The organism is Flavobacterium covae, assembly GCF_001534645.1.
GTDB lineage: Bacteria > Bacteroidota > Bacteroidia > Flavobacteriales > Flavobacteriaceae > Flavobacterium > Flavobacterium covae.
In genome coordinates, this window is the sequence record NZ_CP013992.1 from 1,781,097 (window position 1) to 1,838,767 (window position 57,671).

A 57,671-nucleotide genomic window follows, 5' to 3' on the forward strand; every position below is an offset into this window, starting at 1 on the left:
TGCTTCATCTACTTTGTATGAATCATTTTCTTCTGAAAGAATTTTTGCCAAAACTCTACGAATGGCTGATTCGTCTTCTATTATTAATATTTTACTCATTCTATTTATTTGAAGATATCTTTTACTTGATTACTCGAATTTACAAAATCCAATAATTTAATTCTAATATTTAAGCCATTTATATAACTCTTTCCAAGTTGGTTTTTTACCATACATTAAAATTCCTACTCGATAGATTTTACTGGCAAACCAAACGACACCTAAAAAAGTTCCAAAAAGTAATGTTATAGAAACTACCAATTGCCAGATAGGTACTCCAAAAGGAATACGCATCAACATTACAATTGGAGATGTAAATGGAATCATAGAAAAGAGAGTTGCTACTGTACCGTGCGGATCATTTACTACTGTAAAGAACCCAACATAAATACCCAACATCAAAGGCATAATAATAGGTAACAAAAACTGTTGTGAATCTGTTTCTGAATCAACAGCTGCTCCAATGGCTGCATATAAGGAACTATATAAGAAATAACCTCCTATAAAATAAATTAAAAAGAAAACAAGGGTAGTTAAAACAGGTATTTCGTTATAGTAAAGATTTATCTTTTCAATCATAGAAGCTATATTTCCTGCTTGTGAAGGTAATTGTTGCATAGTATCATGTACAGCATTGACTGAATTACCTAAAAACATTGAAGAGCCAAACAACAATAATAAACCTAACACAACCCAAATTGCAAATTGTAATATTCCTGCTAACGAATTTCCTATAATTTTTCCCATCATTAATTGATATGGTTTTACTGATGAAATAATTACTTCTATAATTCTAGATGTTTTTTCCTCTATAACACTACGCATTACAAAATTTCCATAAATAATAATGAACATCATTATTAAATATCCAAAAGCACCTCCGAAAAATATCTTTATTTCGTTTAAATATTTTAAGCCTTCTTCCCCTGAAAATTTTGTGATATGAAGTTCTGATTCCACCTTTGCTTTTTCAATTTTATTAGAATCAAAACCTAATGATTGCAAATTTTCTTTAGTCAAATGAGTATCTACTACTTTTTCAATATTTGCAACAAATTCTAAATTGGGGCTCTCATCTGAAATGTATTCGACTTTATTTATTAGGTCTTTTGAATTAGATACTTTTGGTATGTAAATTAATCCTTCAAAATCTTTTGATGCTGTTTTTTTGGCTAAATCAAAAGGCATTTGAGATAAGTCTGTGTATTTTATTTCTTTATTATTTTTAAAGTCTTCTTTTAAAATTCCAGCTTTATCATGAATTGCAACTTTCTTTATTTCTCCTTTGTTTATATTAGCTAAAACTCCTATTAATATTGACATTCCTAAAAGTAACAAAGGACTCAAGAAAGTCATTACAATAAATGATTTATTGCGAACTTTGGCAATAAACTCTCTTTTTATAATTAAACTCAATATATTCATATTTCGTAAATTTTAATTTTCAAATCACCAAACAAATAAAATAACAAGTGGTAAATTCTAAAATAGAAGCTTTAAAAGTTTCATTTGTTATTTTAAATTTTGTTTTATGTTATTTTTTATTGGTTACTGTTTGGATAAAAATATCATTAATTGATGGTATATTTTCTGCAAAATGTGTTACCTGCCCATTTTTTATTAAAATTTCTAACAATTCATTTTGTTTTCTATCTCCTAGATCAATTTCTAATTTAAGATCGTTATTTAGTGATTTGAAAGCTGTTTGTCCGATAGTAAATTTTTGTGTTAATTCATACATTAATTTTTCTACATTATCGGATAAGATTCCTACTTGAAATTTGTGTGTGCGATATTCTTTTTTAACATCACTTACTTTGCCTTCAATAAGTTTGTTTGATTTATGAATAAGCGCTATATAATCACACATTTCTTCTACGCTTTCCATACGATGAGTTGAAAAAATGATGGAGGTCCCTTGTTTGTTTAATTCAATAATTTCATCTTTTATTAAATTAGCATTTACAGGATCAAAACCTGAAAAAGGTTCATCTAATATTAGTAATTTAGGTTGATGTAAAATGGTGACTATAAACTGAATTTTTTGTGCCATTCCTTTGGATAGTTCTTGTATTTTTTTGTCCCACCATCCTTCAATACCTAGTTTTTCAAACCAATATTTGAGTTGCTTTTTTGCTTCTGTATGAGGCATTCCTTTTAATTGTGCTAGATATAAAGCTTGCTCTCCTACTTTCATTGTTTTGTACAAACCTCGTTCTTCAGGCATATATCCTATATACGATACATGATGGGGGGCTAATTTTTCAGCATCCAAGAATACTTCTCCGCTATCGGGCATTGTGATTTGGTTGATAATACGGATCAAGGATGTTTTTCCTGCTCCGTTAGGACCTAAAAGTCCATAGATACTGCCTTTAGGAACTTGTAAGGAAATCGAATTCAGTGCAGTATAATTACCGTATTGTTTCACTACATTATTTACTTCAAGAATATTATTCATTATATAAGTTTGAGTCGTTTTCTTTGTTTCTATGTCAAGTTGTAAAAATAAATAATTAGTTGTTGATAAACAGAAAATTTTACAAAAAATCCCAACTTTCAGTATCAAAAGCTGGGATTTATTTTGAATTTTTTATTTACAATGTTAAAGTATTTAAAAATTACGAGAACATATCTTTTACTTTCTCAAAAAAAGATTTGTCTGTTTTTTCGGGCTTTGGATTAAAATTTGGGTTTTCAAGATTTTCTTCAAAGAATCTTTTTTGTTCTTTTGAAAGGTTTTTAGGTGTCCATACATTGATATGTACTAACATATCTCCATTACCGTAACTATTCAGACTTGGAATTCCTTTTCCTTTTAGACGTAAAATCTTACCTGATTGAATACCTTCTTCTAACTTAATACGTACTTTACCTGTAACTGCATCAATTTCTTTTGATACACCTAATACAGCTTCGGGATAACTTATATATAAATCATAATGTAAATTTTCTCCTTCTCGTTTTAGGGTAGGATGTTCAATTTCTTCAATTGCTACGATTAAATCGCCTGCTACTCCATTACCAGGTGCATCATTTCCTTTACCAGCTACTTTTAATTGCATTCCATCTACTACACCTGCTGGAATTTTGATAGATACGGTATCGTCTTCTAGGATCATTCCTTGTGAGTCTGCATTAGAAGGTTTTTTATCAATCATTTGACCTAAACCTCCACAAGAAGGACAGGGAGAAGCTGTTTGCATTCTACCCAAGATCGTATTTTGTATTTTAACTACTTGACCTGAGCCATTACAGGTTGAACAAGTTTTGTAGGTAACTCCTTCTGCTTGTGTTTTTCTTTTTACTTTTATTTTTTTTTCAACACCTGTAGCTATTTCTTCTAGTGTTAACTTTACTTTAATACGAAGATTACTTCCTTTTGCACGGCGCTGACCGCCTCCACCTCCAAAACCGCCGAAGCCGCCGCCAAAAGCACTTCCAAAAATATCTCCAAATTGGCTAAAGATGTCATCCATATTCATGTGATGACCTCCAAAACCTCCTGCTCCATCAAATGCTGCATGACCATATTGATCATATTTTGCACGTTTATCAGCATCACTTAATACTTCATAGGCTTCTGCTGCTTCTTTAAATTTTTCTTCTGCTGCTTTATCTCCAGGATTTTTATCTGGATGAAATTCAATCGCTTTTTTACGATATGCTTTTTTAATTTCTGATTCTGAAGCTCCTTTGTTAATGCCTAATATCTCGTAAAAATCTTTCTTGCTCATAATTTAAATTTGAAATTTGAAATTTGAAATTGTTTACCAATGTCTAATCTCAAATTATTAATTCCCTATCACTACTTTAGGAAAACGAATAATTTTATCACCTAGTTTATATCCTTTTTCAACGATATCTACTATTTTTCCTTTTAGATCATCACCTGCTGGAATTTGGGTAATTGCTTCTGCGTAATCAGCATCAAATAGATCGCCTTGTTTTATTTCAACTTCATTTAATCCTTTTGAAATTAATGTTGATTTAAATTTCTCGTGAATCAATTCAACTCCTTTTACTAATGCTTCATCTTCTGATTTTGAAATTTGAACCCATGCTCTGTCAAAATCATCTAAAACAGGTAACATTGCTTGTAAAACTTCTTGTCCTGCTGTTTTAAATAATTCTATACGTTCTTTAGATGTACGTTTTTTATAATTTTCAAATTCTGCAAAAAGACGTAAAAACTTATCTTTTTCGTTTGCTAATTCTTCTTGTAATTTTTCTTCAACAGTCAAATCAGTAGCTTGATTTGCTTCTGCTTGTTTTTCTTGAGTTTCTTCTGTATTATTTAATTCTAGTTCTTTTTCTGTATTTTCGGCACTCATTATCTTGTCTTTTTTTAATTGCGATTGCAAAAGTATTGCCAAAAAATTAAAAATGCCAAATTGTCACTTTTTATCTTTATTTAAATTGTAAATAAAAAAGGCTTTTTGTAAATTAGTAACTAATAATCAACACTTTAATCACCATGAAAAAGTTACTCTTCTTTTTTTCTTTGTTTGTCATTTTTCTATTTAATTCTTGTAAAAAGGAAAGCACAGAGATTCATAACAGTTATCTAACTCATTTACCTCAAGTAAAAGGAACAAAATATGAAGTAGACACATTAAGTTCTATAATTTATTGGGGTGGCTTTAAACCTTCTAAAAAACATACTGGTTTCTTAAAATTAAAAGAAGGTATTTTTATATACAATCTAGATTCTATTGCTTTAGGTCGTTTTTATATGAATATGAATTCTATAACGGTAACGGATTTAAAGAATAAAAAAGACAAAAATAAGCTAGAAAACTATCTGAAAGGGTTTACTAATAAAAACATTAAGGATCATTTTTTTAATGTTTCTAAATTTCCTATTTCTGATTTTAGAATTACTAGTTCTGAGTTAAAGAAAAACAAAACCATAATCTATGGAAATTTAACAATTAAAGGCATCACTAAGTCTGTTAATTTTCCTGCAAAAATTAGTTTTCATAATAATCAAATGAATCTAAAAAGTGACACATTACAATTAAATAGGACATATTGGAATGTTTGTCATGGATCAAACGGTATTTTTAATAACTTAAAAGATGATTTTATAAGTGATTACATTCAGATACAGGTAAATATAGTAGCTAGAAAAATAAATTAGACTAAACCTGCTACTAAAATTATTTTAATAAATTACCCAATGCCTCCTCTAGATTAGTATACTGAAATTGAAATCCTTTTTGTTCAATTTTTGCCGATGATACACGTTGCGAATCATATAACAACACGTGCTTTTCACCTAGAATTAATTTCATTAATAATTTGGGTAAGGTAAGTATAATAAGGGGAGGTTCTTTAATTTTTGTTAAACTAAAAATAAACTCTTTGTGTGTAACTGGATCTGGTGCTACTGCGTTATAAACTCCTTGTAATTGAAAATCTAGTGCAAAAACAAACAATTTTGCTAAATCTTCTATATGTATCCAAGATTGCCATTGCTGTCCTGACCCAAACAGGAGTCCTAAACCTGCTTGTAAGGGATTAAGAATTTTAGGTAATACGCCTCCTTTTTGAGACAAAACTAAACCAATTCGTAACTTACATACTTGTATTCCTAGCTCTGCAAAGTTGTCTATGCTTTCTTCCCATTTTTTTATTACATTAGACAAAAAGGAATCATCAAAATCTAAAAAATCTTCTGTATAATATTTTTCTACAGAAGATGGGTAGACACCTATAGCAGAAGCTGAAATTATGTTTTTTACTTGATTTGGGGTATTTTGCAAAAGCTCATATAATATTTGCATAGGAATTACACGGCTGTTTATTATTTCTTGTTTATACCCTGATGTCCATCTTTTACTTATGGAAGCTCCTGCTAAATGAATTATGGAATCCACTCCCTCTATACAAGCTAAATCTATTTTACCTTTTCGAGGATTCCAATAAAACCCTTTTGTTTTATTAGAATGTATTAACTTATCTTTAGAAGTGGTCAGATAATGCACAAAAACATCCTTTTCATGCAAAATCTTTATAATTTCTTTACCTACTAAACCTGTAGCTCCTGTAACTAAAACTTTCACTATCTTTTTTATACAAATTTAACGACAGAAAAAATGTACTTTATCTTATTTAGCATTAGTTTAACTATTTAGAATATTATTTCTTTACACGAACTGTCCATTCAAAATCCATAACAGAAACCTGGTCTCCTTTTTGATCTGTACCAATAGACTTCATCCAAAAAGTTTGTCCTTCTCCTGTAGCAATTGTATTTTTTATTGCTTCTTCAATCAAACGTCCGTCATTACAAGTAAATGTAATTCTACCAGTAGCTTTTTTGGTAAAAGTTCCTTTATTATTTGCTACTAACATTGAAATATTTCTACCGCTTTCTTTAATTTGCTTCATCACTAAAGCCCCTGTTGTTAGCTCTGCTGCCATGGCTTGAACTGCAAAATACATAGAATTAAATGGATTTTGATTAACCCATCTATGCTTAACGGTTGCTTGACATACATAATCTTCTATAGTTTTAACTCTAACACCACTCCAAAAAGCTGAAGGTAATTTAAAGAAAAGAAATAAATTTAATTTAGTTGATGTAAATTTCATATTTATTTTAATTTATAATATTATGTTTTTGACTTGTTTAATTTAAATAAAATACACTTAATACAAAGCTATGATTTGGCTAATCTACAAAAAATACTATGCGTGCCTAGTTTTTTAAAATGTTAATTTTTTGTTAAATTAAACTACTTTGCTTTACATAGTACCTTTTTTTTACATTATCTTTGTATAAGAAATTAATAAGTTTAAAAAAGTATTAGCTTTATCAAACAACTATATAAAACATCATCAATCAAAAATTATATTTATGGAAACATTACCAATTACAAAACAAGAAAAAAACTATGCTTCAATTACACATTTGAGTGCTTTTGCTAAATTTATTTTTCCTTTAGGAAATTATATTATTCCTGTTATTTTATGGACTTCAAGAAAAAAAAATTCTTTTTTCGTTAATTTTCATGGTAAACAAATCATCAATTTTCAACTCAGTATTTTAGTTTACACGATTGTAATGATTATGATTTCTATTCCTTGTATAATAGGGAGTATATTAAGTAATTTTTCTTGGAAAGAAATAGAAAGGGGAGATATAATATTTGAAGACTTAGATTTTTTAAATCTATCAACTATAGGTGTATTTGGTTTGATTATTCTTGGTCTTACTATATTATTAAAAATAATAGAATTATTTTATATAATATATGGGGCGATTAAAGCTGAAGAAGGAGCTTATTTTAAATATCCTATAACTATCAACTTTTTTAAATAATGAAGATAAGAGAGTTTATTTTTTTTAGTCTTTTAAGTTTTTCTTGTTTTTCTCAATCGGATAAGGAAATTATACAAGAAATACAAACTTTAGACACTGAATTTTGGAAAAGTTATAATTCTTGTAACACAATAAATATAGCACAATATATTTATGATGATATAGAATTTTATCATGACAAAGGAGGTATAACATTAGGAAAAGAAAATTTAGTAAGTTCTATTAAGAATAATTTATGTTCAAATAACAATTATAAAATAAGACGAGAGTTAGTTAAAGGGACAGAACATTTTTCTATATTATATAATCAGGAAAAGCCTTATGGTCTTATACATAGTGGAGAACATATTTTTTTACTAACAATAAATCAAAATAGAGAGTATGCTGATGGAAAAGCTAAGTTTATACATCTTTGGCTACTTGAAAACAATCTATGGAAAATGAAAAGAATTTATAGCTATAATCATCAACCAATAAAATAAAAAGTTTCAATCAATCAATCAATCAATCAATCAATCAATCAATCAATCAATCAATCAAAAATGAACAGTTTAACAACAAAAAAGGAATCTTATGAACATTGAGAATACAAAAGCTCAGATGCGCAAAGGAGTTTTAGAGTTTTGCATCTTGTCTGTATTAAAAGAACAGGATGCTTATACCTCCGAAATCCTAGATACATTGAAAAATGCCAAATTACTGGTAGTAGAAGGTACCGTATATCCATTATTAACAAGACTAAAGAATGATGGTTTGTTAACTTACCGATGGGAAGAATCTACCTCAGGACCACCAAGAAAATATTATGGTTTAACAGAAGAGGGTAAAAATTTTTTAAAAGAACTAAGCATAACCTGGAATGAACTTGCGGGTGCAGTAAACACTATAACATCACAAAACTAAGACTTATGAACAAGACAGTAAATATGAATTTAGGTGGTTTCTTCTTCCACATTGATGAAGATGCGTATCAAAAATTAAATAGATATTTCAACGCTATACGTAACTCGCTTTCTATTGAAGGACGAGATGAAATTATGAATGATATTGAGAGTAGAATTGCAGAACTTTTTTCTGAAAAACTAGGCAGTAATAAACAAGTTTTAAGTTTAAATGATATAGATGATGTGATTACTATTATGGGGCAACCTGAAGATTATAAAATAGAAGAAGAACCTCTTATTAGCCCTAATTATACTCATACTGAAAAAACTAAAAAATTATACAGAGACAAAGAAACAGCTGTGATTGCGGGAGTTTGTTCTGGTTTGGGGCATTATTTTGGAATAGATCCCGTATGGATTAGAATTGCTTTAACCTTACTAGTTTTTGCTGGTTTTGGTATAGGCTTATTAGCTTACATCATCTTATGGTTAGTTACTCCTGAAGCTATAAGCACTTCTGAAAAACTAGAAATGAAAGGAGAACCTATTACTATTTCAAATATTGAGAAAAAAGTAAAAGAGGAATTTGAATCTGTTTCAGAAAAATTTCAAAGGGCTAATTATACCCAAATGGGAGAAAACGTAAAATCAGGAGCACAAAGAGTAGGAAGTACTTTAGGTGATATTATTGTAAACATCATGAAAGTATTTTCTAAATTTATAGGTGCCATGATGGTATTTACTGGCGGGATTACTATTATTGGATTATTAATTGGATTTTTTACTTTAGGATCTACTTCTTTTATGAAGTTGCCTTGGATTGAGTATTTTGAATCATTTAATTATACAAGTACATCATTGTGGATCATTTGTTTAGTATCCTTTTTTGCTGTAGCTATTCCCTTTTTTTGCTTATTAATTTTAGGATTAAAAATATTAATTCCTACTATTAACTCTATAGGAAATGTTGCCAAACTAACTTTATCGGCTATTTGGTTAAGCTCTATCATAGGTCTTATTACTTTAGGAATTATAACTTCTAGTGAATTCGCGTATGAAAACAAGGTTGTTTACAAAAGTTATTTAAATCAAAATTTTAAGACAAACGATACCTTAACTATTAAATTTAAAAACAATGAGTATTTTTCTAAAGATGTAAATGATAGAACAGACTTTGAACTAGTACAAGATTCTTTAGGTCATGAATATATTTACTCTAACAATATTGAATTAGAATTAATGCCTACTGATGAAACAAAACCTTATATACAAATTGAGTATACTGCCAAAGGTAAAACTTTATCGGAAGCTCGAAAAAATGCGAATAGAATAGGATATAAATTCAGAAATGACGATGCTAATCCTCATCTTTTGAGTCTTGAAAACTATTTTTTAATAGATCCAAAATATAAATTTCGAGATCATCAAGTTAGAATTTTTTTATTTGTTCCTAAAGGAATGTATATAAAACCTGATAGTTCTTTAAAACATTACGATATAACAAGTGGGGATTACTTTAGATTTTATACTTCTTCTAATGACTATATATATGAAGTGGAGGAAAATAAAATAAGATGTAAAAATTGCCCAAGGAATCTATTAGACGATGAAGATCAAGAAGATGAACTAAATGATGATGCAACTGTCATTTTAAACGGAAATGGTTTACAAATAAAAAAAGATACTACTATTACAAATACTCAAGATATTAAAGAATTAAAAATAAGTAAAGACGGTATCATCATTAAAACCAACTAAATTCAAAAGACTGAAATTGTATAAAATTGATTATGCTCGTAGGGAAAATATTAGAAAATTAAATAATTCTATAACATGGAAATATAAAGATTGTATTTTTATTTACACAATACAAGATTATTTCTATCTTAAATTAATATCTGTTTTTCAATAATAATTCTCCCTTTTTCTTTGATAAAAAATTATAAAAACAAAATAACATTATGATAAAACTTATGATTCATCTAGCCAAAATAATCGTAACCTTTATAATTGCTTTCATCTTTGGTTCTTGTAATTTAAATATTAATAAAAAATCTATAAAAGGCAATGGTAAAGTCATAATAAAAGATAGACAATTAAGAGGGTTTAATAAAATATCTATTTCAGAAGGTTTAAAATGCGAAATAACACAAGGTCCTAACTTTAAAGTAATGGTAGAAGCGGATCAGAATATATATGATGATATACTAACCGAAATAGAAGATAACACGCTAAAAATAAGTTCTGAAAATGGGAACTACATTAATATCAAAGCAAATAAAATTCATATAACACTCCCTTTTATTGAAGAATTGGAAGCTTCTAGTGCTGCTGAATTAAAAACAAAAGGCATCATAAAAAGCAATAATATTAAGTTAATTACAGATAGTAGCGCTGATCTAACAGCTTTAATAGAATCTGAAAAAATAACAATAGATGCTAGTAGTAGTAGTACAATAACGGTTTCGGGTAAAGCAATAAAACTTACCATTGATTCATCTAGTAGTAGTACTGTAAATGCTCGTAATTTACTTGCTAATGATATTATTGCAAATAGCTCTAGTAGTAGTGAAATACGAGTTCATCCTCTAATTTCATTACATGCAGACGCTTCTAGTAGTAGTAGTATTTATTATGCTGGATCTCCCAAAATAAAAAATTTAAATGATTCTTCTGAAGGAACAATTGAAAAACAATAACTTATAATCTCTTCTGTACTTTTTAAAAAGTCAATAAATAGAAGTAGTTAACCTTAAAAATCATTCCTTAGATCAGAATGATTTTTTTTTATATTTGTATTTTACCAAATTCTACAAAAATGAAAAAAATTAGCTTATTATTTATTAGCCTTATGACAACCCTTGCTTTCTCTCAAAACAAAGAAAGGATTAAGGGAACCAAAATGGTGAAAACTGAAAAATATGGAACGGAAGTGTTTGAAGAAATTGAAATAGAAGATAACTTAGAGGTTTATTTAATAAAAGCTGACAAAAATGCAATTGAAATTGAAGCTGATGATAATTTACATGATGTTATAGATCGTAAGATTTATGGAAAAACGTTACGCCTTAATACCAACAAAGAAATAGCTACTTATAAAAAAATTGATGTTCGTGTATTTTATACTGATAGCTTAAAACTAATTAACGTTAAACATCATGCAAAACTCAACGCCTTTAATGATTTAAATGTAAAAAAACTCACACTTAAAGCATTAGACTATTCAAAAGTATCAATAAATGCCACAATTCCTAATTTTACTTTAATCAGTAATGACAAATCTAAAATAGAATTAAACTACAAAGGAACCAATGCAATTGTAGAAATGAGTAAAAATGCTGATTTAAAAGCTTTAATAAATGCTAATACTTTAAAAATAGATATGTATCAAAAATCCTCAGCAGCTATAGAAGGAGATACAAATGAACTAAAACTACGATTAGACAATAATACTAAATACGAAGGAAAAAATCTAGCTTCAAAAAGTACTACATTAACCGTTGAAGGATATACTGATTGTGATATATCTACAAATGGTAAATTGTCTATATCTGCGTCAGGAAAAAGTAAATTAGCCATTTACGGAGAACCTAAAATTGAAATCCTAAAATTTGCAGACGAAGCAATCTTAATGAAAAAAACAAAGTAATTGAGATTCCAAAAAACGACACTATCCCACAAAGTGTGTAAGTTAAAAGTTAAGGCTTGGGTTTTATAATCTGAGCCTTTTTCAAATATAAGAGTAAATTGATTTAAAACAATAATTCATCATCTCTTACCTCTTAAAAGATATCAATGATAAAATTATGTAGTTTCTCCTTTAAGGTTTAAATAAAAGAATACAATCTTTCACACAGGCACTTAAAAGATTCATCATTTCAAAGGCTGTCCAAAAAAATTAAGGACAGCCTTTTCATAACCAAAATATTTGAACAACCTTAAAAATTATATAGTTAGTACTGTAAAGATACACATATCTTAAAAATACATTTCTATAATCATATAACCACTTTATTTTTTCACTTTAAGGCTTCTTAATTAAAATTACTTAACAAGTCTTGTCGTAAAAATTTTGTTATCTGTATTTATTTTTATCACATAAATACCTTTGTTTATATTTTCTGGCAAATCTATTTCTAACTGATTTACTATTGAATTAATATTTTTATGATAAACCATCTGACCTGTAGAATTTAAAATTTCAATTTCTTTAAATGCTCTCGGTTCTGGTGTTTCTATAGTTACTTTTGAATTTGTCAAAACAGTAGGATATATATTAAAAGAATCGTTTTTAAATTCTTCATTAGACAACACCTTTTTTTCTAATTTTTGTTTATAAATTTCTATTTCTCGTTCGTATCTATTAACAACCTTATATTTCAAAAATACTCTATAATAATCTCCTTCTAACGTTTTTACGTAAAATTTCTTTTTAGACATTGTATATGATGGATTATAAAATTCAAAATTAAATTCCTTCCAATCATAGCCAATAACATTCATATCTTCTTTATATGTTAAATTTTCGAAATTAGAATTAATAATTTGATCTTCTTCTAAAACTTCTGCTACAACAATTCCATACTTATGTAAACAACCTGTAACTGTATACATATAATCACTAGGTCTAATTTCAGCTTTATTTAAATTTTGATCATAAGTCGTAAATAAGAAATCCCATGATTGAGGCTCTTCATCCACAACAGAATGAGTCTCTAGATTATAATACACAAATTTATTTCCTGAATTTCTATAATCTAAATCATTTATTACTTCTGTTTTTTCTGGTCCCCAATCATTTCCATCAAATTTTGAATAAGTAAAGACGTAATTTCTAAAACGAGAATTAATTTTTAATTTATAATAATTCCCTTTCCAAGCTCCATTTATAAAAGTCGAATGTTTTATAATAAAAACACGATTTCCATTAACCTTATGTGTCTTTATATCATAAGCTCCCCAACCTATATAATATTTATGAGGATTGGTTTGATCATCCCAATAATCATTATTTAGTGCCCCTATATTCCAATCTACAGTACTATTATAGAGTTCATTATCATTCCCTCTTGCCAATGAATTATAATTATCTTTCGTTACTTGACTTAATTCCGTTTTATCTGTTTTATAAACAGTACATATTGCACTACTGGTATTAACTCTAATTCCAAAACCTCGATCATTATCTATTTGAAAAGCCAGATGCCAATTAATTTCATTTTTGATATTTTTTATAACTCCTGAATTTAGCTTATAATAGGCCTTATTTTCTCCATCATTTCCTAAATTAATTTTTTCAACAATTGGGTTATAAGCTATTTGAGTATAAGAACACCAATTGAAAATCATCAATAAAAATAGTTTTATTGTTTTCATATATATAGTTTTAAATTATTTTCTAGTTGTTTTTCTTTAAGCTAGAAGAAAAGACTATCTCAAAATCAATACTTAGTTTGTAATTCTAACATAAAAGATTAAAATCATATCGTAATCTCAACTGTGAAATGATTCTATTTTATTCTTTGAAATTGTATTTTCAAATAAGTTTTAATTTATAATAAAGAATATTGAATTTTGGTATTCCCTCTTTCTCCTTTATCATTAGTCATTGTAAGAAATTTTATTTTATAATAATTAGATTCAATATCTTTTAAAACATAAAAACGGTCTGTTTTGATACTTGGTAATCCTCCAAATTGAGATCCTCCTACCCTCCAATTAGAACCTATTATCCTTTGATCCTTTTTAGAAGGTATAAGATTAGATTCTATTACATTTTCTTTTTTAAATTTTTCATAAGTATATTCCGATGTATTTACTTCATATACCTGTGTTCCTCCTTTCATATTAGAAATAACAAAATCTGCAAACCCATAAGTCACAATATCATCTCCCGATAAAATATAATTAGTGAAAGTAGTAAAACATAAATCCCATGATTCCTTTTTAGGTTCTACAACTACAACCTCATCTTTAAATAGGCTGAAAAAAGTAAAATTGTATGACCTATCTTTATCTATTATTTTTTCTTTAAAATCTTTATCTAATAAATCAGCATATTGAATTTTATATCCTCCATTATTAGCTCTTAATATTCTAATTTTTTTCCAGCCTCTTGCTTTTCCTTCTGTACTAACTGAACCTATTGCAGGTGTGTTTGTAGAAACTTCAAAACCTAGATTGAGCAGGTACACTTTGTTTTCGTTATCAACCGCAGAAATTTCTGCTATTGCAGTTCCTTCTCCTTTTCCTTTACCATTTAAAACACCTGTAGCATCATCACAGTATCCATTTTTAGCTAAATTAAACCCTCCTAAAGAGACTACATTTTTATCCGAGTTTTGGACTAAAGTTATATCTGTTTGATCTGTTTTTTTAACCGCCATAAAAATAGAACTGTTCAAAATTACTCTAAAACCATCTCCAGAATAAAAACCTAAATCCCATGTTGCTCTATTTACAACTTTAGATGTCTCTTTACTCAAATCTAAAAAAACCTGATTAGGCTGATTAGGACCTCCTATCTCTGGTTTTAAAATTTCTTCTTTAGAGATTACGGTCTTTGTTTTTTCATCTATTGTTTCTTTTGAACAAGAGATAAAAAATGTAGTTAAATACAGTAGTAATAGTCCTTTTTTCATATAGATTATTGTTATTGTTTATTAATTATTTTTATTGCTCATTTTACCTTATCTTTTTGTTTAAAAATTTAGGTTATATACTATTTTTACAAAAAAGGAACGACCATAAGCTAACATCAGTTGAGAGTTTCTTGCATGTCCTCTAGATTGCTCCATTCCTGACTGATTTATATTAGTTATGTTCAATATATTTCTAGCTCCCATACTAGTTTCTACTTTGTCTTTAAAAATCTTTTTTTGCAAAGTAAAGTCTAGCCAATTAGAAGAATCTACTGTTGAAACTTCATATTTAGTTGCTCCTTCTATTAGTTGCTGAACCCTTCCGTTATATTTATAATAAAGAGACACATTTAATTCTGGTTTTGAAAAAGAATAAGATAGGCTTGCATTGCAATTAAAAGAATACAAATAATCTTTATTGGAAGAAAAAACTTGGTTATCTATTTTTTGAGAAATCCCTACTAAAGAGGCTCCCAAACTAGCTGATACTTTTTGATTTTTCAGCTGGGTTAGAGCGGCTATATTAAGTATACTATATTTACTAATATTAATATATTGATATTCTGGATTACCTGTATCTGGATTAAATCGGGACAAAACCATATCTATTTTATCCTTTAAATCAATAAAACTAGTAGACAACTGATTAGAGAAAATGGTATTTTTTTTAAACTCTTGTACTCGTTTTAGACTAGCTTCATAAGAAGTACTGGTTTCTGGAATCAATTTTTCATTACCTGAAAAAAAATGTCCATCAAAAATTTGTTTAGAATAAAGTTCAGTAAAATTTGGGGTCCTATAAGAAGTGCCATAAGATAATCGCATCTCTACTCCTTTGTTAAACAAATGACGCAAAGCTAATGAGGAAGCATATTGATCTTGAAATAAAGATTGAATTGAAAAGCGTAAACCTGGTTTAAGAGAAAATTTATCTGTAATTGACAATTCGCTAGAAACATAAAAATCATAATTATTAATTCTTTTTTCAATAGGCTCCAAAACATTATTCTCCTTCTGAATCAAAGAAAATCCTTTATTAGAAACTATTTCGTATCCTAACAATAGATCTGCTTTATCAGTATTAAAAAAATTACTCAAAGAACCTGTACTATAATAAACCTCCATAGACTGATCCTTAAAAAGATCATTATTTAGTTCATTTTTATCGTATAAATTAAATTTAAAATTCTCTAATTTTCGTTCCTGTTTTTGATAAGAAAATGATCCCGTATAATTAATTTTTGAAAAAAAACGTCCCGAAAGATTTAAATTATGAAAAATTCTATTTACAAAATATCGTTTATCATTAGCGTAACGATAATACCCGAAATCATCATTATATCCTGATTGAACTGTACTGTTATAAAATCGAACCAATTCATTAAACATTTCTAATTTGTAATTCAAATCAAAATTATTAGCATGATAAACAACTGTTGTCGTTCCATTTAATTGTTCTTTAGGTAACCATCTTAATCCTCTAGTCCCATCATTTTCCCTATAAAACTTACCTTGCTTTGTATCATAAAACCCTTTAAAATCATTTCTATTAATACCTAAATCAAAATACCATTTACCTTTATAATTATAGGAGAATTTAAAATTTTGTATATGCCTTCCTTTATCAAAAATTTGAAACTCCTTACCTATAGTTTCTTCCTGAATTCCCATACGTAAAGCAAATTTCCCTGAAAGCTTCTTTTTTGTAATAATATTTAAAACTCCCGTAACAGTATTAGCCCCATGCGTAACACCCATAGATCCCTCTACAATTTCAATTCGTTCTATATCATTTAAATTAATTTGAGAAAGATCTATATTATTCCCTAAACCATTTTCGTTAATTAGCGGTACATTATCTACTAATATTTTAAAATACTGTCCATCTAATCCAAATAAAGAAACAGTAGAACGACCACTTGAACCGCTGGGCTGTAATGAAATGTTTAAATACTGATTTAATACATCTGTAAAATTATTTGCTGATAAATTTTGTATATCCTTAGAAGTAATAACTCTTACATTAAAAACAGATTTTTTTAATGATTGAGGAGTAAATTGTCCTGTAATTACTACTTCATCTATTTTTTTTACTCGCAATGAATCCCTAGAATCAATTTGCCCCATTACGATATTACTAAAAACAAAAGGGACAAGCATTATTATTTTATACATGATAGTAAGTGTATTCTTATTTGAGTGCAAATATACTCTTATTTTTATTTATTCTAAATAAATTTAATATATTTGTACAAATTTTTTAAAATACTCTTTACATGAAAAAAACAACTTTAACACTTATTTTAATAAGTCTATTTTCAACAAATTATGGACAAAACAAAAAAGAAGAAGATAGAAAAGCGATCAAATCTATGTGCGGATGCTATGAAGTTGAGTTTAATTTTGCCGAAACATTTAACTACTCAAAAAATAATGACTATAAACCTTCTCCTTCAAAACATGAAAAAGCTATAGAATGGATAGAACTCATTGAAGATGAATCAAACAAAATTTCCTTACAACACTTACTTATTACCGGAACAACAGAAGAATCAATAGTAAAACATTGGAGACAAGATTGGCTATATGAAAATACTGATTTATATCTATTTGATAAAGATCAAACTTGGAAGTACAACAAATTGAATAAAAAACAAGTAGCAGGCCAATGGACTCAAAAAGTATATCAAGTTGATGATAGTCCTCGTTATGAAGGAACAGCGTCTTGGATACACGTTGATGGAAGACATTTTTGGGAGAACACAACAGATGCACCTTTACCTCGTAGGGAACATACTATAAGAAACGATTATAATGTTTTAAAAAGAAATAACATCCATGAAATAAAAGATTTTGGATGGATTCATAATCAAGATAATAAAAAAATAATACGCGAAAATGAAGAAATTGTATTAGCTGAGGAAAAAGGCTATGATGTATACAAAAAAATAGATGATTCAAAATGTACTTTAGCTCAAAATTATTGGAAAAAGAACCGTATCATTTGGAAAAATGTTAGAAATAAATGGTCTACTGTTTTCAATCAAAACAAAGACTTAATACTTAAAAAAGAAAAACAACCTTTATTTACAAAATTATTCGAATTAAAACCAGAATCTTCTCCAGAAGAAATAAGCAATATAATTGATCCATACATTAGTAAATAAATCCTTTTTAAAACCCCGTTTTTAAGTTTTTCTTAATTTCGGGGTTTTCTATTCTAAAAAAAATTGTATTTTTAACTACATAATACTGAATACTCTTTAATATTCTTTTGCAGCCAGATATCTTTCTGCATCAAGAGCCGCCATACAACCTGTACCCGCTGCCGTTATAGCTTGACGATATACATGATCTGCAGCATCACCTGCCACAAAAACACCCGCTACATTCGTTTTAGAAGTTCCAGGAATATTTAATATATAACCCGTTTCATCTAAAGTAATATAATCTTTAAATATATCCGTATTAGGTTTATGCCCTATTGCTACAAAGAAACCAGTAGCAGGGATTTCCGTAATTTCCCCTGTTGATTTATTTTTTGCTTTTACAGCTGTTACCACTTGTCCATCTCCTAGAACTTCTTCTGTTTCTGTGTGCATTAAAATTTGTATATTTTCTGTTTTACGCACACGTTCTTCCATAATTTTTGATGCCCTAAACTGTTCACTACGAACAAGCATTGTTACTTTTTTACACATTTTAGATAAATAATGCGCTTCCTCACAAGCACTATCTCCAGCCCCTACAATGACTACTTCTTGATTGCGGTAAAAGAATCCATCACAAACTGCGCAAGCTGAAACACCTCCCCCAATATTTAAATAATGCTGTTCAGAAGGTAATCCTAAATATTTAGCAGATGCTCCTGTTGAAATAATAACCGTATCACACAAAAGTTCTTTTCCATCATGAATCCATACTTTATGCAAATCACCAGAAAAATCTACTTTAGTAACCCAACCATTACGTATATCAGTTCCAAAACGCTTAGCTTGTGTTTCTAATTGCACCATCATTTCTGGACCTGTAACTCCTTCTGGATAACCAGGAAAGTTTTCTACTTCATTAGTTGTTGTTAACTGACCTCCTGGCTGAGTTCCTTGATATAAAACAGGATTCATATTAGCTCTAGCAGCGTAAACAGCAGCAGTATAACCTGCAGGACCAGAACCTATAATTAAACATTTAATTCTTTCTATTGTATCTGACATAATATTAATTTTTAAACATCAAAAATAATCATTTTAAAACGTAATAAAAGTAACCTAAATTACACTTTTCAATCTATCTATAAATATAAATGATTTCGTTAGTTGTTTTATCGGCACATTCAGAAGTAACCTTACTTTTGTAAAAAAATAAAACAATGACCCATTTTGATTTACAAATTTGGGTCATTTTTGTTTTTTAAAGGATTCAAATGTTTAAAAATAGGTTTTTGGGTCGCAACACGACGCACGTTCCCCTATGATGCTGGTCTTACATTTTTTTTATGCTACTAAAGTTTGCTGTTGTAGATAAATCCGTCTCCCTATTTCTAATGCATTGGCTGTGTGAATGCCAAAGAAAATCCAAAGGATCTCACTTTTTTGGGTTTTGGCTTTGATTTTCTTGAGATGGTAATGTTCCTTCTCCTTGCCAAAACTTCCTTCTAGTCGAGTAGCTCGTTCTTTCTTGATGTGTTGCGCTAAAATTTTGCGTTGTTCTTCATTTTTTCCAGCTTTTCCTTTACGTACAAAATCGGTTTGGATAGTATTGGTAGACGTGAAGGTTCGATTTTTATTGGTAGCATAAATGGCATCGGCTCCAAGTATTTTTACTTTTGTTTTAGTTAAATTCTGAGCGCAAAAAACACTGCTTTGCAGACGAGTTCCTTCGTTGAAAGCTCGATATTGAATGTGTTCGATGAAGTTAATGCCATCGATTTGAATTTTGTTTACTTTGGCTCCAAATTCAACTTGCTTTACTTCTTTCCCGCGAACAATTGGGCGGATATAACTTTTGCTAATACTTACAATCCTGTCTGGAACACTTTTACCAGTTTTAAATATCTGAATTTGTTGTTTGTATACTTGTTTGATAATCAGGCGCTGTTTGCTATATTTTGTAGTGGCTTCAAACGGATTTTGTGCTTCAATACGGCTAAGTTCGCCATTGAGTTTGTATAATAATTTAAGTAAACCTCGGGTAACTTTTGTGCGATGTTTTGATTGTTTTTTTCTCTTTTTTGAATATTGATTGTATCGCTTACACCAATCTAAATATTTAGTTCTTGGTAGTTTTATTTTAAACAAATGACACAAAGCTTCCATTTGCTTATAATTCCACTGTACACACTCCCAAAGCAATTTCTGGTTCGTAGGAAAGCGCACTTCACTCTCGTAACAAGTAGCATCCGTAAGCATTTTATCTAAATCTCCCATATAAGGAATCCAGTTCTTAGCTAGTACTTCTTGAGCTTTGCCAATGGTTAAAGTCTTGGATAGCTCCATTCTGATTTGACTCACGATTTTAAAGTTTTTCAAAGGTTTATCAATCGGAATCAGAATATCACAAAAAAATTGCATAAAGATATTTCCATTGAGAAGTTCAATCAACTTTTTATCCGAACAACCGTAGTAGTTTTTAAGCATCATCAGAGCAATTTTGCCTTTAGGACTAAAATAACAATGAGTCCCTTTTTGAGAATCTTTCAGTTTGAAGGCTTGAGCAAGCTCTGAAAAAGGCATCGAAAGATAAATTTTACCCAAATCTGTTTTTAAAAATTGGGCGTAAAAACCATCAAAATCTTTATTGATAGTAAAAAATGGAATTTGGTATTGAAATTCGCTTAAACGTATTATTTTTGGCATAGCATTTAAAGAAAAACCCCGTTTTTGACTCTTTTTGAGCAATTTCGGGGTTTGTTTCTTCTAAAATAACACTTATTTTGTTGATATGCAAGTGTTTGGGTAATTATGAATGTGCCTTTATCTTTCACAAGAAAAAGAAAAATACTCACATTCAAACTTTTCCATAAAAAGAGGCTGTCCAAAAAAAATTTTAGGACAGCCTTTTCATTGCTAAAATATTCGAAACCCATCGGAGATGATTTTCGTATATCTGATTCTCAGAAAGTGAGTTTAACTTTAGAACACCTTCTTTTTATTACTTTTTTTCTTTATAAAACTTCACTAAGGCTGAAATATATAATATTAAAGCTATTGTATAAAATAATAAAGAAATTTTTAAATTTTTAGTATACTGAGCCACTAAAAGAGCAGATGTTCCAAAAAGGAAAAAATGAAAGGCTTTAAAATTTTGCATATTACTTAAAGAAAGAGTCTACAAACTCATATTTATTAAACACCTGAAGATCATTAATCCCTTCTCCTACCCCTATATATTTAACAGGAATTTGAAATTGATCAGAAATTCCAATTACAACTCCTCCTTTAGCCGTTCCATCTAATTTTGTTACAGCTAAACAACTCACCTCTGTTGCTGTAGTAAATTCTTTTGCTTGTTCAAACGCATTTTGTCCAGTAGACCCATCTAATACTAATAATACATCATGAGGCGCATCTTCTACTACTTTTTGCATTACGCGTTTTACTTTTGAAAGCTCATTCATCAAACCTACTTTGTTGTGTAAACGTCCAGCCGTATCAATAATGACCACATCAGCGTCTTGTGCAACAGCACTTTGTAAAGTATCGAATGCTACTGAGGCTGGATCACTACCCATTTGCTGTTTTACAATAGGTACTCCCACTCTATCTGCCCAAATCTGTAACTGATCAATTGCTGCGGCACGAAATGTATCCGCGGCACCTAATACTACTTTATAACCTGCATTTTTAAATTGATTAGCTAATTTTCCAATAGTAGTTGTTTTACCAACTCCATTTACGCCTACCACCATAATTACATACGGTTTTTTATTAGCTGGAATCGCAAAATCTGTATCTTCTCCCGAATTAGTTTCTGATAAAAGAGAGGCTATTTCTTCTCTTAATATTTTATTAAGTTCATCAGTACCTAGGTACTTATCACGCGCTACGCGTGATTCAATACGTTCAATAATTTTTAAAGTTGTATTTACACCAACATCTGAAGTAACAAGCACTTCTTCTAAGTTATCTAATACATCATCATCTACTTTTGACTTACCAGCAACTGCTTTAGTTAATTTAGACAAGAAAGAAGCACTTGATTTTTCTAACCCTTTATCAAGTGTTTCTTTTTTTTCTGAAGAAAAAATTTTTTTAAAGAAATTCATTTATTATATATGATTTACAATTTACAACAATGTTTTATCATTTGAATATTCAAAAATACTAACTATACTAATTTTACAAGTAAGTATTTGATATTTTTTTAGCAAATATAAAACAAAAAAGCCACTTCAAGAAAGAAGCAGCTTTGTTATATTGAATAGATAAAATTATTTCTTTTTAAGAAATTCATCAACTTCTTCAGGAGACATGATAGCCTCAACAAAAGTATAAGCACCAGTTTTAGGAGATTTTACCATTTTAATAGCTTTTGATAATCTCTTAGATGCTGTCTGTAGGGTTGCAACGGTTTTCTTTGCCATGACTTACATTTTTTAGCTGAAATTTTTATTAATAAAAATTTCTAAATTATTTAATCTCTTTATGAACAGTCACTCTTTTTAAGATAGGATTAAATTTTTTAATTTCTAATCTATCTGGAGTGTTCTTTTTATTCTTAGTAGTGATGTAACGAGAAGTCCCTGGTACACCAGAAGTCTTATGCTCAGTACATTCTAAAATTACCTGAATTCTATTACCTTTCTTTGCCATCTTAAAATATATTTAATTTAGGAATAGATTATTTGATTAATCCATTAGCTTGGGCTTGTTTTAGCACAGCTGAAATTCCGTTTTTATTAATCGTTTTAATTGTAGAAGCAGCTACTCTTAAAGTAATCCATCTATCTTCTTCAGGAAGGTAAAAACGTTTTTTAATCAAGTTTACAGAGAATTTTCTCTTTGTCTTGTTCATAGCGTGAGAAACGTTGTTTCCTACCATCGCTCTTTTTCCTGTAAGGTCACAAACTCTTGACATTATACTTATGTTTTATCGTTATTCAAAATCAGGGTGCAAAGTAACAAAAAATAAAACGATTACACAAACTATTTTAGTAATTTTTTAAAATTTCTTTATACAACATTTCAAACGCCTTATTAACAGCTCTTTCTATAACCTTTTCTCTTGGCTGACCTAACTCACATTTTTCAACTATAATCTCTTTAGGTGTTGCTATTGCCAAATATACAGTTCCTACATCAGCATCTGACTCTCCTTTTGAAGGGCCTGCATTTCCAGTTGTAGCAATTGCAAAATCAGTTTTCAACAATTCTTTTACATTTCTAACCATCATTTCTGCTACTTGTTTGCTTACAACGGAGTAATCATTAATTATTTGTTTATCTACTTTTAACAACTCTTCTTTTACCTCTGTAGCATAGCTTACAATCCCTCCTTTAAAATAAGCTGAAGCTCCTGAAGTTGCGGTTAACAAAGAAGCCATTTTTCCTCCTGTACAACTTTCTGCAACGGAAAGTGTCATTTTTTTTTGAGTTAACATTCTTCCTAACATAACCTCAATTGTTTCTCCTTCATCTAACCCTACTAAACAATCTTTTATAAGAGGTTTTATTTTTTCTACTTCTAAAGCTACCTGTTCTTTCAAAAGTTGCTCATTTGCACCTCTAGCTGTCAATCTAAGCTTTACTTGAAAAGGACTTGGCAAATAGGCTAACTTAATAAAATCAGGTAATTTATTTTCCCATTCTTCAATTCGTTCAGCTAACATACTTTCTCCTACACCGTAAGTCATTAATGTTTGATGATATATATAAGGTCTGTCAAATTTTTCTACCAAATGAGGTACTACTTCATGATCTATTAAATATTTCATTTCGTAAGGAACTCCTGGAAGAGAAACAAAAACGGTCTTTCCTTTTTCCAACCACATTCCTGGTGCTGTACCTACTTGATTAAATAAGACTTTGCATTTTGAAGGAACTAATGCCTGTTCTTTATTCATCTGACTTATCGGTCTTTTAAAATAATTTTCAATCATTTTAGTTACATGCTCCAAAACTCCTTCATCATAGATTAAAACATCGCCTAAATACTCACATAAGGTTTTTTTTGTAATATCATCTTTGGTAGGCCCTAACCCTCCTGTTATAATTACAATTTCTACTTGATCTTGTAAATAAGAAAGTGTTTTTAAAATGTGTCGTTTATCATCAGAAATAGAAAGCATTTCTATTGTTTGAACACCTATTTTATCTAAAGATTTTGCTATATATCCAGAATTTGTATCTGTAATTTGCCCTATCAATATTTCATCTCCTATGGTTACAACGGCTGCTTTCATCTTGGTCTTTTTTTATATTTCTCAACAAAAAATAAGGATCAAAAAGAGTCTAAAATACCATCTCCTTCTAATCCTTACTCTAATCTTGTATATTTTAGTATTACACTATAAATTAAAATCTTTTTTTACTTCATCTAAAGCAGCATTTATCCTCGCCTTTAAGCTTTTATATACTTCTTTTATTTCCCTTTTTTTTCCTTGGTCTTTTGTCCATTGTTCTACTAATAATATTTCTTCTTTGGCAGCATCCATACCTAGCAAATCTAAAGTTGGTTTGGTTTTATGAGCAAAACCATACGCTTTGGCATAATCTTTATCTTCAATTCCTTCTTTTATTTGCTTGAGATCTCTAGGAACTTCTTCTACAAAAAGTGTTATTATTTGACGCACAAAATCATCATCATCATCTGAGATCGCATATACTTTTGCTAAATTATAGTGAATCGCCATTACTTAACCTGAATCTTAAATAGTTGTTTATCTTCTAAATATCCTTCCAAAATATCATTTGGATTTACTTTTGCTACCCCTGCTGGAGTTCCTGTAAAAATAACATCTCCTGTCTTTAAAGTAAAATATTGCGAAATATAAGCAATCATTTCATCTATTTTCCACAACATTTGACTGGTATTACCTTTCTGAACGACTTGTGAGTTATTTCTTAATTCAAAATTAAGATTTTCTAACGAACTGAAATTTTTTTTCGATAAAAAGTCACCTATTACCGCTGAACCGTCAAATGCCTTTGCTATTTCCCATGGTAAACCTCTTTCTTTTAATTTTGATTGCAAATCACGAGCCGTAAAATCAATCCCTACACTTATTTCATCATAATATTTATGAGCAAATTTAGAGTCAATATATTTCCCAACTTTATTAATTTTTACTAAAACTTCTATTTCGTGATGTACATCATTACTAAACTCGGGCAAAACAAAAGGAAATTGTTTAGGCAAAATGGCTGTATCCGGTTTCATAAAAATCACCGGCTCAGATGGTCGTTCATTATTCAACTCATTAATATGGTCCGTATAATTACGACCTATACAGATTATTTTCATTTCTCTAATAATTAGTGATACGTGACTAGAATTAGCTTATTTTTTTAGCTAATTACTCTTCACTATTTACTTTTTTGTATTTAACTTTCTTAATTTGATTCCTGTTAATACCTTTTTAGTGTACAAAGGAAAATCCGCATTTTGAATCCAACCAAAATAGCCAGGTTCTTTATCAAAAACCTCCTCTACTAAAGCTCCTTTATGTTTACCAAAAGCAAAAATCTCTTGTCCTTTATCATTTAAAGTTATAAATCCAGCAAAATCAACTGATTTTTTACGAGTGGTATACTCTGACAATATTTTCATATCATTTTCTAAATCAGGATAACGATCTAATTGAGCCTTTAATATTTCATACGTTGCACTTGTATCTGCTTCGGCACTATGTGCATTGTCCAACGTTTGATTGCAGTAAAATCTATAGGCTGCTCCCAACGTTCGTTCTTCTTTCTTATGAAAAATAGTCTGAACATCTACAGACACTCTGTTTTTCATATCAAAATCAACTCCTGCACGTAATAACTCTTCAGCTAGTAAAGGAATATCAAAGCGATCTGAATTAAATCCCGCTAAATCAGAATCTTTAATCATGTTATGTACTTGATTAGCTAATTCTGCAAAAGTAGGTTCATTAGCTACTTTCAGATCTGATATACCATGAATGGCTGCTGCTTGTTCAGGAATAGGAATGGTAGGATTTACCAACCACGTCTTGCTTTCTTTATTTCCGTTTGGAAAAATTTTTATTATTGAAATTTCAACAATTCGATCTTTTGAAATATCTGTCCCTGTAGTTTCTAAGTCAAAAAAACAAATCGGGCGATTTAATTTTAACTCCATTAATTTATTATTCGGTTAGCACTACAAATATATAAATCTACAAAACAAAAAATCCAAATAAGTTTCCTTATTTGGATTTTTAATTATTCTATTAGAAATATTACACCTCTCTATTAATATCCCAAGCTTCTAAAATATCAGCCACACGTTTTACAAACATTCCTCCTAAAGCACCATCTACCACTCTGTGGTCGTATGAATGCGACAAGAACATTTTTTGACGGATACCAATAAAATCACCTTCTGGAGTTTCAATTACTGCTGGTACTTTACGGATAGCCCCTAACGCTAAGATACCTACTTGTGGCTGGTTGATGATAGGCGTACCAAATACCGAACCGAAAGAACCTACGTTCGTTACGGTATAAGTACCTCCCGTGGTATCATCTGGTTTTAACTTACCAGCTTTTGCACGGTTTCCTAAATCATTAACCGCTTTAGCCATACCCACTAAATTCAACTGGTCTGCATTTTTAATTACAGGAACAATTAAGTTTCCATTTGGTAAAGCTGTAGCCATACCTAAGTTAATATTTTTCTTTTTGATGATAAAATCACCATCTACAGAAACATTCATTCCTGGGTAATCACGTAAAGCTTTTGCTACCGCTTCCATAAAAATAGGAGTAAATGTTAGTTTTTCACCCTCACGTTTTTCGAAAGCATTTTTATTTTTATCTCTCCATTTCACAATGTTGGTCACATCTACCTCAATGAATGATTGTACGTGAGCTGAAGTTTGCACTGACTCCACCATGTATTTCGAGATAAGCTTACGCATTCTGTCCATTTCCACAATTTCATCCGCACCATTAACCGATACCGGAACTGCTTGTGTAGCAGGAGCTGTAGCAACAGACGTAGCTTTTGGAGCAGAAGTTGTTACCGCTGATGCCTGAGCACTAGCCTGATTCCCTCTATTTTTAATATAATTTAAAATATCTTCTTTATTTACACGACCGTCTTTGCCAGTTCCTTGGATTGACTCTAACTCTGCTAAAGAGATACCTTCTTCTTTTGCAATGTTTTTTACTAATGGTGAGAAAAATTTATCTGATGCAGAAAAATCAGCTGGAGCTACAGCTTCTTTCGCTACTTCAACGGTTTTTATTATTTCAGCTACTGGAGTTGAAACTTCCTCTACTTTTGGAGTTTCAGCTACCACTGCACCACCTTCGATTTCAATAATAGCAATGGTTTGTCCTACTTGAACAACATCATCTTTTTGGAATAAAATTTCAACCAAAGTACCCGCTACTTCACTTGGCACTTCGCTATCCACTTTATCAGTAGCAATTTCAAGCACTGCTTCGTCCATTTCAATGCGGTCGCCCACATTTTTTAACCAGTTGGTTACCGTTGCCTCAGCAACACTTTCACCCATCTTAGGTAATTTCAATTCAAACCTTGCCATATTCTTAAACTAAAGTTGTGTTTTCTTATTTAGATTACAAAATTAATAATTATTTTGATTAATAATTTCATTAAATATAATTTTTACTTCCATCGTATTACTTGCCCTTTGTCGTTACTACTATTACTTCCAAGGATAAAATCGGAATTTTTTGGAAGAATCTTAAAAGTAAAACCATAATTCTTATATTTTTCTAAAAAAGCGATGATTTCTTTAAAAGAAAAACTATTGTTATCCAATACAATTTCTAGTTTAAAATTTGTAGGATAACTATGCGAAAATAACGGATTTTGATTAATATCAATCAGCTGAGTAGCTTTTTTTTTGAGTTGTTGCTCAATTTTCAACATTGTAGCATCTTCTTTTGTATACACTAAATAGCCATCGACTTCATATACCAGCTGTTTTTGCTGACTCCTTTTAAAAAAAGCAAAAGCTATTGCCCCCAATTTCATCATCCACTTGAAGACTAGCGAACCTCCAAAATGTTTGTTGTAAAAAAATTGCATGGCGTCGCTAAAACGTTTTACATAGAGTTCGTCACGAACAGTACTTTCTCCTTTATAATGTATAACGGTAGTTTCATGGCAATAGTAGTTTTGCAAACCTTCTTTGGTCACCATATAACTCAAATCAATATCGTCCGAATACATAAAGCATTTTTCATCAAAACCGCCCACTTTCAGATATACTTCCCGCTTCATTACCATAAAAGCCCCCACTAATATAGCGACTTCCCCAGAGGCATTTTCTGAGAGATGCTGTGCATAATATTGATTGAAACATTTTGTTTTTGGAAAAAATTTATACAACCCAAAAATTTTGGTAAAAGCCACCCAAGGCGTTGGCACCCCACGTTTACACTCAGGAAGAAAATTTCCTGTTCCGTCAATGAGTTTGCAACCTATTATTCCCAGCCCCCCAGCCCCCAAAGGGGGAGTTTGAGCAACTTTGCCTAAAATTTTCAGAAAGGTATCTTCGGCTACTACAGTATCGGGGTTTAGTATACAAATGTATTCACCACGGGCTGCTGCGACACCTATATTATTCCCCTTTGGAAAACCAGCGTTTTCAGTGTTTTGAATAAGTTTTATTTCAGAAAAACGTTGTTGCATCATCGCACAGCTATCATCTTGCGAAGCATTATCTACTACGATGATTTCCCCATCAATATTTTTAAGGGCTTGTTGCACGCTTAAAACACATAGTTCTAAAAAATGTCGTACGTTATAATTAAGAATGATTACGGAGAGTTGCACTGTATGAAAATGAATTAAATTTCTAAATTATGTTGGCTTTTAAATATCAACTTCTGACGTTCAATTTCATCTTGCAATTGTTCTTCTGTTGGTAAAAAGGGTAAATATTTTGAAGCGAACAGCTGATTATTCTGATTCAAAATAGAATATTTTGCAATTGTTTTGTCGGTTTCGGTACAAAGCAAAATTCCTATAGTAGGATTATCTTCCTTAGGTTTTTTTAAATCATCATACATTCTAACATACATATCCAATTGCCCTATGTCTTGATGCGTAATGGTATGCGTTTTTAATTCTATAATTACAAAACATTTTAAAATGTAATTATAAAACACCAAATCGATATAAAAATCAGCGGTTTCGGTTTTTATATGCTGTTGTCTTTCCACAAAAGCAAAACCTTTTCCTAATTCTAAAATGAATTTTTGCAAATTATCAATTAAAGCTTTTTCTAATTCAAGTTCAGTATAACTTAACGATGTTGACAAATTCAAGAATTCTAAAACGGATGGATTTTTTATAAAGTCGTGAATATTATTTTTCTCCGATATACTCTTACCTTTTATTGTTTCTTTATCGTTTGAGGACAATAATCGATAATAATATAAGGTTGAAATATTTCGGTCTAATGTTCTCACTGACCAAGTGTTTTCAGAAGCTTCTTTTAGATAATACATTCTAGCCTTTTCATCCTGCACCCTCATAATCAATTCAAAATGAGACCAATTCAATTTGGCCGACAGTGTCGGCCAAATTTCAATTTCAGGAAAAGTTTGATAAAATTGTCTATATTTTCTAATATTTCGTTCTGAAAAACCTTTTCCAAATTCACGAGTGAGTTCAATAGATATTGTTTTAATTATTTCTTTACCGTATTGAGCACGTTCCTTCCCGTTTTGTTCTTCTTCAACAATTTTCCTACCTATATTCCAATATGCCTCTACCATTGCAGTATTTATTGCCTGATAGGTTTTTTGTCGCGCTTGCGATAGAATTTGCTTTATTTCCTGAATATAACTCATCGTTTATACAATGTGTAACTATCAATTTTCAAATAGTTCTTAGCAAAATCAAAATTGCGATTTTTATTTGGTAAAACAAAAAGCTTATTTCAGAAGTAAAATTATTAAAAGTACTTATCTATAACTTATTTCAAAACTAACACGGCTTTAGAATCAAGTTGAAACTTAAAAAACATATCTTCGCCATAAAATTTGAACACTACTAAAATTATGAATACAAAACCTCTATATTTTTTAACTTTATTACTGTACTTGAACGGCTTTTGTCAAAAAATTGACCAGTCTAAAAAAGAATTAAACGCCAAAGAAACCAACACACAGAATTCTTCCCATACAAGTACACATCAAACAAATCGTTCTAATCATAATTCAAGCGATAACTTATTTGTTGATTTATTCCTTTACCTTTCCTACTACGCCATTGTTGGAAATTATGAATTGGAAAATCATCTAGACAACGAGCTTACAACTTATCCGTATGCTGATAAGCGTACTGGAAATTATGGTGGTGAATCTCAAAAAACAACTTTCCGACTGGATGTAGAAAACAGTTTTTTAACCGAAAAATTAGGTTCAAATTACAGTTCGTATGGAAATCATTTTAAAATAAAAGGCAGAGTAAAACAGTACATCTACGGACAATTTGACCAAATTAGTCTTTTTGAAAATTATCAAGGCAAAACAGCTTCTTTACCCATTTATCAATTCAATCTTGGATACGACCGTTTGCGTTTTAAACATTTTAACTTTGGATTTTTGATTGGCGCAACTCATGTAGGTAGTACCGTAAATAAAACAGGAGTGAATTTTGGACTACATGCTGATGCTTTTATAGTTAAAAATTATAGTCTTGACACCTCTATTCACTGGAGCAACATCAACAACCAAACCGTACGCACATTTGATATCAAAGGAAAATATCACTTAAAAAACATGTTTTTTGCATTAGGATATGAACATCTACAAATTGCATCTCCTTCATACAATTACCTAACTACAGGTTTGGGATTTTATTTCTAAAATGAAAAGAGCGCTTAATTAGCGCTCTAAAATCTTCATAAGTTCTTTAGGCTTTCTCTGATTGTTCCAAAACAACAATATTTGAAGTGTTTGCGTTGAAGTATCAAAATCATAATAAAGCGTGGTTTGTTTTGAAATTGGCATACAAAAAACCTTCAATTTGTTTTCAAACTTCCCTAAACGTGGATTAATTGCGAGTCTGTCTAAATTTTCCAGAACAAGCATATAAAATTTTAAAACTTCCTGCTGATTCCATTTGGCTAAAATAAAATTCATTTCATCCTGTAAAGTAATTTCTGCCTTAGGATGCCAAATTATTTCAAAAGTCATTTCAAAAATGAAAATTTAGTTTTCATTCTCTCTTGAACTTCATTATGAGTTATTCCTTTACCATTGACAATATCTTGCTTAGCTTCTTCAAGCATTTGCAAAAGAAATTCATTCACTTCCGCAGATTCCTCGTGAATTCTTGATGCAGTATTATAAACCTCAGCAGGCTCTTCCTGCTTATTTTTCTTTTTATCGTCCATGGCATCATTTTTTTCAAAGTTATAAAAAAATAACATTGTTTGCCCACAAAACCCTACTTTTGCAACTCTTAATTCATAACTTATCATTTAACAATGAATTACCTTTCAGTTGAAAATATAGCCAAATCGTATGGCGAACGCGTTTTGTTTGAAGACTTATCTTTTGGAATCAATAAAGACCAAAAAATTGCCTTTGTAGCCAAAAACGGAACGGGAAAAACCTCAATTCTAAAAATTATTACAGGCGAAGACACTCCTGATAGTGGTCAAATTGTTATGCGCAAGGACATTCGCATGGCATTTTTATCACAAGAACCCAACTTGCAAAGTGAATTGACCATCGAGGAAAGTATTTTTGCCAGCGATAACGAAATTCTGAAAGTCATTGAGCAATATGAAAAAGCCATTCAAAATCCAGAAGACGAAGAAGCTTACCAAAAGGCTTTTGACAACATGGACCGCCACAACGCATGGGATTTTGAAACGCAATACAAACAAATTCTCTTCAAATTAAAATTAGAGGATTTAAAACTGAAAGTTAAAAACTTATCAGGTGGACAAAAAAAACGTCTAGCACTGGCTCTCATTTTGATTAACAAACCCGATTTATTAATCCTTGATGAGCCTACCAACCACTTGGATTTAGAAATGATTGAATGGCTAGAAAATTATTTTGCCAAAGAAAATATCACTTTGTTTATGGTTACACACGACCGCTTTTTCCTAGAGCGTGTGTGTAACGAAATTATTGAATTAGAAAACGGAAAAATCTACCAGTACAAAGGGAATTATTCCTATTATTTACAAAAGAAAGAAGAACGCATTGCTTCTGAAAATGCGAGTATTGACAAAGCTAAAAACGTTTTTGTAAAAGAATTAGAATGGATGCGTCGCCAACCTAAAGCACGTACTACCAAATCGAAATCGCGTCAGGATGACTTTTATGTAATAAAAGAAAAAGCCATGAGTCGTCGTAAAGAGAATACGGTGGAATTAGAAATCAATATGGAACGCATGGGAAGTAAGATTATCGAGCTTCACAAAGTTTATAAAAAATTCAATGATAGAGTCATTTTAAACGGATTTGACTATACATTTAACAAAGGCGAACGCATTGGAATCATTGGTAAAAATGGAACTGGAAAATCGACTTTCTTAAATATTTTAACCCAAACTATTCAGCCTGATAACGGTAAAGTAGTCATAGGCGATACTATAAAAGTGGGCTATTACACTCAGGCGGGTATCAACCCAAAACCTGAACAAAAAGTAATTGACATCATCAAAGAATACGGAGAATACATTCCGTTAAGTAAAGGTCGAACCATTTCAGCGGGTGGTTTATTAGAACGTTTTTTGTTTGACCGCAAAAAGCAACATGATTATGTTGAAAAACTAAGTGGAGGTGAGTTGAAACGTTTGTATTTATGCACAGTGCTCATTCAAAATCCGAATTTCTTAATCCTCGACGAACCTACAAACGATTTGGATATTGTTACCCTAAACGTATTAGAAAATTTCCTATTAGATTATCCTGGATGTTTGCTCGTAGTAAGTCACGACCGCTACTTTATGGATAAAATTGTGGACCACCTTTTTGTGTTTAGAGGACAAGGCGAAATTGAAGACTTTCCTGGCAACTATTCTGATTTTAGAGCCTACGAAGATTCAAGCCCCCCAGCCTCCAAAGGGGGAGCTGACGAAACGCAAACTGCGAAGTCAAATTGGAAACAAAACCAAAAAGCAACTAATGGATTAAGTTTTCAAGAACAAAAAGAATTCCAAAAAATTGAGCGTGAAATCAAAGATTTAGAAGCTAAGAAAAAAGAAATTGAAGATTTATTTTCAAACGGAAATGTGGCTGATAATGAAATTGAAACCAAGGCAAATGAATTACAAAAAGTAATTCAGAAATTAGAAGCAAACGAAGAGCGTTGGTTTGAATTGAGCGCTAAAATGGAATAAAAGTTTCACAAAGTAACACGAAGTATTCACAAAGTCTCACAAAGTTTTTATTTTATATTTACTTTGTGTTTCTTTGTGCTAAACTTTGAGAAACGCTGTGCTACAACTCATAAAATCATACTTTACCTTTTTAAAAAACTCCACTAACCAACACGGAGTTCACTCCCCTTTTGTGTTTAATTTAGTCACCAAATGTTTTTACGATAAAACCAGCTATCCTGAATACAAAATTTTAAACGAATACCGTAACACACTTTTACAAAACCACGAAACTATCCAAGTAACTGATTTTGGTGCGGGTTCGCGTGTATTTAAATCGAATACACGAAAAATATCTGCTATTGCTAAAAACGCGGGTATTTCTAAAAAAAGAGCCGAATTATTATTCAGAATTGTTCGCTACTTTCAACCAGATTCGATTTTAGAAATTGGTACTTCCTTAGGATTAGCAACTTCTGCATTAGCATTGGGCAACCCAAAAGCTAAGATTACTTCTTTAGAAGGATGCTCGAATACAATTACAATAGCAAAAAATCAATTACAAAAATTCAATATCAATACTGTCGAATCAATAAACTCAGAATTTTCAACTTTCCTAAAACAAATTCCCCCTTTGGGGGCTAGGGGGCTTGAATTCGTTTACTTCGACGGCAATCATTCCAAAAAAGCCACACTTGACTATTTCGAGTTATTACTTCCTACCATAACAAACGAATCAGTTTGGATTTTTGATGATATTCATTGGTCGAAAGACATGGAAGAAGCTTGGGCAGAAATAAAAAACCATCCTAAAGTAACAGTAACCATAGACACTTTTCAATGGGGATTTGTTTTTTTTAGAAGAGAGCAACAAAAAGAGCATTTTATCATACGTGTATGACCAATACCTTTCACAGAATTGCAAAAAATCAATTGCAATAATATTGAAACAATAAACTTAATTTACTTCAAAGGTAACCATTCTAAAAAAGCCTCTTTAGAATATTTTGAGTTATTACTCCCAGCAATGGGATTTGTTTCCTTTAGAAGAGAACAAGAAAGAGGCTGTCCAAAAAGTAAAAAATCAACATGCAGTTTGTCTCTCCTACGTAAGGAGGAGTCTCGTAATCAACGCTATGCGATTTCTCCCTTTGATTGAAATGACAAGATTGCGATTTTTTTGGACAGTCTCTTATACTTATTTTTTTAAAAAGCAGTATTTATATTTAGTGATAGTCCACTACTTTCAGGAACTATTCTACACACTCCTCCTACACACATTAAACCGCCTCTTTGTCTACCATAGGCTAATTGTATACGGGTTGATTTTTTTCTGAAGACACCCCCAAAATTGTAATAATGTTGACGTTTTTCCGCTTCTTCATTGCCATAATTATAAAGATCCGCAACATAAAGAGAAATTTTTTGATTAAAATTAAACTCAAGAGTTCCTCCATACCAATTCTTCTTATCAGAGTCTGCCCAAAGATGTTCTCCTAAAGCTCTTAATGAACGATTTGTATTTTTAAACTTGTATGTTCCTTCTAATCCAATACAATTTGTTTTAACCAGTCCATAGGTTTCCTCAACTTGCTTTTTATTGTAATACTGATTAACATATATTAAATTCATAAAAAAGTTTTCGTTTATTTTTTTATCAATTTCAATATTATAATCTGAAAAATATTTTTGACCAAAACTTAAAAAATCCGTTTGATAATCTCTTGGTGAATCAAATGAAAATTTCCCTCCTAATCCAAACCAATTTGAGGTATTAAATGCTATTTTGGCACCATATTTTCCTCCTAACATAGTTCCTTTTTTAACGTTATAAAAAATATCTATCTGTCCTCCTATTTCTCCTGCTTTTAAGATAGTTTCATCAGGCATTGAAACATTAGGTTGTGCTTGATAAACATAAATATTGGACAAACTATTATGATGCTGTTTTGTTAAACTTGGAACAAAATTTACTATTTTGTCATTATAAAAATTCCCTTTAGCTTTTCTTTCTGAAAAGAAGCTCATATTTTCTAATCTTCTAAAAGTTGCATCAATACCAAATCCTTTTTTTGAAAATCCTGTATTTATTAAAAGTGCAGAACCTGATTTTATAAAATTATTTTCAATTTGATCAAATTCTACTACTGCATCAGGTGATTTATAATCATATTCTGTGGAAATATAAAATGATTCTTTTGAAAAATTTAATCTTCCTGAATAAGTATTTGTTAGACTTAAAAAATTAGGACGTAAAACATCCGTCAACTCATTTCTACCTACATAACTAAAACCTATTTCAAGAGTAAAAGCGTCTTTTTTTAATAAATTAGTAATATCAATATCTGTATTAAAACCATAAATATCAGAGTTTGCTACTTCAAAACCTGTACGCTGCTTACCATACAATGCAGTTAAGGAAATAAAACCAAATGGTTTATACGTTACTCTCCCTCCTCTTAAAGCATTATTAATACCTAATGCTCTATCTTCCCAAGCTCGTAAGATTAAACCACTACCAAACTGCTGATAAAAATAACCTGCGGTTATGTCAAGTTTGTTCGATTTATAATTTAAATAATACGTTCCTATATTTGTTTTTTTATATTCAGGATTAAAATTCAATAAAGCCTTATCTACATAGGATTCTGTTTGAACACCCATTGTAAAACGTTTATAATTATAATTAAGTCCTAAATAATTATTTGAACGTATGGGATCATCTGGTTGATCAACTTTTAATTCTTTATCATTGAGATACCATTGTCCATTTGATTCAAAAAAACCAAATACTTTCCCATAGTCCCTTTTAGAAGTTTCTCCTGTTTGATTTTCTTGAGAGAATAATATTGTTGAAATAAATAAACAAAAAAATGAAATTATTTTTTTACACATAAGATTACAAAGTCTTTAATTTATTATATAATTCTTGTTCACTTCCTGGTGTATATCCATTTTGGGTGTAAACAATTTTTTCATTTTTAACAACCACTGTAAAAGGAGGATTAACTACTCCCATAGCTCTTTTAAAATCTTGATTGGTATCTAATAAAACATTATATGTCCACTCTTTTCCTTTTACTAATGGTTTTACTCTTTTTTGAGTTCTTGAATCATCAATTGAAACTGCTACAATTTCAAAATTTAGATTTTGTCTCCATTCTTCCTGAATTTCATTCATTTCTTCCAATTCTTTAATACAAGGCCCACACCATGTTGCCCAAAAGGTAAAAACATACAATTTATCTTTCTCTATAAAATCTTTTTTAACTGATACATCTTTGTTTTCTAGATCTTTTAATATAACATCTGGCATTTTTTGTTGAGCAATAGCCGTACTCATAATAAGAATAAAAAACAGGTTTTTAAGTACTTTAAACATACGATAAGATTTTTTTTACTAATTTTTTTTTTGCTAAAGTATTTTTTTTTATCATCTTCGCAAATATTTATTTCAATTAACTTAAAAATAATATTATGAAACTTTCAAAAATATTATCATCTCTTAGTGTGTTTTTACTGTTATCTTGTAGCAAAGAAAACGCAACGAGTGAACCTATATCCCAAACAAATATTGACAATGAAGTAGCATCTACTACATCAAAATTTATAAAAAATGCTCTTATTGAGGATTATACAGGTGCTTGGTGCGGATGGTGTCCTAGAGTAAGTTATAGTATTACAAAGGTAAAAGAAAGCACAACCAAAGTTGTAAGTGTAGCAATACATAGAGGATCAAGCGGAGGTGGATTTGATCCTTATAGCTACTCAGGATCTTTACCTGCTGTAATTAAAAGTTTCCCTACAGGTATGCTTAATAGAAAAATTGAATGGAAAACACCTCAAAACAGCTATATAAATCAAGTAATAGATCTAACTAAAGATAATGCTGATCTAGGAATTGCCATGAACTCTATTGTAGACTCAGGAAATATAAACTTAGACATAAAAGTTATATCTACTAAAGATCATAATGACCTTAAATTTGTTGTGTATGTTGTGGAAGATGGTTTAATTTTTAACCAATCTAATTACACCAGTTTTTATGGAGGTGGTTCTGTAATAAAAGATTTTATTCATAATGATGTTTTAAGAGAATGCTTAACAAACATATACGGAGATGCACTAGGAGAAATTAAGGCTAATACTTTACTAGTTAAAAAATTAAACATTCCTCTACCAAAAAATGTAAAAAATGTAAACAAAATGAAATTTGTTACTATGATTTTAAATAATAATGGCGAATCATTAAATGTTAGAGAGGTTGCTCCTAATGTTAATCAAACTTTTGAAGTAGCGCAATAATCCTATAAATAGAGTTAAAAAAAAAGCTTAAGTAAAATAACTTAAGCTTTTTTTTTAACTCTATTTTAGTGTAACATAATCTTATATTCAAACACTAATGTAAAAAGTATTCATAAAATGGATAAGTCATTAATTAAAATATCAAACATCAAACGGGATTTTCAATTAGGCAGCGAAATTATCCACGTTTTAAAAGGCATTGATTTACAAATCAATAAAGGTGAATATGTTGCCCTAATGGGACCTTCGGGTTCGGGTAAATCAACACTAATGAATCTTTTAGGCTGTCTGGACACTCCTACCTCAGGACAATATATTTTGAACGGCAAGGACGTTTCTAAAATGATTGATGACGAACTGGCTGAAATCCGTAACAAGGAAATCGGTTTCGTATTTCAAACGTTTAACTTATTGCCTCGTACAACTGCTTTAGACAATGTAGCACTACCCATGATTTACGCAGGGTATTCAAAAACCGACCGTAACCTTCGTGCTACTGAAGTTCTCAAACAAGTGGGTTTAGGCGACCGTATGGACCACCAACCTAATCAGCTTTCAGGAGGTCAGCGTCAGCGTGTGGCCGTGGCAAGAGCCTTAGTCAACAAACCTTCAATCATTCTTGCTGATGAACCTACTGGAAACTTAGATAGTAAAACTTCGGTTGAAATTATGCGTCTTTTTGATGAAATTCATGCCAATGGAAATACTGTCATTCTCGTTACTCACGAAGAAGATATTGCTCAACACGCTCATAGAATTATTCGCTTAAAAGACGGAATAATCGAAAGTGATAATAGTAATAAGCATTAACATTTAATTATCATATTTTAGATTGATAACAATTATTTTTGACTTTTAAATTAATTTGATTTACAATGCTACGCAAACTTAAATTTGTTTTAACAGCTGTTATTTTTTCAACAGCCGCTTTGGCTCAAAGCCAACACCAATGGAAAGATGCCTCTGCCAACGGTTATAATTACAAATATGTAACAAACGACCCAACCAAAGCACGTTTTTATACGTTAAAAAACGGTTTAACCGTTATCTTGAGTCCTACCAATAAAGACCCACGCATTCAATGTTATGTAGCGGTAAAAGCGGGTAGCAAAACTGACCCCGCTACCAATACTGGTTTAGCGCATTACTTAGAGCACATGTTGTTCAAAGGAACGGACAAATACGGTTCATTAGATTGGGCTAAAGAACAAGTAGAATTAAACAAAATAGATGCCCTTTACGAGCAATACAACAAAACAAAAGACGAAGCACAACGCAAAGCGATTTACAAAAAAATCGATTCGGTTTCTGGGGTAGCTAGTAAATATGCCATTGCTAATGAGTACGACAAAATGATGTCGGCTATGGGAGCGCAAGGCACCAATGCATTTACCTCTTTTGAACAAACGGTGTATACAGATGATGTACCTAGCAGTTCCATTGATAAATATTTAGCTGTACAGGCTGAACGTTTCCGCAATCCTGTTTTACGTATTTTCCATACCGAATTAGAAGCGGTTTACGAAGAAAAAAACCGTACGTTAGATAACGATGGTCGTAAAGTTTTTGAAACTTTATTTGCTAGTTTATTCAAAAACCACAATTATGGTTTACAAACTACCATCGGTACCGTAGAACACTTAAAAAATCCATCATTAGTAGAAATTCGTAATTATTTCAACAAATTTTACGTTCCTAATAATATGGGTATCATACTTTCTGGTGATTTTAACCCAGATATGATGATTGCTAAGATTGACAAAGCTTTTGGGTATATGCAAAACAAACCCGTGGCTAAATATACTTTCCAACCCGAAAGTCCTATCTCGGCTCCTATCGTTAAAGAAATTGTAGGACCTGATGCAGAAAGCTTAACTCTTGGTTATCGTTTGCCAGGCAATAAAGACAAAGATGCTTTATTAGCGGACTTAGTAGGTCAAATTTTAACCAATGGTAAAGCGGGTTTATTAGACTTAAACTTGGTTAAAAAACAACGTTTGTTAAGAGCTAGTGCCTTCACCTATTCGTTAATCGATTACGGAATTTTGTATTTCTCTGCTTCGCCTACTAATGGACAATCTTTAGAAGAAGTTAAAACTTTGGTGTTAGCTGAAATTGAAAACTTGAAAAAAGGAAATTTTGATGACAACTTGATTCCATCTATCATCAATAACATCAAAAAATCAAAAATTTACGAAACTGAAAAATACGGGGAAAGAGCCAATACTTTAATGGATGCTTTTACTTCTGAATTAGACTGGAGAGACCAAGTAGCTTATGTAAATGATTTGTCAAAAATAAAAAAAGAAGATATCGTTGCTTTTGCTAATAAATATTTAGGTGAAAACTATGTGGCTATTTTAAAACGCAAAGGAGAAGCTCCTATAAGCAACAAAATCGAAAAACCTTCTATTACACCTGTTGAAACCAATGCGGACAAACAATCGGATTTTGTTAAAATGGTCAATGCTATGCCTAGTACTTCAGCACAACCTGTGTTTTTAGATTTTGACAAAGACATTCAAAAATCAAAAATTGGCAAAGCAGAAGTATTGTACGTTGCTAATAAAGACAACGACATTTTCCGTTTAAAATACCGTTACAAAATCGGTTCATTAAACGATTTGAAACAATCTATTGCCTCGCAATACATCCAGTTTTTAGGAACGGATAAAATGACGGCTGAGCAAATTTCTAAAGAATTTTACAAAATTGCTTGTAGTTTCAGTGTGAGTACGAACGAAGAATATACTACAGTAGCTATTGAAGGTTTACAAGAAAACTTTGAAAAAGCAGTTAAATTGTACGAAGACGTGATAGCAGGCATTAAAGCCGATGACAATGCCTTGAAAGCATTAAAAGCACGTATTGCCAAATCACGAAAAGATGCTAAAGCAAACAAAGGGGCTATTTTACAAGGGTTGACCAGTTATGCTATGTACGGTGCAAAAAACAAATTCAACAATACCCTTTCTGACAAAGACCTTGAAGCAATTACCGCACAAGAATTGGTAGACCGCATTAAGAATTTGAATACCTATGAACAAACCGTAATTTACTACGGTCCACAACCTTTACCAGCTGTAGTAGGTAAATTAAAAACAATGCATACTGTACCTGCAACTTTTGCTACGGCTCCTGCAATGAAAGAATTCAAACAAGTGGCACAAACGGCAAACCAAGTTTTATTTACTGATTACGACATGGTACAAGCAGAAACCCGTTGGATTAGAAACACTGAAACGTATGACGCTAACAAAACGCCAATCGTAAATGTATTTAATAGCTATTTTGGAGGCGGTATGGGGTCAATCGTTTTCCAAACCATTCGTGAAAGTAAAGCTTTAGCCTATAGCACTTACGGGTATTATGTAGCACCACAAAAGAAAGACCAACAATACTATATGATGAGTTATGTGGGGAGTCAAGCCGATAAATTCAATGAAGCAACAACGGCTATGAATGAGTTATTGACTAAAATGCCTGAATTACCTGTTAATTTAGATTTAGCAAAAACAGGCGTTAAAAAAGACATTCAAACCGAGCGCATCACGCAAGACAATATTATTTTTACGTATTTAGCCAACAAGCAATTGGGCGAAACAACCGATGCTAGAAAGAAAATCTACACTGCGGTAGATGCTATTACCATGCAAGATGTGAAGAATTTCCACAACACACATTTAGCAGGTAAACCTTATACTTATGCTATTGTAGCTTCAGAGAAAAAAGTTTCTTTAGAGGACATGAAAAAGTTAGGTGAGGTGAAAAAGATTTCGTTAGAAGAACTTTTTGGATACTAAAAACTTCAAAAAAAATATTTTTAAAAAGACCATTTCGAAAGAGTGGTCTTTTTTGTTTTTAATACAATTGAAATAAAGAAACGCATAACGTTCGCAAAAAAAAGAACTTTATTTTTGAAAATGGAAACCAAAAACAAAACCTTGCAAGTTATTTTAATTTCATTTTTATACTTTTGAATTTATAAAATTTAACCGCAAAGTTCACAAAGAATTTCACGAAGCACACAAAGAACACTTAGCACAACAAAACTTTTAAACTTTTAAACCTCTAAACTTTTAAACTAATAACCTTCCCACAAAAATGAAAGTATACACAAAAACTGGAGATAAAGGAACCACTGCCCTATTTGGAGGGACTCGCGTTCCCAAACATCATATCCGCATTGAAAGCTACGGCACTGTTGACGAATTAAATTCCTACATCGGACTGATTCGCGACCAAGCAATGAATCCGTTGTACAAAGCCGTACTCATTGAAGTACAAGACCGTTTGTTTACCCTTGGTGCTATTTTAGCCACCCCTCCTGAAAAAGAAGTACTAAAAAATGGTCAAAAGCGTTTACAAAATTTAGGCTTGACCGAAACAGATATTGAATACCTCGAGAATGAGATTGACAAAATGGAAACCGATTTGCCCCCTATGACACACTTTGTCCTACCTGGCGGACACACCACGGTGTCATATTGTCACATTGCACGCTGTGTTTGCCGTCGTGCCGAGCGTTTAGCCACCCATTTGCACGAGGAAGAACCCACCGATGAACTCGTTTTAAAGTATTTGAACCGACTTTCTGACTACCTTTTTGTGTTGGCACGAAAGTTGTCATTAGACTTGCACGCTAACGAAGTGCCTTGGATACCGAGGAAATAACTTTAGATTATTTTTTATCTTCTAAAATTAAATCCTAAACAAGCTCTTTTATAAGTTATTTCAGGTTGATTTTCTAAAGATCATTTGCAATCATTCCTATAAAATGAAATGCCTAAAATCTAAAATTATCAATCTATATGTTCTTAAAATCAACTGAAAATAAATCAAAAAAACTTGATTTTTTGAGTAGAAAAATTATATTTGCACAAATTAAAATTTTACAGAGATGTATTGGACTTTAGAATTAGCATCATATTTAAGCGATGCTCCATGGCCTGCTACTAAAGACGAATTAATCGACTACGCTATTAGAACTGGTGCTCCATTAGAAGTGGTAGAAAACCTACAATCAATAGAAGACGAAGGCGAGATTTATGAATCAATGGAAGAAATTTGGCCAGATTATCCATCAGACGAAGATTATCTTTGGAACGAGGATGAGTATTAAGCATAAACCTACTAAAAAAGTCTCTTAAGAGGCTTTTTTTTTGGTATTTTTACAGACATTTTAAAACAAAACGTATGAGTTTCATTAACAACATATTAAAAGTTTTTGTGGGCGATAAGTCACAGAAAGACATCAAAGCCATTCAGCCCATAATTAATAAAATTAGATCTTTTGAGGGACCATTAAGTTCATTAACAAATGATGAATTGCGCGCTAAAACTTTTGAATTTAAAGAAAAAATCAAACAAGCTCGTGCTGAAAAAGACACTAAAATTATTCAATTAAAGTCCGAAGTAGAAAACATTCAAGATATAGATGCTAGAGAAGATGTTTATACTGAAATTGATAAATTAGAAAAAGAAGCTTATGAACTTTCTGAAAAGGTGTTAAACGACATCTTAGCAGAAGCCTTTGCTGTTGTAAGAGAAACTGCGCGTCGTTTTAAAGAAAACACTCAAATTCGTGTAAAAGCAACTCCAAAAGACCACGAATTATCTGCTAATAAGACCTATGTTACCATTGAGGGAGATGATGCTCTGTGGGCTAACTCTTGGGAAGCAGCAGGTAAAACCGTTACTTGGGACATGATTCACTACGATGTACAGATGATTGGTGGTGTGGTGTTACATCAAGGAAAAATTGCCGAAATGCAAACAGGTGAAGGTAAAACGTTAGTAGCAACACTTCCATTATACTTAAATGCTTTAACAGGGAATGGTGTTCACCTCGTAACTGTTAACGATTATTTAGCAAAACGTGATAGTACCTGGAAAGCACCGTTATTTGAATTTCATGGATTAACCGTAGATTGTATTGATAATCATCAACCCAATACCGAAGCGCGTCGTAAAGCTTATGAAGCGGATATTACGTATGGTACCAATAACGAATTTGGTTTTGATTACTTACGTGATAACATGGCGCATACGCCTGATGATTTAGTACAACGCAAACATAATTTTGCTATTGTAGATGAGGTAGACTCTGTTTTAATAGACGATGCCCGTACTCCTCTCATCATTTCTGGTCAAGTGGTAGATGGAGACCGTCACGAATTTAACGAGTTAAAACCTTTTATTGACAATCTAGTTGCTATCCAACGTCAACTAGCAAACGGCTTTTTAGCAGAAGCAAAACGTCTTTTTAAAGAAGGTAATACTAAAGAAGCTGGATTTAACTTATTGAGAGCACATCGTGCTTTACCTAAAAACAAAGCCTTAATTAAATTCTTATCAGAAGAAGGAACCAAACAATTACTTCAAAAAACAGAAAATGAATACATGGCGGATAACAACCGTAAAATGCCTCAAGTAGATGAAGCATTATACTTTGTTATTGAAGAAAAAAACAACCAAGTTGAACTAACAGAAGGAGGTATTAAAGAATTATCTAAAAATACTGATGATAAATTCTTCGTATTACCGGATATAGGAACCGAAATTGCAATTATAGAAAAAGCCAATCTTTCCAAAGAAGAAGAAGCAGAAAAAAAAGAAGCGTTATTTGCTGATTTTTCAGTAAAAAGTGAACGTATCCATACCTTAACCCAATTATTAAAAGCATATACTTTATTCGAAAAAGATACAGAATATGTTATCATGGATGGTGAAATTCTAATCGTAGACGAACAAACAGGTCGTATCATGGACGGTCGTCGTTATTCAGATGGATTACATCAAGCCATTGAAGCAAAAGAAAACGTTCGTATTAAAGAAGCTACACAAACCTACGCTACCGTTACCCTACAAAACTACTTCCGTATGTATAATAAATTAGGCGGTATGACGGGTACAGCAGTTACAGAAGCAGGCGAATTTTGGGAAATTTACAAATTAGACGTAGTTGAAATTCCTACCAATAGACCCATTGCTCGTCTAGACAAAGAAGACTTAATTTATCGTTCTGTTCGCGAAAAGTTTAATGCCGTGGCAAATGATGTACAAGAATTAGTAGCCCAAGGTCGTCCTGTACTAATTGGTACTACTTCTGTTGAAATATCTGAATTATTAAGCCGTATGCTTAAAATGAAAGGTATTCAGCACAATGTATTAAATGCTAAAATGCACAAACAAGAAGCACAAATTGTAGCAGAAGCGGGTAAACCAGGCGTAGTAACCATTGCTACCAACATGGCGGGTCGTGGTACTGATATTAAACTAAGTGATGAAGTAAAAGCAGCGGGAGGTTTAGCTATCATAGGTACTGAACGTCATGACTCACGTCGTGTAGACCGTCAGTTACGCGGTCGTGCAGGTCGTCAGGGAGATGTGGGTAGTTCTCAATTCTACGTATCATTAGAAGATAACCTAATGCGTTTATTCGGTTCTGATCGTGTAGCAAAAATCATGGACAGAATGGGCTTAAAAGAAGGTGAAGTCATTCAACATTCAATGATGACCAAATCTATTGAAAGAGCACAGAAAAAAGTAGAAGAAAACAATTTTGGCGTTCGTAAACGTTTGTTAGAATATGATGATGTTATGAATGCACAACGTGAGGTAGTGTACAAACGTCGTCGTCATGCCTTACACGGAGAGCGTTTGAAACTAGATATTGCCAACATGATTTACGATGTGTGTGACAATATTGTGGAGAAAAATAAATTGACGAAAGATTTCAAAAATTTCGAATTCGAATTAATTCGTTATTTATCCATTACATCACCTGTTTCAGAAACGGAATTTGCCAGTTTAAACGACGCTAAAATAACAGGTCTTCTTTACAAATCAGCTAGCGAATATTACCAAAATAAAAATAGTCGCGATGCAAACGAGGCCTACCCTATCATACGAAATGTATTTGAAGATCCTGAAAATCATTTCGAGCGTATCGTCGTTCCGTTTACGGATGGTATCAAAGGAATGAATGTAGTAACGGATTTGAAAAAAGCATACGATTCACAAGGAAAACAATTAATTGCTGATTTCGAAAAAAGCATCACGTTAGCAATTGTGGACGAGGCTTGGAAAAAACATTTACGCAAAATGGACGAGTTGAAACAATCGGTACAATTAGCTGTACACGAACAAAAAGACCCGTTATTGATTTACAAATTTGAATCTTTTAACTTATTTAAAAATATGTTAGAAGGAATCAACAAAGAGGTTATTTCATTCTTATTTAAAGCGGATTTACCAAAACAAAATACACAAATACAAGAAGCCGTAGAAGAATTACACCAAGATCATTATATAGAAAGCAAAGAAGAAGTATTAAATATGGAAGAGCAAGCTGAACGTCACCGTGAAGCAATACAAAACGTAAATGCTCCTCAAAAAAATACAGTTACTGAAACCATTGTTCGTGATCAACCTAAAATTAACCGTAATGACGAAGTAACCATCAAACACATCTTGAGTGGTCAAACAGAAACCATGAAATTCAAGAAAGCGGAGCATTTATTAGCTTCGGGTGAATGGGTTTTAGTTCAGAACTAAATTAGTTTGCAGTGGTCACTGTTCAGTGCTTCAGTTGACAGCATTAATAAATATAAAATCCCTAATTACAGTTGTAGTTAGGGATTTTTGGTTATTACGATTGATAAAACTATATATTCTAACATTTAATACAGGATGCAATTATTAAACGCAACTTTTGAAAACTAAAAAACTCTAACTTTAAAACGTATTTTATTATATTGCAACAAATACAATAGTTTACACATGCACCTCAACTGTCCGCTTTGCAACGCTCACACCCAACCTTTCCATCAAATTAAAAACCGTGACTATTTTCAATGCACCACCTGTCAAGCCATTCTTCTGCATCCTGAGCAGTATATGACCGCACATGACGAAGAAAAACACTATCGTTTTCACAATAACGATGTGACCGATGCGGGTTATCTTCATTTTGTTTCCCCAATTACCCAAGGTATTTTACATGATTTTAGTCCCTCACATTCGGGCTTGGATTTTGGCGCAGGAACAGGTTCAGCGGTTAGTAAAGTCCTTAATGATAATGGCTATGCTATCGTTTCCTACGACCCGTTTTTCCATCCTTATCCAGAGGTATTAGCCAAAACCTACGATTATATTGCTTGTTGTGAAGTCATCGAACATTTTCATCATCCTGCTAAAGAATTTGAATTACTACATCATCTTTTAATTCCAAAAGGAAAACTATATTGTATGCCCCATTTATATGATCCTTCTATAGATTTTAACAAATGGTATTATAAAAACGATACGACTCACGTGTTTATGTATCAAAAAGAAACAATTCGTTGGATTGCACAATCCTTTGGCTTTTCGGATTTCGATATTATAAACCGATTAATTATCTTTACTAAATAATTTTTATTTTTAATAAAGAGGCCTATTATTGTAGAGGCTTGTTTTAAAAAATCTATATCTCTATAATTTTCAAAATCTCAAATCATGATGCCATATAATGAAACTTATACTCTTTTTTTAAACTTGGTAAAAGAAAGCATTGCGAACAAAACCTTTGCCAAACTAACTTTAGCCAAAACCATTGGAAAACCCGAACTACAAAACATATACATCAAAGTTACTTTAGTTGAAAACCAATTAAAACTATTGATTACACACAAAATATACAAAGAAGGTCTTCAAGAAATTGAAAAAATAGTTGACCTAACGGAACTAGAAAACGAAACGATTCCTTATATTCAAAAACCTTTTATGTCCCTTTTATTATTTACAAGCGAAGCTGACATAACTATGAAAATAAACAAGAAAAGAGTAGCTTCCATCATTGAACAGCCGCCTACTTTTAAGAATGCTGATCCTCTTTTTTTAACCTTATCATTTAAATAATCTTTAAAACTAAAATCATATTATGAACAATCCGTTTATTTACGAAAACGCACCTGCTTATTTTCATTCTTTTTTTGATCTTATAGAATCCGATCATTTAGTGGAAGAATTAGAGAAAAGTAAAAATTTTACCCTTGCCTTAATAGATAGCATAACTCCTGAAATAGAAAATTTTTCTTATGCTCCAGATAAATGGACTACAAAGGAAGTCCTTCTTCATATCATAGATGCTGAAAGAATACTTACCTATAGGGCATTGCGCTTTTCCCGATTTGATGCTACAGAATTAACAGGCTTTGATCAAAACAAATACATCCAAAATCTCAAATCAGTAAATTATAAATTAAGTGATTTACGAGAAGAATATATAAACGTAAGAAATGCTACCATTAGTCTATATAAAAATATGACAGAAGAAATGTTAGATTTCAAAGGAGTCACAAACCCAATTATCTTGACTGCTCGATCATTAGGTTTTATGGTCGTTGGACATAATATACACCACGCACAAGTAATTCAAAAAAAATACAGCACCGTTTCTTCTAATCTATAAAAAGAATGAAAGTCTAATGATAATAAAAAGTAAACCTTAATTAAGTTCTTATTAAGCATTAGACTTTATAATAAGAGTAAAAGAATACCGATTTATTGTAGATTGAAAATCATTTTTATCTATAATACATTTTATAGAGGCTGTCCGAAAAGAGCTCAATCTTGTCATTTCAATCAAAGTGGCTCGAACCAAATGAATAGACGAAGCAAAATCAGATAACACTAAAATATGTCTTCTCTTCTTGTAAAGGTGACAATCTAGATGTTGTGTATTAACTTTTCAGACATCCTCTCTATTTTAAACCTCATCAAGCAACTCTTTTCCTCTCCTAATTTTTATTTAAATCAAACATGTCCTAAGTTTATACCATTTAAACTTAAAATATACTGGATTAAAAAGTAAAATTCTCGATATGTTTTTTTTATTTTAAAACAACTTAAATAAACGATTGATTATATGATTAAAATCATCGCTAGTTCGAGCGCGCAGCGCATCGAGAACCCACACTAATTTTTATTGCTTTTGTAGGACAGTGCCTAAATCAACATGCGGTTTGTCACTACGTAAGGAGGAGTTTGATAATCAATATTATGTGATTTCTCCCTTTGGTCGAAATGACAAGATTGCGAGCTTTTTGGACAGTCTCAAGGTTAAAAAAAATTGTTATGAGGAAATTTCAAAGTTTAAACGACACAACTTCTAAAAATTTGTTTTATTCAACAAATAAGTTTATTTATTTTACAAAATATTAAATTAAAAATCGCATTAAATTTAAATTATCTTTTTTGTTATATTTCAATACCGTATATCTTAATATTTATAAAATACAATTGCCATGCAAAATACGATCACTTTAAATAATAACGTGCTCCAAATGAATTTAGGAGGTATAAAACCTCGGAAGTATGTGGTATCTCTAAAATATTTTGATGAGGAAAACACTTCTCCTACCAAACAGATGGATTATGCTACTGAAATTATTATTACTCGTAATAACACTGACTTTTGTTTATTAGATCTATACAAAAAAAATATTTGGTTTAACCAGCATGAACCTGATTTCATCAATGAAATGATAGCCGACGAGCTATGCAACACTATTTATCCTCTTCAGGTAAGAATGGATGAAACGGGAGCTTGTTTGGGAATTAGTAATTTTAATCAGATTGTAAACGGCCGATGGTATAGAAATAAAGCAAAGGCTACTCAAAAATATACGTCTAAAATTATGCAATCTTTTTACGAGGCTTTTGAAAAAAATCTTGAAAATAGAAGAGTTTTTGAAAAAAGTATGACAAATGATTGGCTCTGGAGTCTGTTATTTCATCCTAAATACATTGATTATGGAGAAGAGCATACGGTACAAACCTTTCTATTTCTTCCTGTTGTTCCTTACGAACATCCTATACAATTCAGCGGAAAACAAAGAATACATACTAAAATTACGGATTATCATGGTGTAGAAATTCATTTTGAATCAGATGAGATACTCGCACACCCCTATTTTATTTCAACCTTTAAAAAAAAGGCATCTATTTTAGAAAATAAAGTTTATATGAGGCTTAATGTATATTTTCATTTAGATGTGTACCATCTTTTTACAGTACATACAAGAGCTTATTTTGAAATTTATTCAAAAAATGCTGACGGAATGGAAACGCACATACAGCGGATTCAATTTACGCAGTATCAACAAGAAACTCAAAATAATAAAAAAACGCCCCTATCCTTCAAAAGTCCTTTTTTAGTAGATGAAAACGAAGCAGAAGACACCGAAATTTATAAGACTTATCAAGGAAAAAATTATACTCGTCAAGAATGGATCATTTTTGAAGAAGAACAATACAGAATATACAAAGAGAAAAAAAATAAAAAAGGATTTTGGGATTTTTGGAAATAATTTTTCCTTGAACCCAAATTACTCGTTAGAAATTTGTTACAGATATAAAAAATGACTTTGAATCTAAAAAATACTCCTTTTTGCACCTCAATATAGTAAAACTATAATTGTGGTAAAAAATTTCAGTCCCTTTTTACCTTCTTTGGTCTTTTTATCTTCATCACAAAGCCTAACGCACAATCTGATTAGATTAAAACATACGTAATGAATACTATTCAGATATTAAAAAATATGCGCGCTTTTTTGTATTTTCCTTCTTTTATAAAACATAAAAAACACAGTAAATACCGATTAAAAACATTTAACTTATCAAATAATTGATTATTTTTAACAAACAAACAAACAAACTAAACCATGGCACTACAAGAAATGTTAGTACAAGGAGCCTTGTGCAAATGCAATTTTGGTACAACTCCTGATACTCTAAAAGTTTTGACTCAAAACAAATACTATCTCAACGATCATGAAGGCAAAAGCAAATTAGTAGCCACTCATAAAGACATAGGCGCTACTTTTGAAAAAAACACCTTTGGCTCTTGCAAAAAAACAAACAACAACCCTTGTAACGCAAGTGTTACTGAATGGCATCATTATTATAAAAAAGTAACCTACGGTTCCTCTAAAGGTCATCCTCTTACAAAAGAAAGCAAAGCCACCTGCCCTATTGGAGGAAAAGACTGCATAACTATTCTTAAAAGCGGACAAACTGCCGAACCCACAAAACAAAATTTAAAAAATGCAGATCCTGAATTACTAGCTCATATACTACCTGTGATCAACATGAGCAACTTCGAGAAAAAAGAACCTTACAACCACATGATAATAGAATAATTATGGCTAAAATTATTTGTTGTAAATTTGTATAATCGCAAAATTGAAATGTACACTTTTTTAAATTGAAATGTACAAAAAAATATTTTTTCGTGCGTGTGCAAAAATACAAATTATCCCACTTTAATATCGCGTTAAAGGGGGATAATTGCTTTATGAAACCTGCTTGTAAATCATCATATCAGTGTATTTAGTCTTATACATTGCTTTACCTTGTACACACTCTATTTTAGCCCCAAAAATTGGATTTAAAGTCGCCGACTGTGTTTCTAACCACTCGCAAAGCTCTATAATTTGGCTTTTGTTTGAGGTGAAATAAAAATAATTTGAGTTTTTCAATACATTCAGTACATTCAGGTAATCGACCAACTTCCAATACCCTTTATACGTGCTTACATCGGTGGATAAATAAGGTGGATCGACAAGAAACACTACGTTAGGGCAATCCTTGTACTTTGCAAATAACTCCTTGTAATCCTGCCTTACCACGTCTATGCCGTCTAAATAACCATCGGCGTTGTAATTTGACTTTCGAATGCAATTGTATAACGTTATAATTATTAAAACCAAATATAAAGTTTTTTTAAGCTATTAGCACAAAAATAATAAAATAACCCTTTGATTACAAACACAAAGAGCGCAAAAATGCGCTCTTTTTAAATCCAAATCAATATAATGGATGCTATTATACTGGAAACTATACCACCTATCATAAAACCATTAATAAAGGCTAGTTTCTTTTCTAAAATGTGTATTTCTTTTGAGATCATTTGTTTTATTCTAATGTTAATTATAAATAGTTGGCGTTATCAATTTCAGATTTTGAAAACTTGGTTTTTGAGGTTCGTTCCTCTTGCTTATTCCACGTTGTCAATTCAAAGCGTTCGGCAAACAGTACGTCTAGCATTGCGAATAAACGAAACCAAAATTTTAGTTTCAACGCTTTATAATTCAACTTTCTCATTTATCCCACCATCGTTGGTTTATAAACACCTCCGCATAAGGAAAGTTTGTCCCTTCTTTGGCTTTCAACTTTTTGTACTCGGGTAAGTTCATGAGTAGTTTGATTTTTTCGCCTTCTTTGAGTTTGTTCCAGCGTTCTAGGGCTAGTTTCTTTTTTGATAGTTCGTTTTTTGGGTATAATTTCCAAAAAACTTCGAAATGAATATTTGGTTCGCCAATTTCAATATGTACTTGTTTGTATTTTAAAAACCATTCTTTTATATGGCTTTCTTTAAAAGGGTAATTGCCTTTAAGGTACAAGAAGTCGATTTGCTTTTCGGTGAGTTCGCCGTCGACTGCTTTAAAGTCTATTAAAATGCCTTTTAAATTGTATTTAAAAATCCAAATATCGCCTGATTGCATTTTGACGGTATAGGTTTTTATTAACTGTTCACTCATCTCTTTAATAAATATTTTATAGGTTTCACTTCAACTCTTGTTTTGGCTATTTCTAAGGCTTTCTTTCGGGCTAAACTCATTTCGTCAAAAATGGTAGTGTCTTTTGGAGGTTTGTTGTTTTTGTGTCCCAGTCTCATGCTGTTTTTTCGTTTAGGTGGCTGATTACTTTTGCCACTAGTACTTTATAATATTCGTTTTCGGTGGTGTGTAGTAACTCGTACAAGATGGCTTCGAGTGCCCAAGCTTCGTGAAACTTCAAACTTATTTTGTGCTTTTTCTTAGCATCAAACAAAGTTGACTTTTTCACCAGCTCCTTAGCCTTGGTATCAAATTTGTCGGCTAGATCAAAACCTATGGAGCGGTACACCTGCTGGCGTTTATCAATAGTGCGCTCCATTTGGTAGACGTTTTTAAGCAACTCGTTTACGGCTAAAACCGTGTCGGCGTTTATTTTTAATTCGATTTTCATCACATTATTTCAATTAGCAGGATTATATCTTCTTTGGTTAAGTTTCTTCCTTTTAGGGTTTCTGTGTTAAATTCTACCGAGTAGCTTGTTAGTTCTGCTTTTCGATTATATTCATAGGTTATATGAATTTCGGAGTCGTTTTTTTTTAAACAAAACCAAGTATAATAATCACCATCTTCAAGGGGGAAAGTTCCTTTTATAGTAAACCCCAATTCGGTTAATTCTTCTTTTAATAATAATGGTTTTTTCATCTGCAGTCTTTTTTGGGTTCACTTACTACTTTTCCACAACTGGCACATTTTAAAGCTGTGGTTTCGCACGATGGGGTTACGTCCAGTACTACTAAATGGGTGTGTGTGTGCTTGCACTGATTTTCATCCATAGGACTACAACGGTAATTATCGCAGTAGGTAGTGCTAGCACAATATTGATTAGCATTATATTTACATTTTCGCATTTAATAACTTTTGGTAACCATGCTTTCCAGTGCATAAATAATTTTGCTGGTTTCTTCTGGATTCATTTTTTGCAATGGCTTTTTAACGGGCGATTTGTCACTCTTTAACCAGTTGGATAACCGAACCAAATCGGCTTTGGATCCGTATTTATCGCAACTAACTTTCCAGTTTAACTGGAGTAGTAGCGATAAAATGTAAATGTGTTGACGGCTCTTTTTATTGAATACTGCCCAGTTTTCCACTGGTGGTTCGTTCACGCTTTCATTGCCTGATAATTGCTTTATTAGAGCTACCGCTTGGTTTTGTGTCAGGTTTTTCAATGAGCTGGTTGCGCCCTGGGTAAACTCCATGAGGATTTTGTTTTTTTCATCTTCGCTAAAGTTGCATAGCTGACGAATCCTTTTAATTTGAAACGGGGTTATGGTGCCGTTGGGGTCGTACTGTGTTGGGGTTTTAGTTGTTGTCATTATTCTTTAATTTTAACCATTTAGTAGGGATTTGATAATTAAGGTTTTTATACAGATACTCGACCTCTGCTATTGCACCGAATTGTGGATGTTTATAGATATTATTGTTGACAATTGTCACTTCAACACCCGGTCTAAAGTCGTTATTACCGATTGCATCAAAAGGAATACCTATACTTAATAATTGTTCTATTGTTGCTGTTACTATTGCTTTCATCTTTATGCTTTTTAATTTTGTTCCCGAGGCAGGATTCGAACCTGCAAGAACCATCATGCTCGGGAGACCAATCAACCAAAAAAATCAACTCTTATAGGTTGCCCTAGTATGTTTTTTGAAGTTCTTGTTTTCAATTACGTTGGTTTTGTAAATCTCAAAGGCTTTGCGCTCTTGGGTGGTGAGTTCTACGGGGGCAAACCAATTGCCGTAACTGTTTTTAAAAATTTCTTTACCGTTCACTTTATACACTTCGTGATCGGTGATGGGGGTTATAGTTATCATACAGTAAAACGGAATTCTAATTTTTTGTTAGTACCTTGTTCCGTTTCTATAAATTTCCAACCACTTACATACATGCTATTTTGCCTTCTTTGTTGTGCTTGAAAAATAATTTCAATCCCTTCGTTAAACTCTTCTGAGTTAAAGTCATCCCTAAGTTTGCTCAACTCAATAATTTTCACAGGGTTTAACATGCCTGTTTTAGCATTGGGTTTTAAAAAGGTGTTTACCATTTTACTTAGTTTCTTCACATTTTCATCCTCAGAGGCTAATGAGTTAATGAAACTTTTAATTTTTTCAACCCCTACGCTTTCAGTGCCGTCAAAACCTATGGTAACATTGTAGCCTATAGTAATAGATGCAGAACCATCGGCAAGGGTGCTGGTGTGGCTGTCTTGATTGTTAATCTTCAAGCCGTAAACTTGTGCCTTTAATTCTTTGATCACTTGATAATCTTTGAAAAGTAGTGCAATGAAGTCCTCTACTTTTTTATGTTGTGAAACAAGGTTATCGATGTTTTGGTTTACAAATAGTTCTGACAATTCTTTTAACACTTTGGTGTTTTCTGATTTTTCAGCCTTTTCTTTTTTATCCAGTTCCTTTGCTTCTTCAATTAAAGCCCTTCTTTCTTCGGGTGTTAAATCTTCTAATTTTGCTTTTAATGCAGCCATTTTATTTATAATTACTCAGTTAATAAATCAATTGTTGCTTCTATTTTATACTTCTATATATTCTAGTTCGTACTCTTCTAATTCAATGAGCTTGCGCACGTAGTAGTTTCTGTTTTGTTCCTTTTGGGCATACTCAGGGTGTTTGTTTGGGGCGGCTTGTAACCAGTGGTTCAATTCGGTAATTTTTGTTTCAAGCCATGTTTTAGTTGCGTTCATAGTTGGTAATTGTGTTTTGTTTTGCTTTTTTGATTAATACTTTACTAAATCGGTTAAAAATTTTCACCGTACAATCGGCGTACAACTCACGGTAATGCACCGAGGTGATGTTTATATTGTTTTCATAGCGTGAGGCTAGTTGTAGGAACTCTTCTTCAAGCTTGTTATACTCCTGAAGGAAGTATTTATTTAAAGCCCTGTTAGCGACTAAACTTTGCAAATCGTCCTGATAATTACTGCAAAAATCAGTACACCAATTGAAGTAGGTTTCAAAAAGCAGTGTTTCATAATCGGGGGTACTTAGGTCTAATAACTCAATTACTTTTTTCATAGTTCTAACATTCGTTGATTGTAACCTTCTTCCCAAATAACAAAAGGGGCGGTGGCTTCAAATCGGTTTTTTCTTATCTCAGCTCTAAAATCTTTTATGTAGTTCACAATGTCACAATCGTAGCGTATATCATCGGCTAACTTGCCCTTTGGGATTTTTCCAACCGCTCCCGATACCCATATAAAAAGTGTATCGTTAAACTCTTCAATAAACTTTTCATATTGGCTAAACTGCTTGCCTCTGAAGAAGTACTGCACCGAATCGATAAACACGATTTTAGGTTGTTTCTTTTGCCTTAGTCGGGTGCTTAACTCTTCTAAGTTTTCTTGGGCAAACTGAAAGTTTTTCGAGTCATTTAAACCCGCTCGAATCAGTGCCGTTTGAAAACTCTTTTTGTCACCTTCCTCCAGCGTGTTGTAATGCACCTTATATTTTTTAGCCAATTCCTTTGCCATCATGAGCATATAGGTCGTTTTGCCGTGTCCTGAATCGCCAAAGACAAACCAACCTGTTTTGGTTATCTTTACATTGGGATTGTTCTTGGTTTTGGTGGCTGGTTTGGGCTTTTCGGGATTGCCTAAGTGCGCTTTCCATTTTGGGGATTCTATCAGAATTTCAGAGAACTTTTTTTGTATCAGTGCTTTGGGCTTAGTGGCACTGGGTATTCTTATTTTTTCTTTAGCTTGTAGGTTGTTAGCTTGCATTTTTTAAACGGTTGTAATAATTTTTAATATCTTTTCTTACGCGGCGTAAATCGTTATTGCATTTGTCGTATATCATTTCAATTAGCACGGCATCGGTTAACCCATTGGCTTTGCATATTTCGGCTACATCAGTGGGGGTAATATCTTTTAGTTTGAAAAAACGGCAACCAATGCGGCTCCATACTTCAAAGTAGCCTGAGCGGTCACGGCTCACCCCTCGTAACAACCTTTTTTCAAAGGCAGGAACACCTGAAAGGCAAAAAGCACAGTTATCACCCAGGTCATTATAAAAGTCAATAAAGAAGTCCCAAGCACCATCCTTTAGCTTATCAATCTGGTCAATGATTACCAGCGGGGTGTCTAATCCAGCGAGGTAGTTTACCACACGTTCCACCAGCTCCTCGGTTGTGCCTAAATCATTCAATCCGCAAGCGTTGGCAATGGCTTTAATATAGGTTTTAGTGTTCCAATAGGTTTTGCACTCCACATACACCACCTCGGGGTTGGTTCGGGCATAATGCTTGTAGGTTTCGCTTTTGCCAAAACCCGCTTTGTCCGATATAGCGAAGCTTTCTCCACGAGCCTGTGCCTCTTTGAGCATGTGCATAATTTCAAGGGTGTTAGTAGTTGGGGCTATGTTCCAGTCTAAATCAATTTTTAGTTTGATTTTTACCTTACGCCACATTTTGTCGTTTATCAATTCCCAATTGTTATTGAGCATTTGCGAAATGGTAGCCCCTGAAACGCCTGCTTTTTTGGCTATTTTTTCGCCCGAAGTCATCGCCACTAAGCGTCTGATTTCGGTAGTTATTTGTGCTTTTTGATCGTTTGTCATGGTTGTGTTATTTTAAAAATCAAATCCTGAATATTGTTCTGCTTTTGCTCTTTCAATTTTATTGGCACTGCCTCCAAATTTTAGCGTTAGGGCTTGGTCAGCCATCATTTGCTCATTGGTTATCCCTGTACGTTTGGCTATTTCCTGATAAGCTAGTTTATCCCTTTCTTCTTCCAGACGTTTTACCTCTTGATCCCTGTACCACGCTTCTTTTGCGCCTTCGGTAGCCACCACTGGAATAATGTTATGCTCTCGTTTTGGTTTGGCACAAGCCACTACCGTTTTGGTTTTATCCTCATTTACCTTAACCAGTTGTACATAATCGTTTAAGTACTTCGGGTGGTAGCGAATGCGGAATTTGGTGTTTAGATACTTGTATCTAAACTCTAAATCCACCGCATCGTTTTCATCATACACCTCAAACCAGTGTTCTTGTTTGCCTATCTTCATGCGTAATCCTGCACCACGGTAGGTAATTGGTTTGGTTTCTTCTAACCACAATAGGTTAGCCATATCTAAGAAACCAATTTCTTCACGCAGTGGCATTTCGTGCTGGTAGGCTTCGTTACGGGTGCATCCAAGCTTAGGATGCTGGGCGTTGTTCCAATTTTGAACCGATATAAGAAACGCCTTAATCGCTTCTTGCTTGGTAGGGAGTTTTTTCTCATTCTCAAGAATAAATTCCGCATTCACTTGGTTTTTGGTCATTCGCGTCTTAATGCTTTGTTTGTCCGAAAACCACCATTT

The 57,671-nt window shown here is 31.8% G+C and carries 62 protein-coding genes (2 of these 62 cut by a window edge); 22 read left to right on the top strand and 40 right to left on the bottom strand.

From position 1 onward, the window contains the following. From AWN65_RS07900 to AWN65_RS07920, 5 genes are all read right to left on the bottom strand, one after another. A protein-coding gene (locus tag AWN65_RS07900) for a sigma-54-dependent transcriptional regulator (RefSeq protein WP_060382665.1) crosses the window boundary here: on the bottom strand, nucleotides 1-99 show its 5' end (the start). 1,065 nt of this gene lie to the left of the window's left edge; only the first 99 of its 1,164 coding nucleotides appear in the window; the start codon lies at nucleotides 97-99; the stop codon falls past the left edge of the window. 63 nt (nucleotides 100-162) lie between these two features. Next, on the bottom strand, nucleotides 163-1,464 hold the full coding sequence (locus AWN65_RS07905) for an ABC transporter permease (protein WP_060382666.1): 1,302 nt from the start codon (nucleotides 1,462-1,464) through the stop codon (nucleotides 163-165). Between the two features lie 109 nt (nucleotides 1,465-1,573). Continuing rightward, nucleotides 1,574-2,500: an ABC transporter ATP-binding protein gene (locus tag AWN65_RS07910; RefSeq protein ID WP_060382667.1), complete on the bottom strand. Its 927-nt coding sequence runs from the start codon at nucleotides 2,498-2,500 to the stop codon at nucleotides 1,574-1,576. 160 nt (nucleotides 2,501-2,660) lie between these two features. Then, complete coding sequence (gene dnaJ, locus AWN65_RS07915) at nucleotides 2,661-3,776, bottom strand: molecular chaperone DnaJ (protein WP_060382668.1); 1,116 nt, start codon at nucleotides 3,774-3,776, stop codon at nucleotides 2,661-2,663. Nucleotides 3,777-3,833: 57 nt separating this feature from the next. Next, nucleotides 3,834-4,373, bottom strand: coding sequence for a nucleotide exchange factor GrpE (locus tag AWN65_RS07920; protein ID WP_060382669.1), 540 nt, complete (start codon nucleotides 4,371-4,373; stop codon nucleotides 3,834-3,836). A 143-nt stretch (nucleotides 4,374-4,516) separates the two neighbouring features. On the opposite strand from AWN65_RS07920, the gene AWN65_RS07925 reads away from it, so the two are divergent. Next, nucleotides 4,517-5,182: a YceI family protein gene (locus AWN65_RS07925; RefSeq protein ID WP_060382670.1), complete on the top strand. Its 666-nt coding sequence runs from the start codon at nucleotides 4,517-4,519 to the stop codon at nucleotides 5,180-5,182. Nucleotides 5,183-5,201: 19 nt separating this feature from the next. On the opposite strand, the gene AWN65_RS07930 is transcribed toward AWN65_RS07925, so the two are convergent. Continuing rightward, entirely contained in the window at nucleotides 5,202-6,107 is a 906-nt protein-coding gene (locus AWN65_RS07930) for a TIGR01777 family oxidoreductase (RefSeq protein ID WP_060382671.1), read from the bottom strand. A 76-nt stretch (nucleotides 6,108-6,183) separates the two neighbouring features. Beyond that, nucleotides 6,184-6,639, bottom strand: coding sequence for a DUF4442 domain-containing protein (locus tag AWN65_RS07935; protein ID WP_060382672.1), 456 nt, complete (start codon nucleotides 6,637-6,639; stop codon nucleotides 6,184-6,186). A 265-nt stretch (nucleotides 6,640-6,904) separates the two neighbouring features. Between AWN65_RS07935 and AWN65_RS07940 the strand changes: the two genes are divergently transcribed. The 6 genes from AWN65_RS07940 to AWN65_RS07965 all read left to right on the top strand — a co-directional run bounded on the left by AWN65_RS07940 (nucleotide 6,905) and on the right by AWN65_RS07965 (nucleotide 11,902). Further along, nucleotides 6,905-7,369 (top strand): DUF4870 domain-containing protein, encoded by a 465-nt coding sequence (locus AWN65_RS07940; protein WP_060382673.1) that lies wholly within the window; start codon nucleotides 6,905-6,907, stop codon nucleotides 7,367-7,369. Beyond that, complete coding sequence (locus AWN65_RS07945) at nucleotides 7,369-7,851, top strand: nuclear transport factor 2 family protein (RefSeq protein ID WP_060382674.1); 483 nt, start codon at nucleotides 7,369-7,371, stop codon at nucleotides 7,849-7,851. The genes AWN65_RS07940 and AWN65_RS07945 overlap by 1 nt, the downstream gene beginning before the upstream one ends. A gap of 91 nt (nucleotides 7,852-7,942) precedes the next feature. Continuing rightward, nucleotides 7,943-8,272, top strand: a complete 330-nt coding sequence (locus tag AWN65_RS07950) for a PadR family transcriptional regulator (RefSeq protein WP_060382675.1) — start codon at nucleotides 7,943-7,945, stop codon at nucleotides 8,270-8,272. A 5-nt stretch (nucleotides 8,273-8,277) separates the two neighbouring features. Beyond that, nucleotides 8,278-10,011, top strand: coding sequence for a PspC domain-containing protein (locus tag AWN65_RS07955; protein ID WP_060382676.1), 1,734 nt, complete (start codon nucleotides 8,278-8,280; stop codon nucleotides 10,009-10,011). 215 nt (nucleotides 10,012-10,226) lie between these two features. Further along, on the top strand, nucleotides 10,227-10,952 hold the full coding sequence (locus AWN65_RS07960) for a head GIN domain-containing protein (protein WP_158447586.1): 726 nt from the start codon (nucleotides 10,227-10,229) through the stop codon (nucleotides 10,950-10,952). Nucleotides 10,953-11,071: 119 nt separating this feature from the next. Continuing rightward, on the top strand, nucleotides 11,072-11,902 hold the full coding sequence (locus AWN65_RS07965) for a GIN domain-containing protein (protein ID WP_163444473.1): 831 nt from the start codon (nucleotides 11,072-11,074) through the stop codon (nucleotides 11,900-11,902). A 395-nt stretch (nucleotides 11,903-12,297) separates the two neighbouring features. On the opposite strand, the gene AWN65_RS07970 is transcribed toward AWN65_RS07965, so the two are convergent. From AWN65_RS07970 to AWN65_RS07980, 3 genes are all read right to left on the bottom strand, one after another. After that, nucleotides 12,298-13,629, bottom strand: a complete 1,332-nt coding sequence (locus tag AWN65_RS07970; RefSeq protein WP_081078410.1) for a T9SS type A sorting domain-containing protein — start codon at nucleotides 13,627-13,629, stop codon at nucleotides 12,298-12,300. Nucleotides 13,630-13,805: 176 nt separating this feature from the next. Then, on the bottom strand, nucleotides 13,806-14,894 hold the full coding sequence (locus AWN65_RS07975; protein WP_060382680.1) for an HmuY family protein: 1,089 nt from the start codon (nucleotides 14,892-14,894) through the stop codon (nucleotides 13,806-13,808). 60 nt (nucleotides 14,895-14,954) lie between these two features. Continuing rightward, nucleotides 14,955-17,069 (bottom strand): TonB-dependent receptor plug domain-containing protein, encoded by a 2,115-nt coding sequence (locus AWN65_RS07980; protein ID WP_235588303.1) that lies wholly within the window; start codon nucleotides 17,067-17,069, stop codon nucleotides 14,955-14,957. A 101-nt stretch (nucleotides 17,070-17,170) separates the two neighbouring features. Here AWN65_RS07980 and AWN65_RS07985 point away from each other — a divergent pair, with 101 nt between their 5' ends. Then, nucleotides 17,171-18,061, top strand: coding sequence for a DUF6607 family protein (locus AWN65_RS07985; RefSeq protein WP_060382681.1), 891 nt, complete (start codon nucleotides 17,171-17,173; stop codon nucleotides 18,059-18,061). Between the two features lie 96 nt (nucleotides 18,062-18,157). Here the strand turns inward: AWN65_RS07985 and trxB are convergent, their stop codons facing one another. The 13 genes from trxB to AWN65_RS08045 all read right to left on the bottom strand — a co-directional run bounded on the left by trxB (nucleotide 18,158) and on the right by AWN65_RS08045 (nucleotide 29,890). Beyond that, entirely contained in the window at nucleotides 18,158-19,108 is a 951-nt protein-coding gene (trxB, locus tag AWN65_RS07990) for a thioredoxin-disulfide reductase (RefSeq protein WP_060382682.1), read from the bottom strand. Between the two features lie 279 nt (nucleotides 19,109-19,387). After that, the gene (locus AWN65_RS15225) at nucleotides 19,388-20,749 is read right to left on the bottom strand and encodes a hypothetical protein (RefSeq protein WP_063744209.1); all 1,362 of its coding nucleotides are present in this window, start codon (nucleotides 20,747-20,749) and stop codon (nucleotides 19,388-19,390) included. 455 nt (nucleotides 20,750-21,204) lie between these two features. Continuing rightward, the gene (gene ftsY, locus AWN65_RS08000; protein ID WP_060382683.1) at nucleotides 21,205-22,158 is read right to left on the bottom strand and encodes a signal recognition particle-docking protein FtsY; all 954 of its coding nucleotides are present in this window, start codon (nucleotides 22,156-22,158) and stop codon (nucleotides 21,205-21,207) included. Nucleotides 22,159-22,323: 165 nt separating this feature from the next. Continuing rightward, complete coding sequence (locus tag AWN65_RS14565) at nucleotides 22,324-22,476, bottom strand: DUF4295 domain-containing protein (RefSeq protein WP_014166478.1); 153 nt, start codon at nucleotides 22,474-22,476, stop codon at nucleotides 22,324-22,326. A 46-nt stretch (nucleotides 22,477-22,522) separates the two neighbouring features. Beyond that, nucleotides 22,523-22,705 carry a 50S ribosomal protein L33 gene (gene rpmG / locus AWN65_RS08005; protein WP_008253902.1) on the bottom strand — a complete coding sequence of 61 codons (183 nt, stop codon included), beginning with the start codon at nucleotides 22,703-22,705 and terminating at the stop codon, nucleotides 22,523-22,525. Nucleotides 22,706-22,733: 28 nt separating this feature from the next. After that, nucleotides 22,734-22,970, bottom strand: coding sequence for a 50S ribosomal protein L28 (gene rpmB, locus AWN65_RS08010; protein WP_014166479.1), 237 nt, complete (start codon nucleotides 22,968-22,970; stop codon nucleotides 22,734-22,736). 73 nt (nucleotides 22,971-23,043) lie between these two features. Beyond that, entirely contained in the window at nucleotides 23,044-24,294 is a 1,251-nt protein-coding gene (locus tag AWN65_RS08015; protein ID WP_060382684.1) for a CinA family nicotinamide mononucleotide deamidase-related protein, read from the bottom strand. Nucleotides 24,295-24,399: 105 nt separating this feature from the next. Next, nucleotides 24,400-24,744 (bottom strand): Hpt domain-containing protein, encoded by a 345-nt coding sequence (locus AWN65_RS08020; RefSeq protein WP_060382685.1) that lies wholly within the window; start codon nucleotides 24,742-24,744, stop codon nucleotides 24,400-24,402. After that, nucleotides 24,744-25,355 carry a fumarylacetoacetate hydrolase family protein gene (locus tag AWN65_RS08025; protein WP_060382686.1) on the bottom strand — a complete coding sequence of 204 codons (612 nt, stop codon included), beginning with the start codon at nucleotides 25,353-25,355 and terminating at the stop codon, nucleotides 24,744-24,746. Before AWN65_RS08025 ends, AWN65_RS08020 begins: the two co-directional genes overlap by 1 nt. 66 nt (nucleotides 25,356-25,421) lie before the next feature. Beyond that, complete coding sequence (locus AWN65_RS08030; RefSeq protein WP_060382687.1) at nucleotides 25,422-26,195, bottom strand: 3'-5' exonuclease; 774 nt, start codon at nucleotides 26,193-26,195, stop codon at nucleotides 25,422-25,424. A gap of 100 nt (nucleotides 26,196-26,295) precedes the next feature. After that, nucleotides 26,296-27,609 (bottom strand): dihydrolipoamide acetyltransferase family protein, encoded by a 1,314-nt coding sequence (locus tag AWN65_RS08035; protein ID WP_060382688.1) that lies wholly within the window; start codon nucleotides 27,607-27,609, stop codon nucleotides 26,296-26,298. An 83-nt stretch (nucleotides 27,610-27,692) separates the two neighbouring features. Then, the gene (locus AWN65_RS08040) at nucleotides 27,693-28,868 is read right to left on the bottom strand and encodes a glycosyltransferase family 2 protein (RefSeq protein WP_060382689.1); all 1,176 of its coding nucleotides are present in this window, start codon (nucleotides 28,866-28,868) and stop codon (nucleotides 27,693-27,695) included. A gap of 14 nt (nucleotides 28,869-28,882) precedes the next feature. Continuing rightward, nucleotides 28,883-29,890 carry a PDDEXK nuclease domain-containing protein gene (locus tag AWN65_RS08045; RefSeq protein ID WP_060382690.1) on the bottom strand — a complete coding sequence of 336 codons (1,008 nt, stop codon included), beginning with the start codon at nucleotides 29,888-29,890 and terminating at the stop codon, nucleotides 28,883-28,885. A 210-nt stretch (nucleotides 29,891-30,100) separates the two neighbouring features. On the opposite strand from AWN65_RS08045, the gene AWN65_RS08050 reads away from it, so the two are divergent. Next, nucleotides 30,101-30,910, top strand: coding sequence for a hypothetical protein (locus AWN65_RS08050; protein ID WP_060382691.1), 810 nt, complete (start codon nucleotides 30,101-30,103; stop codon nucleotides 30,908-30,910). An 18-nt stretch (nucleotides 30,911-30,928) separates the two neighbouring features. On the opposite strand, the gene AWN65_RS08055 is transcribed toward AWN65_RS08050, so the two are convergent. Both AWN65_RS08055 and AWN65_RS08060 read right to left on the bottom strand, forming a co-directional pair. Then, on the bottom strand, nucleotides 30,929-31,240 hold the full coding sequence (locus tag AWN65_RS08055; protein WP_060382692.1) for a type II toxin-antitoxin system RelE/ParE family toxin: 312 nt from the start codon (nucleotides 31,238-31,240) through the stop codon (nucleotides 30,929-30,931). Further along, nucleotides 31,237-31,527: a hypothetical protein gene (locus tag AWN65_RS08060; RefSeq protein WP_060382693.1), complete on the bottom strand. Its 291-nt coding sequence runs from the start codon at nucleotides 31,525-31,527 to the stop codon at nucleotides 31,237-31,239. The genes AWN65_RS08055 and AWN65_RS08060 overlap by 4 nt, the downstream gene beginning before the upstream one ends. Nucleotides 31,528-31,533: 6 nt before the next feature. Between AWN65_RS08060 and AWN65_RS08065 the strand changes: the two genes are divergently transcribed. Beyond that, complete coding sequence (locus AWN65_RS08065) at nucleotides 31,534-33,405, top strand: ABC-F family ATP-binding cassette domain-containing protein (RefSeq protein ID WP_060382694.1); 1,872 nt, start codon at nucleotides 31,534-31,536, stop codon at nucleotides 33,403-33,405. Between the two features lie 97 nt (nucleotides 33,406-33,502). Further along, a complete protein-coding gene (locus AWN65_RS08070) occupies nucleotides 33,503-34,285 on the top strand; it encodes an O-methyltransferase (protein ID WP_060383862.1) in 783 nt (260 codons plus the stop codon). 305 nt (nucleotides 34,286-34,590) lie between these two features. On the opposite strand, the gene AWN65_RS08075 is transcribed toward AWN65_RS08070, so the two are convergent. Together AWN65_RS08075 and AWN65_RS08080 are read right to left on the bottom strand one after the other, a co-directional pair. Then, a complete protein-coding gene (locus AWN65_RS08075) occupies nucleotides 34,591-36,279 on the bottom strand; it encodes a DUF6029 family protein (RefSeq protein WP_060382695.1) in 1,689 nt (562 codons plus the stop codon). 4 nt (nucleotides 36,280-36,283) lie between these two features. Further along, entirely contained in the window at nucleotides 36,284-36,766 is a 483-nt protein-coding gene (locus AWN65_RS08080; protein ID WP_063743071.1) for a TlpA family protein disulfide reductase, read from the bottom strand. A gap of 95 nt (nucleotides 36,767-36,861) precedes the next feature. Here AWN65_RS08080 and AWN65_RS08085 point away from each other — a divergent pair, with 95 nt between their 5' ends. From AWN65_RS08085 to AWN65_RS08135, 11 genes are all read left to right on the top strand, one after another. After that, nucleotides 36,862-37,689, top strand: coding sequence for an Omp28-related outer membrane protein (locus AWN65_RS08085; protein ID WP_060382697.1), 828 nt, complete (start codon nucleotides 36,862-36,864; stop codon nucleotides 37,687-37,689). Between the two features lie 117 nt (nucleotides 37,690-37,806). Beyond that, entirely contained in the window at nucleotides 37,807-38,499 is a 693-nt protein-coding gene (locus tag AWN65_RS08090; protein WP_060382698.1) for an ABC transporter ATP-binding protein, read from the top strand. A gap of 65 nt (nucleotides 38,500-38,564) precedes the next feature. Continuing rightward, nucleotides 38,565-41,492 carry a M16 family metallopeptidase gene (locus AWN65_RS08095; protein WP_060382699.1) on the top strand — a complete coding sequence of 976 codons (2,928 nt, stop codon included), beginning with the start codon at nucleotides 38,565-38,567 and terminating at the stop codon, nucleotides 41,490-41,492. Between the two features lie 301 nt (nucleotides 41,493-41,793). After that, nucleotides 41,794-42,363 (top strand): cob(I)yrinic acid a,c-diamide adenosyltransferase, encoded by a 570-nt coding sequence (locus AWN65_RS08100; RefSeq protein WP_060382700.1) that lies wholly within the window; start codon nucleotides 41,794-41,796, stop codon nucleotides 42,361-42,363. A gap of 226 nt (nucleotides 42,364-42,589) precedes the next feature. Continuing rightward, on the top strand, nucleotides 42,590-42,811 hold the full coding sequence (locus tag AWN65_RS08105) for a DUF2795 domain-containing protein (protein ID WP_014166495.1): 222 nt from the start codon (nucleotides 42,590-42,592) through the stop codon (nucleotides 42,809-42,811). 74 nt (nucleotides 42,812-42,885) lie between these two features. Next, nucleotides 42,886-46,248: a preprotein translocase subunit SecA gene (secA, locus tag AWN65_RS08110; protein WP_060382701.1), complete on the top strand. Its 3,363-nt coding sequence runs from the start codon at nucleotides 42,886-42,888 to the stop codon at nucleotides 46,246-46,248. A gap of 225 nt (nucleotides 46,249-46,473) precedes the next feature. After that, on the top strand, nucleotides 46,474-47,106 hold the full coding sequence (locus tag AWN65_RS08115; protein WP_060382702.1) for a class I SAM-dependent methyltransferase: 633 nt from the start codon (nucleotides 46,474-46,476) through the stop codon (nucleotides 47,104-47,106). A gap of 84 nt (nucleotides 47,107-47,190) precedes the next feature. Beyond that, a complete protein-coding gene (locus tag AWN65_RS08120) occupies nucleotides 47,191-47,592 on the top strand; it encodes a hypothetical protein (protein WP_088418859.1) in 402 nt (133 codons plus the stop codon). Between the two features lie 22 nt (nucleotides 47,593-47,614). Beyond that, nucleotides 47,615-48,145 carry a DinB family protein gene (locus AWN65_RS08125; protein ID WP_060382703.1) on the top strand — a complete coding sequence of 177 codons (531 nt, stop codon included), beginning with the start codon at nucleotides 47,615-47,617 and terminating at the stop codon, nucleotides 48,143-48,145. Between the two features lie 835 nt (nucleotides 48,146-48,980). Next, on the top strand, nucleotides 48,981-50,045 hold the full coding sequence (locus AWN65_RS08130) for a hypothetical protein (protein ID WP_060382704.1): 1,065 nt from the start codon (nucleotides 48,981-48,983) through the stop codon (nucleotides 50,043-50,045). Between the two features lie 354 nt (nucleotides 50,046-50,399). Further along, complete coding sequence (locus AWN65_RS08135; RefSeq protein WP_060382705.1) at nucleotides 50,400-50,876, top strand: DUF4280 domain-containing protein; 477 nt, start codon at nucleotides 50,400-50,402, stop codon at nucleotides 50,874-50,876. A gap of 960 nt (nucleotides 50,877-51,836) precedes the next feature. On the opposite strand, the gene AWN65_RS08145 is transcribed toward AWN65_RS08135, so the two are convergent. The 13 genes from AWN65_RS08145 to AWN65_RS08195 all read right to left on the bottom strand — a co-directional run. Beyond that, nucleotides 51,837-52,277: a hypothetical protein gene (locus tag AWN65_RS08145; protein ID WP_060382707.1), complete on the bottom strand. Its 441-nt coding sequence runs from the start codon at nucleotides 52,275-52,277 to the stop codon at nucleotides 51,837-51,839. Next, the gene (locus AWN65_RS14895; RefSeq protein ID WP_158447588.1) at nucleotides 52,274-52,414 is read right to left on the bottom strand and encodes a hypothetical protein; all 141 of its coding nucleotides are present in this window, start codon (nucleotides 52,412-52,414) and stop codon (nucleotides 52,274-52,276) included. Before AWN65_RS14895 ends, AWN65_RS08145 begins: the two co-directional genes overlap by 4 nt. Beyond that, nucleotides 52,411-52,746 (bottom strand): hypothetical protein, encoded by a 336-nt coding sequence (locus tag AWN65_RS08150; protein ID WP_060382708.1) that lies wholly within the window; start codon nucleotides 52,744-52,746, stop codon nucleotides 52,411-52,413. The genes AWN65_RS14895 and AWN65_RS08150 overlap by 4 nt, the downstream gene beginning before the upstream one ends. Beyond that, complete coding sequence (locus AWN65_RS08155) at nucleotides 52,746-52,997, bottom strand: hypothetical protein (protein WP_060382709.1); 252 nt, start codon at nucleotides 52,995-52,997, stop codon at nucleotides 52,746-52,748. Before AWN65_RS08155 ends, AWN65_RS08150 begins: the two co-directional genes overlap by 1 nt. Beyond that, entirely contained in the window at nucleotides 52,994-53,203 is a 210-nt protein-coding gene (locus tag AWN65_RS14780) for a hypothetical protein (protein ID WP_145902549.1), read from the bottom strand. Before AWN65_RS14780 ends, AWN65_RS08155 begins: the two co-directional genes overlap by 4 nt. Continuing rightward, on the bottom strand, nucleotides 53,204-53,671 hold the full coding sequence (locus AWN65_RS08160; RefSeq protein ID WP_060382710.1) for a hypothetical protein: 468 nt from the start codon (nucleotides 53,669-53,671) through the stop codon (nucleotides 53,204-53,206). Then, nucleotides 53,658-53,888, bottom strand: coding sequence for a hypothetical protein (locus AWN65_RS08165; RefSeq protein ID WP_145902550.1), 231 nt, complete (start codon nucleotides 53,886-53,888; stop codon nucleotides 53,658-53,660). Before AWN65_RS08165 ends, AWN65_RS08160 begins: the two co-directional genes overlap by 14 nt. A gap of 278 nt (nucleotides 53,889-54,166) precedes the next feature. After that, nucleotides 54,167-54,838, bottom strand: coding sequence for a DUF3164 family protein (locus tag AWN65_RS08175; RefSeq protein WP_060382713.1), 672 nt, complete (start codon nucleotides 54,836-54,838; stop codon nucleotides 54,167-54,169). Nucleotides 54,839-54,883: 45 nt separating this feature from the next. Next, complete coding sequence (locus tag AWN65_RS14900) at nucleotides 54,884-55,054, bottom strand: hypothetical protein (RefSeq protein ID WP_158447590.1); 171 nt, start codon at nucleotides 55,052-55,054, stop codon at nucleotides 54,884-54,886. Then, nucleotides 55,041-55,385 (bottom strand): hypothetical protein, encoded by a 345-nt coding sequence (locus AWN65_RS08180; RefSeq protein WP_060382714.1) that lies wholly within the window; start codon nucleotides 55,383-55,385, stop codon nucleotides 55,041-55,043. The genes AWN65_RS14900 and AWN65_RS08180 overlap by 14 nt, the downstream gene beginning before the upstream one ends. Continuing rightward, on the bottom strand, nucleotides 55,382-56,089 hold the full coding sequence (locus AWN65_RS08185) for a P-loop NTPase family protein (protein WP_060382715.1): 708 nt from the start codon (nucleotides 56,087-56,089) through the stop codon (nucleotides 55,382-55,384). Before AWN65_RS08185 ends, AWN65_RS08180 begins: the two co-directional genes overlap by 4 nt. Then, nucleotides 56,079-56,924, bottom strand: coding sequence for an AAA family ATPase (locus AWN65_RS08190; RefSeq protein WP_060382716.1), 846 nt, complete (start codon nucleotides 56,922-56,924; stop codon nucleotides 56,079-56,081). The genes AWN65_RS08185 and AWN65_RS08190 overlap by 11 nt, the downstream gene beginning before the upstream one ends. 12 nt (nucleotides 56,925-56,936) lie before the next feature. Then, a protein-coding gene (locus AWN65_RS08195) for a hypothetical protein (RefSeq protein WP_060382717.1) crosses the window boundary here: on the bottom strand, nucleotides 56,937-57,671 show its 3' end. It continues 1,227 nt past the right edge of the window; only the last 735 of its 1,962 coding nucleotides appear in the window; its start codon lies off the right edge, out of view; its stop codon occupies nucleotides 56,937-56,939.

Bases quoted from the DNA above. Each gene is read 5' to 3' on its own strand.
- AWN65_RS07950 (WP_060382675.1), top strand. From the start codon at position 7,943: ATGAACATTGAGAATACAAAAGCTCAGATGCGCAAAGGAGTTTTAGAG.
- AWN65_RS07910 (WP_060382667.1), bottom strand. From the start codon at position 2,500: ATGAATAATATTCTTGAAGTAAATAATGTAGTGAAACAATACGGTAAT.
- AWN65_RS07920 (WP_060382669.1), bottom strand. From the start codon at position 4,373: ATGAGTGCCGAAAATACAGAAAAAGAACTAGAATTAAATAATACAGAA.
- AWN65_RS08045 (WP_060382690.1), bottom strand. From the start codon at position 29,890: ATGAGTTATATTCAGGAAATAAAGCAAATTCTATCGCAAGCGCGACAA.
- AWN65_RS14780 (WP_145902549.1), bottom strand. From the start codon at position 53,203: ATGCGAAAATGTAAATATAATGCTAATCAATATTGTGCTAGCACTACC.
- AWN65_RS08075 (WP_060382695.1), bottom strand. From the start codon at position 36,279: ATGTGTAAAAAAATAATTTCATTTTTTTGTTTATTTATTTCAACAATA.
- AWN65_RS08100 (WP_060382700.1), top strand. From the start codon at position 41,794: ATGAAAGTATACACAAAAACTGGAGATAAAGGAACCACTGCCCTATTT.
- AWN65_RS08125 (WP_060382703.1), top strand. From the start codon at position 47,615: ATGAACAATCCGTTTATTTACGAAAACGCACCTGCTTATTTTCATTCT.
- rpmG (WP_008253902.1), bottom strand. From the start codon at position 22,705: ATGGCAAAGAAAGGTAATAGAATTCAGGTAATTTTAGAATGTACTGAG.
- AWN65_RS07970 (WP_081078410.1), bottom strand. From the start codon at position 13,629: ATGAAAACAATAAAACTATTTTTATTGATGATTTTCAATTGGTGTTCT.
- AWN65_RS08175 (WP_060382713.1), bottom strand. From the start codon at position 54,838: ATGGCTGCATTAAAAGCAAAATTAGAAGATTTAACACCCGAAGAAAGA.
- AWN65_RS14900 (WP_158447590.1), bottom strand. From the start codon at position 55,054: ATGAACGCAACTAAAACATGGCTTGAAACAAAAATTACCGAATTGAAC.
- AWN65_RS07960 (WP_158447586.1), top strand. From the start codon at position 10,227: ATGATTCATCTAGCCAAAATAATCGTAACCTTTATAATTGCTTTCATC.
- AWN65_RS07955 (WP_060382676.1), top strand. From the start codon at position 8,278: ATGAACAAGACAGTAAATATGAATTTAGGTGGTTTCTTCTTCCACATT.
- trxB (WP_060382682.1), bottom strand. From the start codon at position 19,108: ATGTCAGATACAATAGAAAGAATTAAATGTTTAATTATAGGTTCTGGT.
- AWN65_RS07940 (WP_060382673.1), top strand. From the start codon at position 6,905: ATGGAAACATTACCAATTACAAAACAAGAAAAAAACTATGCTTCAATT.
- secA (WP_060382701.1), top strand. From the start codon at position 42,886: ATGAGTTTCATTAACAACATATTAAAAGTTTTTGTGGGCGATAAGTCA.
- AWN65_RS08085 (WP_060382697.1), top strand. From the start codon at position 36,862: ATGAAACTTTCAAAAATATTATCATCTCTTAGTGTGTTTTTACTGTTA.
- AWN65_RS07985 (WP_060382681.1), top strand. From the start codon at position 17,171: ATGAAAAAAACAACTTTAACACTTATTTTAATAAGTCTATTTTCAACA.
- AWN65_RS08190 (WP_060382716.1), bottom strand. From the start codon at position 56,924: ATGACAAACGATCAAAAAGCACAAATAACTACCGAAATCAGACGCTTA.
- AWN65_RS08165 (WP_145902550.1), bottom strand. From the start codon at position 53,888: ATGAAAGCAATAGTAACAGCAACAATAGAACAATTATTAAGTATAGGT.
- AWN65_RS08025 (WP_060382686.1), bottom strand. From the start codon at position 25,355: ATGAAAATAATCTGTATAGGTCGTAATTATACGGACCATATTAATGAG.
- AWN65_RS08030 (WP_060382687.1), bottom strand. From the start codon at position 26,195: ATGGAGTTAAAATTAAATCGCCCGATTTGTTTTTTTGACTTAGAAACT.
- AWN65_RS07980 (WP_235588303.1), bottom strand. From the start codon at position 17,069: ATGTATAAAATAATAATGCTTGTCCCTTTTGTTTTTAGTAATATCGTA.
- AWN65_RS08060 (WP_060382693.1), bottom strand. From the start codon at position 31,527: ATGATAAGTTATGAATTAAGAGTTGCAAAAGTAGGGTTTTGTGGGCAA.
- AWN65_RS07975 (WP_060382680.1), bottom strand. From the start codon at position 14,894: ATGAAAAAAGGACTATTACTACTGTATTTAACTACATTTTTTATCTCT.
- AWN65_RS07935 (WP_060382672.1), bottom strand. From the start codon at position 6,639: ATGAAATTTACATCAACTAAATTAAATTTATTTCTTTTCTTTAAATTA.
- AWN65_RS08120 (WP_088418859.1), top strand. From the start codon at position 47,191: ATGATGCCATATAATGAAACTTATACTCTTTTTTTAAACTTGGTAAAA.
- AWN65_RS08115 (WP_060382702.1), top strand. From the start codon at position 46,474: ATGCACCTCAACTGTCCGCTTTGCAACGCTCACACCCAACCTTTCCAT.
- AWN65_RS08130 (WP_060382704.1), top strand. From the start codon at position 48,981: ATGCAAAATACGATCACTTTAAATAATAACGTGCTCCAAATGAATTTA.
- AWN65_RS07905 (WP_060382666.1), bottom strand. From the start codon at position 1,464: ATGAATATATTGAGTTTAATTATAAAAAGAGAGTTTATTGCCAAAGTT.
- AWN65_RS08185 (WP_060382715.1), bottom strand. From the start codon at position 56,089: ATGCAAGCTAACAACCTACAAGCTAAAGAAAAAATAAGAATACCCAGT.
- AWN65_RS08105 (WP_014166495.1), top strand. From the start codon at position 42,590: ATGTATTGGACTTTAGAATTAGCATCATATTTAAGCGATGCTCCATGG.
- AWN65_RS08055 (WP_060382692.1), bottom strand. From the start codon at position 31,240: ATGACTTTTGAAATAATTTGGCATCCTAAGGCAGAAATTACTTTACAG.
- AWN65_RS07965 (WP_163444473.1), top strand. From the start codon at position 11,072: ATGAAAAAAATTAGCTTATTATTTATTAGCCTTATGACAACCCTTGCT.
- AWN65_RS08095 (WP_060382699.1), top strand. From the start codon at position 38,565: ATGCTACGCAAACTTAAATTTGTTTTAACAGCTGTTATTTTTTCAACA.
- ftsY (WP_060382683.1), bottom strand. From the start codon at position 22,158: ATGAATTTCTTTAAAAAAATTTTTTCTTCAGAAAAAAAAGAAACACTT.
- AWN65_RS08180 (WP_060382714.1), bottom strand. From the start codon at position 55,385: ATGAAAAAAGTAATTGAGTTATTAGACCTAAGTACCCCCGATTATGAA.
- AWN65_RS08035 (WP_060382688.1), bottom strand. From the start codon at position 27,609: ATGGCAAGGTTTGAATTGAAATTACCTAAGATGGGTGAAAGTGTTGCT.
- AWN65_RS08015 (WP_060382684.1), bottom strand. From the start codon at position 24,294: ATGAAAGCAGCCGTTGTAACCATAGGAGATGAAATATTGATAGGGCAA.
- AWN65_RS07925 (WP_060382670.1), top strand. From the start codon at position 4,517: ATGAAAAAGTTACTCTTCTTTTTTTCTTTGTTTGTCATTTTTCTATTT.
- AWN65_RS07945 (WP_060382674.1), top strand. From the start codon at position 7,369: ATGAAGATAAGAGAGTTTATTTTTTTTAGTCTTTTAAGTTTTTCTTGT.
- AWN65_RS08160 (WP_060382710.1), bottom strand. From the start codon at position 53,671: ATGACAACAACTAAAACCCCAACACAGTACGACCCCAACGGCACCATA.
- AWN65_RS08065 (WP_060382694.1), top strand. From the start codon at position 31,534: ATGAATTACCTTTCAGTTGAAAATATAGCCAAATCGTATGGCGAACGC.
- AWN65_RS08050 (WP_060382691.1), top strand. From the start codon at position 30,101: ATGAATACAAAACCTCTATATTTTTTAACTTTATTACTGTACTTGAAC.
- AWN65_RS08135 (WP_060382705.1), top strand. From the start codon at position 50,400: ATGGCACTACAAGAAATGTTAGTACAAGGAGCCTTGTGCAAATGCAAT.
- AWN65_RS08020 (WP_060382685.1), bottom strand. From the start codon at position 24,744: ATGGCGATTCACTATAATTTAGCAAAAGTATATGCGATCTCAGATGAT.
- AWN65_RS08080 (WP_063743071.1), bottom strand. From the start codon at position 36,766: ATGTTTAAAGTACTTAAAAACCTGTTTTTTATTCTTATTATGAGTACG.
- AWN65_RS08145 (WP_060382707.1), bottom strand. From the start codon at position 52,277: ATGAGTGAACAGTTAATAAAAACCTATACCGTCAAAATGCAATCAGGC.
- AWN65_RS08150 (WP_060382708.1), bottom strand. From the start codon at position 52,746: ATGAAAATCGAATTAAAAATAAACGCCGACACGGTTTTAGCCGTAAAC.
- rpmB (WP_014166479.1), bottom strand. From the start codon at position 22,970: ATGTCAAGAGTTTGTGACCTTACAGGAAAAAGAGCGATGGTAGGAAAC.
- AWN65_RS08090 (WP_060382698.1), top strand. From the start codon at position 37,807: ATGGATAAGTCATTAATTAAAATATCAAACATCAAACGGGATTTTCAA.
- dnaJ (WP_060382668.1), bottom strand. From the start codon at position 3,776: ATGAGCAAGAAAGATTTTTACGAGATATTAGGCATTAACAAAGGAGCT.
- AWN65_RS14895 (WP_158447588.1), bottom strand. From the start codon at position 52,414: ATGAGACTGGGACACAAAAACAACAAACCTCCAAAAGACACTACCATT.
- AWN65_RS15225 (WP_063744209.1), bottom strand. From the start codon at position 20,749: ATGCCAAAAATAATACGTTTAAGCGAATTTCAATACCAAATTCCATTT.
- AWN65_RS08155 (WP_060382709.1), bottom strand. From the start codon at position 52,997: ATGAAAAAACCATTATTATTAAAAGAAGAATTAACCGAATTGGGGTTT.
- AWN65_RS14565 (WP_014166478.1), bottom strand. From the start codon at position 22,476: ATGGCAAAGAAAACCGTTGCAACCCTACAGACAGCATCTAAGAGATTA.